At 47.5% G+C, this 57,671-nt stretch carries 51 protein-coding genes (1 of these 51 running past the window's edge); 19 read left to right on the top strand and 32 right to left on the bottom strand.

Annotation, left to right across the window (positions count from 1 at the left end):
* Both yihA and BLT32_RS09605 read left to right on the top strand, forming a co-directional pair.
* Window positions 1–493: the 3' portion of a ribosome biogenesis GTP-binding protein YihA/YsxC gene (gene yihA / locus BLT32_RS09610; protein ID WP_380298940.1), read on the top strand. The gene continues 119 nt to the left of window position 1, outside the view; 493 of the gene's 612 nt are visible here — the last part of the coding sequence; its start codon lies off the left edge, out of view; its stop codon occupies window positions 491–493.
* The gene (locus BLT32_RS09605) at window positions 483–1,427 is read left to right on the top strand and encodes a DMT family transporter (protein WP_053954120.1); all 945 of its coding nucleotides are present in this window, start codon (window positions 483–485) and stop codon (window positions 1,425–1,427) included. The genes yihA and BLT32_RS09605 overlap by 11 nt, the downstream gene beginning before the upstream one ends.
* 121 nt (window positions 1,428–1,548) lie before the next feature.
* Here the strand turns inward: BLT32_RS09605 and polA are convergent, their stop codons facing one another.
* From polA to dprA, 7 genes are all read right to left on the bottom strand, one after another.
* Window positions 1,549–4,314: a DNA polymerase I gene (gene polA / locus BLT32_RS09600; RefSeq protein ID WP_053954119.1), complete on the bottom strand. Its 2,766-nt coding sequence runs from the start codon at window positions 4,312–4,314 to the stop codon at window positions 1,549–1,551.
* A 397-nt stretch (window positions 4,315–4,711) separates the two neighbouring features.
* Window positions 4,712–5,554 (bottom strand): shikimate dehydrogenase, encoded by an 843-nt coding sequence (gene aroE, locus BLT32_RS09595; protein WP_053954118.1) that lies wholly within the window; start codon window positions 5,552–5,554, stop codon window positions 4,712–4,714.
* Window positions 5,551–6,468 (bottom strand): oxygen-dependent coproporphyrinogen oxidase, encoded by a 918-nt coding sequence (hemF, locus tag BLT32_RS09590; RefSeq protein WP_053954117.1) that lies wholly within the window; start codon window positions 6,466–6,468, stop codon window positions 5,551–5,553. Before hemF ends, aroE begins: the two co-directional genes overlap by 4 nt.
* Window positions 6,461–7,021, bottom strand: coding sequence for an L-threonylcarbamoyladenylate synthase type 1 TsaC (gene tsaC / locus BLT32_RS09585; protein WP_053954116.1), 561 nt, complete (start codon window positions 7,019–7,021; stop codon window positions 6,461–6,463). Before tsaC ends, hemF begins: the two co-directional genes overlap by 8 nt.
* Window positions 7,022–7,053: 32 nt before the next feature.
* Window positions 7,054–7,566 carry a DNA topoisomerase family protein gene (locus BLT32_RS09580; protein WP_053954115.1) on the bottom strand — a complete coding sequence of 171 codons (513 nt, stop codon included), beginning with the start codon at window positions 7,564–7,566 and terminating at the stop codon, window positions 7,054–7,056.
* Window positions 7,566–8,039, bottom strand: a complete 474-nt coding sequence (locus tag BLT32_RS09575) for a DUF494 family protein (protein ID WP_053954114.1) — start codon at window positions 8,037–8,039, stop codon at window positions 7,566–7,568. Before BLT32_RS09575 ends, BLT32_RS09580 begins: the two co-directional genes overlap by 1 nt.
* 3 nt (window positions 8,040–8,042) lie before the next feature.
* On the bottom strand, window positions 8,043–9,080 hold the full coding sequence (dprA, locus tag BLT32_RS09570; protein WP_235443997.1) for a DNA-processing protein DprA: 1,038 nt from the start codon (window positions 9,078–9,080) through the stop codon (window positions 8,043–8,045).
* Window positions 9,081–9,143: 63 nt separating this feature from the next.
* Between dprA and def the strand changes: the two genes are divergently transcribed.
* Genes def through trkA form a run of 4 tightly spaced genes read left to right on the top strand, consistent with a single transcriptional unit; the run spans window position 9,144 to window position 13,313 of the window.
* Complete coding sequence (gene def / locus BLT32_RS09565; RefSeq protein WP_053954113.1) at window positions 9,144–9,668, top strand: peptide deformylase; 525 nt, start codon at window positions 9,144–9,146, stop codon at window positions 9,666–9,668.
* Window positions 9,668–10,615: a methionyl-tRNA formyltransferase gene (gene fmt / locus BLT32_RS09560; RefSeq protein ID WP_053954112.1), complete on the top strand. Its 948-nt coding sequence runs from the start codon at window positions 9,668–9,670 to the stop codon at window positions 10,613–10,615. The genes def and fmt overlap by 1 nt, the downstream gene beginning before the upstream one ends.
* Window positions 10,612–11,940 carry a 16S rRNA (cytosine(967)-C(5))-methyltransferase RsmB gene (gene rsmB / locus BLT32_RS09555; protein WP_053954111.1) on the top strand — a complete coding sequence of 443 codons (1,329 nt, stop codon included), beginning with the start codon at window positions 10,612–10,614 and terminating at the stop codon, window positions 11,938–11,940. Before fmt ends, rsmB begins: the two co-directional genes overlap by 4 nt.
* Window positions 11,937–13,313: a Trk system potassium transporter TrkA gene (gene trkA, locus BLT32_RS09550; RefSeq protein WP_053954110.1), complete on the top strand. Its 1,377-nt coding sequence runs from the start codon at window positions 11,937–11,939 to the stop codon at window positions 13,311–13,313. Before rsmB ends, trkA begins: the two co-directional genes overlap by 4 nt.
* Here trkA and BLT32_RS09545 read toward each other — a convergent pair.
* The 3 genes from BLT32_RS09545 to BLT32_RS09535 are packed head-to-tail and all read right to left on the bottom strand — an operon-like array spanning window position 13,310 to window position 17,306.
* A complete protein-coding gene (locus BLT32_RS09545; protein ID WP_053954109.1) occupies window positions 13,310–13,936 on the bottom strand; it encodes a YigZ family protein in 627 nt (208 codons plus the stop codon). The genes trkA and BLT32_RS09545 overlap by 4 nt on opposite strands.
* 1 nt (window position 13,937) lies before the next feature.
* Window positions 13,938–15,287, bottom strand: a complete 1,350-nt coding sequence (pepQ, locus tag BLT32_RS09540) for a Xaa-Pro dipeptidase (protein ID WP_053954108.1) — start codon at window positions 15,285–15,287, stop codon at window positions 13,938–13,940.
* 9 nt (window positions 15,288–15,296) lie between these two features.
* A complete protein-coding gene (locus BLT32_RS09535; RefSeq protein WP_235443996.1) occupies window positions 15,297–17,306 on the bottom strand; it encodes a transglycosylase SLT domain-containing protein in 2,010 nt (669 codons plus the stop codon).
* Between the two features lie 87 nt (window positions 17,307–17,393).
* Here BLT32_RS09535 and fadB point away from each other — a divergent pair, with 87 nt between their 5' ends.
* From fadB to tusA, 3 genes are all read left to right on the top strand, one after another.
* Complete coding sequence (gene fadB / locus BLT32_RS09530; RefSeq protein ID WP_053954107.1) at window positions 17,394–19,550, top strand: fatty acid oxidation complex subunit alpha FadB; 2,157 nt, start codon at window positions 17,394–17,396, stop codon at window positions 19,548–19,550.
* A gap of 20 nt (window positions 19,551–19,570) precedes the next feature.
* The gene (fadA, locus tag BLT32_RS09525) at window positions 19,571–20,734 is read left to right on the top strand and encodes an acetyl-CoA C-acyltransferase FadA (RefSeq protein WP_053954106.1); all 1,164 of its coding nucleotides are present in this window, start codon (window positions 19,571–19,573) and stop codon (window positions 20,732–20,734) included.
* A 270-nt stretch (window positions 20,735–21,004) separates the two neighbouring features.
* A complete protein-coding gene (gene tusA, locus BLT32_RS09520) occupies window positions 21,005–21,244 on the top strand; it encodes a sulfurtransferase TusA (RefSeq protein ID WP_053954105.1) in 240 nt (79 codons plus the stop codon).
* 18 nt (window positions 21,245–21,262) lie between these two features.
* On the opposite strand, the gene BLT32_RS09515 is transcribed toward tusA, so the two are convergent.
* Entirely contained in the window at window positions 21,263–21,754 is a 492-nt protein-coding gene (locus tag BLT32_RS09515) for a GNAT family N-acetyltransferase (RefSeq protein ID WP_053954104.1), read from the bottom strand.
* Window positions 21,755–21,780: 26 nt separating this feature from the next.
* On the bottom strand, window positions 21,781–22,380 hold the full coding sequence (locus BLT32_RS09510; RefSeq protein ID WP_053954103.1) for a DNA-3-methyladenine glycosylase I: 600 nt from the start codon (window positions 22,378–22,380) through the stop codon (window positions 21,781–21,783).
* Between the two features lie 93 nt (window positions 22,381–22,473).
* Between BLT32_RS09510 and glyQ the strand changes: the two genes are divergently transcribed.
* On the top strand, window positions 22,474–23,385 hold the full coding sequence (gene glyQ / locus BLT32_RS09505) for a glycine--tRNA ligase subunit alpha (RefSeq protein WP_053954102.1): 912 nt from the start codon (window positions 22,474–22,476) through the stop codon (window positions 23,383–23,385).
* 13 nt (window positions 23,386–23,398) lie between these two features.
* Window positions 23,399–25,465 (top strand): glycine--tRNA ligase subunit beta, encoded by a 2,067-nt coding sequence (glyS, locus tag BLT32_RS09500; protein ID WP_053954101.1) that lies wholly within the window; start codon window positions 23,399–23,401, stop codon window positions 25,463–25,465.
* Window positions 25,466–25,535: 70 nt separating this feature from the next.
* Here the strand turns inward: glyS and gyrB are convergent, their stop codons facing one another.
* From gyrB to dnaA, 4 genes are read right to left on the bottom strand one after another with little or no spacing between them, the layout of a single operon-like run.
* Window positions 25,536–27,953, bottom strand: coding sequence for a DNA topoisomerase (ATP-hydrolyzing) subunit B (gene gyrB, locus BLT32_RS09495; RefSeq protein ID WP_053954100.1), 2,418 nt, complete (start codon window positions 27,951–27,953; stop codon window positions 25,536–25,538).
* A gap of 16 nt (window positions 27,954–27,969) precedes the next feature.
* The gene (recF, locus tag BLT32_RS09490; protein WP_053954099.1) at window positions 27,970–29,034 is read right to left on the bottom strand and encodes a DNA replication/repair protein RecF; all 1,065 of its coding nucleotides are present in this window, start codon (window positions 29,032–29,034) and stop codon (window positions 27,970–27,972) included.
* A gap of 11 nt (window positions 29,035–29,045) precedes the next feature.
* Entirely contained in the window at window positions 29,046–30,149 is a 1,104-nt protein-coding gene (dnaN, locus tag BLT32_RS09485; protein ID WP_053954098.1) for a DNA polymerase III subunit beta, read from the bottom strand.
* A gap of 28 nt (window positions 30,150–30,177) precedes the next feature.
* Complete coding sequence (dnaA, locus tag BLT32_RS09480; protein ID WP_053954097.1) at window positions 30,178–31,551, bottom strand: chromosomal replication initiator protein DnaA; 1,374 nt, start codon at window positions 31,549–31,551, stop codon at window positions 30,178–30,180.
* Between the two features lie 423 nt (window positions 31,552–31,974).
* Between dnaA and rpmH the strand changes: the two genes are divergently transcribed.
* The 6 genes from rpmH to BLT32_RS09450 all read left to right on the top strand — a co-directional run bounded on the left by rpmH (window position 31,975) and on the right by BLT32_RS09450 (window position 37,151).
* Window positions 31,975–32,109, top strand: a complete 135-nt coding sequence (rpmH, locus tag BLT32_RS09475) for a 50S ribosomal protein L34 (RefSeq protein WP_011235863.1) — start codon at window positions 31,975–31,977, stop codon at window positions 32,107–32,109.
* On the top strand, window positions 32,102–32,476 hold the full coding sequence (gene rnpA / locus BLT32_RS09470) for a ribonuclease P protein component (protein ID WP_053954096.1): 375 nt from the start codon (window positions 32,102–32,104) through the stop codon (window positions 32,474–32,476). The genes rpmH and rnpA overlap by 8 nt, the downstream gene beginning before the upstream one ends.
* Window positions 32,431–32,742: a membrane protein insertion efficiency factor YidD gene (gene yidD / locus BLT32_RS09465; protein ID WP_074668967.1), complete on the top strand. Its 312-nt coding sequence runs from the start codon at window positions 32,431–32,433 to the stop codon at window positions 32,740–32,742. Before rnpA ends, yidD begins: the two co-directional genes overlap by 46 nt.
* Window positions 32,739–34,409 carry a membrane protein insertase YidC gene (yidC, locus tag BLT32_RS09460; protein WP_053954095.1) on the top strand — a complete coding sequence of 557 codons (1,671 nt, stop codon included), beginning with the start codon at window positions 32,739–32,741 and terminating at the stop codon, window positions 34,407–34,409. Before yidD ends, yidC begins: the two co-directional genes overlap by 4 nt.
* A gap of 17 nt (window positions 34,410–34,426) precedes the next feature.
* A complete protein-coding gene (gene mnmE / locus BLT32_RS09455) occupies window positions 34,427–35,800 on the top strand; it encodes a tRNA uridine-5-carboxymethylaminomethyl(34) synthesis GTPase MnmE (protein WP_053954143.1) in 1,374 nt (457 codons plus the stop codon).
* Between the two features lie 169 nt (window positions 35,801–35,969).
* The gene (locus BLT32_RS09450) at window positions 35,970–37,151 is read left to right on the top strand and encodes a site-specific integrase (protein WP_053954094.1); all 1,182 of its coding nucleotides are present in this window, start codon (window positions 35,970–35,972) and stop codon (window positions 37,149–37,151) included.
* A 41-nt stretch (window positions 37,152–37,192) separates the two neighbouring features.
* Here BLT32_RS09450 and BLT32_RS09445 read toward each other — a convergent pair whose 3' ends face one another.
* The 4 genes from BLT32_RS09445 to BLT32_RS09430 form a co-directional block, all read right to left on the bottom strand.
* Window positions 37,193–37,537, bottom strand: coding sequence for a helix-turn-helix transcriptional regulator (locus BLT32_RS09445; protein WP_034819415.1), 345 nt, complete (start codon window positions 37,535–37,537; stop codon window positions 37,193–37,195).
* A gap of 60 nt (window positions 37,538–37,597) precedes the next feature.
* On the bottom strand, window positions 37,598–39,274 hold the full coding sequence (locus tag BLT32_RS09440) for a DUF927 domain-containing protein (protein WP_053954093.1): 1,677 nt from the start codon (window positions 39,272–39,274) through the stop codon (window positions 37,598–37,600).
* A 15-nt stretch (window positions 39,275–39,289) separates the two neighbouring features.
* Complete coding sequence (locus BLT32_RS09435) at window positions 39,290–39,487, bottom strand: helix-turn-helix transcriptional regulator (RefSeq protein ID WP_034819418.1); 198 nt, start codon at window positions 39,485–39,487, stop codon at window positions 39,290–39,292.
* Between the two features lie 331 nt (window positions 39,488–39,818).
* Window positions 39,819–41,012, bottom strand: coding sequence for an MFS transporter (locus tag BLT32_RS09430; protein ID WP_034819532.1), 1,194 nt, complete (start codon window positions 41,010–41,012; stop codon window positions 39,819–39,821).
* Window positions 41,013–41,128: 116 nt separating this feature from the next.
* Between BLT32_RS09430 and BLT32_RS09425 the strand changes: the two genes are divergently transcribed.
* Window positions 41,129–41,917, top strand: coding sequence for a helix-turn-helix transcriptional regulator (locus BLT32_RS09425; RefSeq protein ID WP_034819422.1), 789 nt, complete (start codon window positions 41,129–41,131; stop codon window positions 41,915–41,917).
* 453 nt (window positions 41,918–42,370) lie between these two features.
* Here BLT32_RS09425 and BLT32_RS09420 read toward each other — a convergent pair whose 3' ends face one another.
* The 12 genes from BLT32_RS09420 to BLT32_RS09365 form a co-directional block, all read right to left on the bottom strand.
* Window positions 42,371–44,470: a GmrSD restriction endonuclease domain-containing protein gene (locus tag BLT32_RS09420; protein WP_053954092.1), complete on the bottom strand. Its 2,100-nt coding sequence runs from the start codon at window positions 44,468–44,470 to the stop codon at window positions 42,371–42,373.
* 65 nt (window positions 44,471–44,535) lie between these two features.
* On the bottom strand, window positions 44,536–47,634 hold the full coding sequence (locus tag BLT32_RS09415; RefSeq protein ID WP_053954091.1) for an HsdR family type I site-specific deoxyribonuclease: 3,099 nt from the start codon (window positions 47,632–47,634) through the stop codon (window positions 44,536–44,538).
* A 1-nt stretch (window position 47,635) separates the two neighbouring features.
* Entirely contained in the window at window positions 47,636–48,820 is a 1,185-nt protein-coding gene (locus BLT32_RS09410) for an ATP-binding protein (protein WP_053954090.1), read from the bottom strand.
* Window position 48,821: 1 nt separating this feature from the next.
* On the bottom strand, window positions 48,822–49,943 hold the full coding sequence (locus BLT32_RS09405; RefSeq protein WP_053954089.1) for a restriction endonuclease subunit S: 1,122 nt from the start codon (window positions 49,941–49,943) through the stop codon (window positions 48,822–48,824).
* Window positions 49,940–51,502: a type I restriction-modification system subunit M gene (locus BLT32_RS09400; RefSeq protein WP_053954088.1), complete on the bottom strand. Its 1,563-nt coding sequence runs from the start codon at window positions 51,500–51,502 to the stop codon at window positions 49,940–49,942. The genes BLT32_RS09405 and BLT32_RS09400 overlap by 4 nt, the downstream gene beginning before the upstream one ends.
* A 60-nt stretch (window positions 51,503–51,562) precedes the next feature.
* Window positions 51,563–51,754 (bottom strand): helix-turn-helix domain-containing protein, encoded by a 192-nt coding sequence (locus BLT32_RS09395; protein ID WP_425311132.1) that lies wholly within the window; start codon window positions 51,752–51,754, stop codon window positions 51,563–51,565.
* 388 nt (window positions 51,755–52,142) lie between these two features.
* A complete protein-coding gene (mobI, locus tag BLT32_RS09385) occupies window positions 52,143–52,715 on the bottom strand; it encodes a conjugative transfer protein MobI(A/C) (RefSeq protein WP_053954085.1) in 573 nt (190 codons plus the stop codon).
* 109 nt (window positions 52,716–52,824) lie between these two features.
* Window positions 52,825–52,980 (bottom strand): hypothetical protein, encoded by a 156-nt coding sequence (locus tag BLT32_RS12920; RefSeq protein ID WP_162838081.1) that lies wholly within the window; start codon window positions 52,978–52,980, stop codon window positions 52,825–52,827.
* Window positions 52,981–53,021: 41 nt separating this feature from the next.
* Entirely contained in the window at window positions 53,022–53,651 is a 630-nt protein-coding gene (locus tag BLT32_RS09380) for a recombinase family protein (protein WP_053954084.1), read from the bottom strand.
* Between the two features lie 120 nt (window positions 53,652–53,771).
* On the bottom strand, window positions 53,772–54,161 hold the full coding sequence (locus BLT32_RS09375) for a hypothetical protein (RefSeq protein WP_053954083.1): 390 nt from the start codon (window positions 54,159–54,161) through the stop codon (window positions 53,772–53,774).
* A gap of 70 nt (window positions 54,162–54,231) precedes the next feature.
* The gene (locus BLT32_RS09370; RefSeq protein ID WP_053954082.1) at window positions 54,232–54,645 is read right to left on the bottom strand and encodes a hypothetical protein; all 414 of its coding nucleotides are present in this window, start codon (window positions 54,643–54,645) and stop codon (window positions 54,232–54,234) included.
* On the bottom strand, window positions 54,638–55,486 hold the full coding sequence (locus BLT32_RS09365; RefSeq protein ID WP_053954081.1) for a hypothetical protein: 849 nt from the start codon (window positions 55,484–55,486) through the stop codon (window positions 54,638–54,640). The genes BLT32_RS09370 and BLT32_RS09365 overlap by 8 nt, the downstream gene beginning before the upstream one ends.
* Window positions 55,487–55,739: 253 nt before the next feature.
* Between BLT32_RS09365 and BLT32_RS09360 the strand changes: the two genes are divergently transcribed.
* A complete protein-coding gene (locus BLT32_RS09360) occupies window positions 55,740–57,587 on the top strand; it encodes a VPA1262 family protein (RefSeq protein ID WP_053954080.1) in 1,848 nt (615 codons plus the stop codon).
* Window positions 57,588–57,671 lie beyond the last annotated feature (84 nt).

Raw genomic sequence — 57,671 nt, 5'->3', positions numbered from 1 at the left:
AAGCGCTCTCAACACGCTTACACGGCAGAAGTCGCTGGCAAGAACCAGTAAGACTCCGGGCCGTACGCAGCTAATTAACGTGTTTGAGCTCGATAGCGGAGAGAGACTTATCGACCTACCCGGTTATGGGTTCGCCAAAGTCCCTATGGCTGTTAAAGAGAAATGGCAAAAAGCATTGGCTGAATATCTGCAAAAGCGCGATAGCTTAAAAGGCATTGTGGTACTCATGGATATTCGCCACCCGTTCCGTGAAACTGATCAAGAGCTTATCTACTGGGCTGCGGACTGCGGCATTCCTGTACTCGCGTTGCTGACAAAAGCAGACAAATTAAAGCAAGGTGCTCGTAAATCAACCGTTCTACAAGCTCGGCAAGCCGCTATTGCCTTCAACGGAGATGTTCAGGTCGAAGCCTTTTCGTCATTAAAGCGCATTGGCGTCGAGCAGCTTGAAAACAAACTTAACGAGTGGTTTGGCAGCCAAGATGACGGATAACCAACACCCATTAAGCGCCTGGTTACTATTAGGTCTGCTGTCTCTTATTTGGGGTAGCTCATTTTTGCTGATTAAAAAGGGGCTTATCGCTTTTGGTCCAATGGAAGTCGGTGCGCTAAGAATCAGCTCGGCAGGCATTGTTTTAGCACCTTTTATTGCGAAGCGTCTGAATAAAATAACGCGTAAACACTGGTTGAAATTAGCCAGCGTTGGGTTAGTCGGTAGCTTCATACCGGCTTTCATGTTCGCAATTGCACAAACGCAACTGGCCAGCGGTGTCACCGGCGTGCTGAATGCACTAACACCTATCACCACACTGGTTATCGGTGCCCTGTTTTTTCATCAGTCTGCTCGTATAGCTCAAGTTATCGGCATTATTATTGGTTTAGGTGGCACGCTGTTGCTCATTACCGCATCCGCTGCCGGCGGCTGGAACTTTAATCTCTACGCACTGTTAGTCATGGCTGCAACCGTTTGCTATGGCCTTAACCTGAATCTGATAAAGCATAAAATAACCGACCTCGCACCACTGACAATAACCGGCATTTCATTATTAATGGCTGCGGTACCCGCAACGATTTATCTGTTTGTTGGCACGGAATTTATAGCGCAAGTTCAACAACCCGGCGCAATACTCTCTTTAGTGTCAGTATTAATTTTGGGAATTATTGGTACGGCCGGTGCCTTGGTTATCTTTAACCATGTGGTTCGTTTAACGAACACAGTATTTACCAGCTCAGTAACGTACCTTATTCCGGTTGTTGCGGTTTTGCTGGGTGTACTAGACGGTGAACCTTTCTGGCTTCAGCATGGTGTCGGCATGGCAGCCATTTTGGTTGGGGTTTGGTTTGCTAACCGAAAGGGCCGCTCCGGGCTTGCGGGGATGCCTGCGCAGGACAAAAGCAATAACAGCTCGACTAAGAAAAGCGCATAAAAAACCCGGCTCAAGAGAGCCGGGTAAAAAGTAATCCAGGGAGAACAATTTGTTGAGGGTGGATTATTTCCCTCAATTAATCTGACTAGGGTGCTCAAAAAAAGTTCATCTTTTTTTGAATCTAGTGTGCTTCATCCCAGTTTTTTCCTTTGCCTGCCTCTGCAATTAGAGGCACATCAAGGCGTGCAGCGTTTTCCATAACTGCCGTTAATTCTTTAATATAGTCGTCCAACTTCGCTTCTTTTATCTCAAAGACCAGTTCATCGTGAACCTGCATTAGCATGCGCACATCGTCCTTGCAGTTATTTGTATCTATCCAGTCCGCCACCTGCAGCATCGCCTTTTTAATAATATCAGCCGCAGTGCCCTGCATTGGTGCATTAATAGCTGCGCGCTCAGCGCCTTTTCTACGCGCTCCGTTACTTGCTTTTATGTCCGGCAAAGGCAAACGACGACCAAATAAGGTCTTAACGTACCCTTGCTCTTTCGCTTGTTTACGCGTGTCTTCCATATACTTCAACACGCCCGGGAAGCGCTCAAAATATTTGTCCATATAATGCTGTGCATCGTTACGAGCAATACCAAGCTGACGCGCCAAACCAAATGCCGACATACCATAAATAAGCCCAAAGTTTACTGCTTTAGCTTGTCGACGCTGCTCATCAGTTACTTCTTCAGTTTTGCATCCAAAGACTTCTGCTGCCGTTGCCCGGTGAATGTCCAGTCCTTCGGCAAACGCATTCAACAGAGACTTGTCCTGCGACAAGTGAGCCATAATACGCAGTTCTATTTGACTGTAATCGATAGCCACTATTTTATAGCCATCTTCCGGAACAAACGCCTGGCGAACGCGGCGTCCTTCTGCGGTTCGAATTGGGATATTCTGCAAGTTCGGATCCGTCGATGACAGTCGTCCGGTTGCGGCAACCGCTTGCTGATACGAGGTATGCACACGTCCCGTATCCGGGTTTATCATTTTCGGCAGTTTGTCAGTGTACGTCGACTTTAATTTAGACAGGCTACGATGCTGCAAAATCACATCCGGCAACGGATAGTTATGCGCCAGTTCGTGCAATACTTCTTCCGCGGTTGACGGTGCTCCTTTAGGCGTCTTCTTAATAACAGGCAATTGCAACTTCTCGAAGAAAATACGCTGTAACTGCTTGGTCGAGCCTAAATTAAACTCTTCACCGGCAATATCGAACGCCTTTTTCTCAAGCTCAGCCAGTTTTTCGGTAATTTCCTGGCTTTGCTTACCCAGCAAATTAGCGTCAATGCGAACGCCGTATTGCTCCATATCGCACAGCACCGAAATAAGAGGTACTTCGATATCGGTTAAAACACTTTGCAGCTCACTACCGGTTTCTTCGACTTTTTTCCAAAGCACTTCATGCAGGCGTAAGGTTATGTCTGCGTCTTCAGCTGCATAAGGCGCAGCTTTCTCCAGTTCAATTTGGTTGAAGGTCAGCTGTTTTGCGCCTTTACCAGCAATGTCTTCAAAACTTATCGTTTTATGGTTTAGATAATGCAGGCTCAGAGTGTCCATGTCATGGCGTGACCCCACGCTATTAAACACATAAGACGCCAGCATAGTGTCATTTAAAATACCGCCCAAGCGAATGCCATAGCGGCGTAAAATATGCGCATCATACTTTAAGTTCTGGCCTACTTTTTTCGGGCTATCGCCTTCTAAAATGGGTTTCAGCTTTTCCAGCAGCCAGTCACGACTGACTTGTTCAGGGGCATCCATGTAATCATGCCCCACCGGAATATACACCGCTTTACCTGGCTCAGTGGCCAGTGACACCCCTACCAACTCAGCCTGCATATAGTTCAAACTGGTGGTTTCTGTGTCAAAAGCAACGAACTCTGCCGAGGAAAGGCCCTTTAAATAGTCTTCTACGTCTTTTTCCGTTTGCAGAGTTCTATAATCCTCGGAAGAAATATCGCTACTGACCTTATCGGAGCTCTCCTCTCCCAATGCTTGATCCGTCGCAGCCCCCTGCTCCATAAGCTCGCCTAACCAACGGCGGAATTCACACTGACCGTACAGCTCAGCCAACTTTTCTGAGTCTGCCGACTGGATATGGAGATCATCCGGGTGCATAGGTAGCTCTACATCGAGCTTTATGGTGGCCAACTCACGAGACATGAGGAGTTGATCTTTGTACTCACGAAGCTTGTCCGGCATAGACTTAGCCCCACGGAATGACAAAGATGTTACTGCCTCAATGTCCTCGTAAATTTTATCAATACTGGGTATGCCCTGAAGCATCGCTTGCGCGGTCTTTTCGCCCACTTTTGGAAGACCCGGGATATTATCCGAGCTGTCGCCCATAAGCGCCAAGTAATCAATAATTTGCTCAGGCTTAACCCCAAATTTTTTCTCAACACCGTCGGTATCAAGCAAGGTATCAGTCATCGTGTTAATTAGCATGACATGCTCGTTTACCAACTGCGCCATGTCTTTGTCGCCAGTGCTAATTAAGGTGAAACGTCCTTGGTCACCCGCTTGCTGGGCTAATGTGCCAATAACATCGTCGGCTTCGACACCATCAATACAAAGCAGCGGTAGGCCCATAGCTTTTACGATATTGTGTAGCGGCTCTATCTGGCTTCTGAGGTCATCCGGCATTGGTGGTCTGTGAGCTTTATATTCTTCGTAAATATCGCTTCTAAAGGTTTTGCCTTTGGCATCAAAAACCACCGCCATGTGCGACGGCTGATACTTTTTCAAAAGGCTTCGAAGCATGTTTACAACGCCATATATTGCGCCGGTAGGCTCGCCATTCGAGTTGGTTAAGTGTGGTGGCGCATGAAAAGCACGAAATAAGTACGATGAACCATCAACAAGAATAAAGGGGTTCTCAGGAACTGTTGCCGACATAGGTTTTGTGTCCGATTAAGCATTTCCTATAGGATGCCACATCTGAGGGTTTCGCACCACTGAACACCCTGTGCATAAGTTGTTGATATGTTTGTTGACAACGAGTTTCGCCACAGTCAGAAAACAAAGTTTCCCCGTGTCTTTTAAAATAGCTAACTTATTGATATAGAGGGATTTAAAACGGCAGGTACCCTGACATACCTTATTATTTTTATCATTCAAGCTTCGCTGTGGAAACTTGTCGATTTAGGTTTCAGCAAGACTGAAAAACTTTCCCAAACCGGTCAAACAGACTACCACAAAATTCGGGATGATCTACTACCAAAATCCATTTTTTTATATTCTTTTGTTCGGTAACTTTTCAGCCTTATAAGACTTTTCGTAAATTGCTTATAAATCAATAGGTTCTAGGCCTTAACTTAGACATAACAAAGGTCGTATCCGGTCGCTCCCCACCCATCCATAATTGGTAAGAGGACGCCGCCTGCTCAATCAGCATACCCAGGCCATCTGCACGCTTTTTAACACCAGCCTTTTCTAGTTGCTTAAGAAAATGAGTGGACGTTTCGCTGTACATTAAGTCATAGCCCCATGCATTGTCTGCAAAGCTCCCCGGCAATGGAATGTCGATATTGTGAAGACTGCTGCTGGTGGCATTTACGACGGCATCAATCGGTTCGTTAATACTGTCGGCATTTGATACAACCTGAATATTTTCGGCACCGTGAGCACTCAAATCGACAAGCAGTCGCTTAAGCACCTGGGCTTTCTCCAACGTTCGGTTAACCAAATACACCTTCGCCGGATTCAAACTCAGTAATGCCGGTAACACGCCGCGAGCCGAGCCGCCCGCACCCAACAAGACAAGTGAGCGCCCACTTACACTAAAACCTTTGCTATTTAGGTCCTTAACTAAACCTTCACCGTCGGTGTTGTCTCCAACAACAAAGCCTGAACCGACTTTCATTAAAGTGTTTACTGCGCCAGCAACCTGGGCTCTTTCCGTTAAGATGTTTGCCAGTTGTGCAGCTTGCTCTTTAAACGGCAAGGTAACATTCGCACCAGAACCGCCATTTCGAAAAAACTGCGCTACCGCTTTTGGAAAATAAGCCGGCGTTGCAAGCATTCGGTCGTACAAAATACGTTCATCGCGAAGCTCTGCAAACAAACTATGAATAGTTGGTGACACACTGTGGGCCACCGGGTTGCCGAAAACACCTAAACGCACTGGGTTCGTCATTTCTCTGCCAGCCAATCTCGGGGTTGCAAATAATAAGACGTTAGCAGCTCTTCGGGCGAACCAGGCTCCGGTGTCCAGTTGTACTCCCAGCGCACAAGCGGAGGCATCGACATTAAAATTGATTCCGTACGGCCGCCTGTTTGCAGGCCAAACAAGGTGCCTCTGTCCCAAACCAGGTTAAATTCAACATAACGCCCGCGGCGATACAGCTGGAAATCTCTGTGGCGCTCCGTGTAAGGCGTATCTTTACGGCGCTCAACTATCGGTAAATAAGCCCGGGTAAACGCATCACCCACCGCCTTTATTACCGAAAAGCATTCTTCGAATGGTCGGTCGTTCAAATCGTCAAAAAAGACACCACCCACACCACGCGCCTCATTGCGGTGTTTAAGGAAGAAGTAGTCGTCACACCACTGCTTGTATTCTGGATAAAAAGCCTCATCAACGCTGTCTAACGCCTGCTTAGCCGTTTTATGCCAGCCAACAACGTCTTCTTCAAACGCATAAAATGGAGTTAGGTCAAAGCCGCCACCGAACCACCAGACCGGCTCCTCGCCTTCTTTTTGTGCAATGAAAAAGCGCACGTTCATGTGAACAGTGGGTACGAATGGGTTTTTAGGGTGCAACACCAACGACACGCCACAGGCATTAAAGTCACGACCTTCAAGCTCCGGCCGATGCGCAGTTGCAGAGGCCGGCATTTTTTCACCATAGACATGCGAGAAGCCCACACCACCTTGCTCAAAAACAGCGCCGTTTTTCAAAATACGTGAGCGTCCGCCGCCCCCGCCTGGGCGGTCCCAGCTGTCTTCCTGAAACTTTTCTGCACCGTCTGCCTCTTCTAGCTGTTGGCAAATACTGTCCTGCAGTGCCATTAAGTAGTCTTTTACTTGCGTTAAATAGCTACTATGCATCGTCTCGAAGCACCTTATTGCTAAATGGGTCGATAATACGAGTCGGGTTCTTAGCGCCGCCGGTTGAGGCGTCCATTACCCAGCTGACTTTATCACCAAACTGCTGCTTAACCTCTTCGGCGGTACGTGCCGGCTCTTCGCCAGTTAGGTTGGCACTGGTGGACACCAATGCATGACCAAGCTCACGGCATAACTCTCTTACCGCTTCATGAGCTGACACACGCACAGCAATAGTGTCTCGTCCGCCAGTCAGCAGCCGCGACGTTGTTTTCCTTGCTGGCAGAATAAGCGTCACAGGTCCCGGCCAGTGAGAAAGTACGGTGAACCGTTTATCTTGCGGTATAGCGGTATCATCGACGTACGGCAGCAATTGGCTGTAGTCAGCGGCAATTAAAATAACGCCTTTTTCTGCAGGGCGCTGTTTTAAGCTGAGTAATCGTTGAATAGCAACTTCGTTGGACGGGTCACAGCCAAGCCCAAAAACGGCTTCTGTTGGGTACGCTATAACCCCGGTTTTTACCGCCTCTTTCGCGGCTTCCCAGTCGTGAGACATAGCACTCTCTCTCGTTAAATCGTTGCGGGGTATTATAGCGTGTCAGATTTATAGTCGCATTGCTTTTGTATACAGACTTTTCGCACACCGGAGGCCGTTTTTCGCTTCACTAGCAGTGCAAAACCACACTTGGGGCAAGACTCATCCACCGGCGGCTGATTCACCGTAAATTGGCAGGTGGGGTACTGGTCGCAAGCGTAGAATACGGTGCCTCGGCGGGAGGTTTTTTGTCGTAGCTGACCTTTTTTACACTCAGGGCATTGAATGGTCTCGTCATTACCCGAATCAGGTTCAGTAACGAATTCGCACGCCGGGAAATTACTGCACCCGACAAATAAGCCATAACGACCGCTTTTCAATTGCAATTCTTCGCCACACTCAGGACAGGGAACGCCTAAGTTTTCCGGCTCTATTTCAGACTGTTCTCTTAAGCCACGCTTGTAGTCGCAGTCTGGGTAGCCAGTACAGCCTAAAAAGCTGTTATGGCCAACATGTTTTATAACTAACGGCCGCTGACAACGCGGGCAGCGTTCATCAGCGGACATTAATGTAAGGGTCCGTCTGCTTCTTCGAACAGAAGCCCTTCCATTTGATCATACGCAGCTTCTTGTCCGGGCACATTAAACAACACCATCAAAACAACCCATTTTAGGTCGTCTAATGTAAAGCGGCTTGTTTCCAGCTCCATGACACGATCAATAACCACTTCACGCGTAGCAAAGTCCAACACGCCCAAGTTTTCCAGATACATGATAAAACCACGACACTGGCTATCCAGACGAGTCATTTCATCGGCCGTATAAATGCGAGTTGCCTGAGTGGCTGATGCATCGATGTAGGATTTGGTTTCTAACTCTTGTAAGTCGGCCAAGCGCTCTAACCACGCTAACGCCTTTTGAATTTCCTGTTCACGGAAACCAGCGCGCGTTAATTCATTGGTCAGCTCGTCGTGATCGACCACCACTTCCATTTCAGAATGGATATAGTTTTCAAATAAATACATGAGGATATCAAACATGATTTAGCGCCTCCCCACTTTGATATAACCGCCTGGTACGGCTGCCACAAGTCCTTCTAATTCGTATAACACTATCTTCTCCATGACTTCAGCAACCTCGAGTCCCGACAATTGTACCATGTCATCAATTGTTCGTGGCTCTGAATTCAGACTAGCGAACAAACGGCAGTTTGCCAAGCTTTGATTCTCTTCGTGCGGTTCGCTGCCATCGACCGAGCCGGTAGCGCTTACCCCAAACCAATCGAGAATATCCTGTGGTGTATTAATAAGCTTAGCGCCTTGCTGTAATAACCAATGACACCCCTGATGTTCCGGCATCAGCACAGAGCCCGGCACCGCCCCCACTTCCCGACCTTCATTAAGACCATGAATAGCCGTCGACAGAGAGCCGCTTTTACGAGCCGCCTCGACCACCACAACAGCCTGACTAATACCACTAATAATACGGTTGCGGCGCGGGAAGTGATCAATTCTGGCGGTCTGTCCCGGCGGAAATTCAGAAATCAGCAGCCCCTGATGAGCGATAAAGTCTTGTAAGGACTTGTTCCTACGTGGGTAATACTGATCTATTCCTGTCCCAAGCACCGCAATGGTTTTGCCTTTATCAGCCGCAGTTTTGTGCGCCTGTGCGTCAATGCCCATTGCCAAACCGCTCACCACAACAATACCAGCAGCCACTAAGTCTTTTGCTATCCAGTCCGTAATTTGCAAACCACTGTGCGATGCTTTTCGGCTGCCGACAACAGCCACACCTACGCCTTGCAGTAATTCTTTGCGCCCCCGGTAATACAGCAACCACGGCGGATTCTGAATAGACTTTAGCGACTCAGGATAGTCATCACAAAAATACGAAATAACCCCCTGCCGCTCCGGTTGTGTCCATGCTTTCGCCGCTTTCACCCATTTAGGGTCGACCGGTTTAAACGATTGCCCCCATCGTTCAGATAGCTCGGCAATAGAGGAACATTCCCTTGCCGCTTTCTGTACCTTGTTTGGCGCCTTTGACGCCCCCATTAATAAACATAACTGCTCAGCATCCATGCCCTGTCCTTCACCGGTCAATTTAAGGTAAACTATAGGGTAGATGAAGTTTTGGAGGTTTCTATGGCAAAAATGACAGTTCTTAAATATCCCGACGAACGTTTACGTAAAGTCGCACAACCAATTGCGAAAGTAGACGATTCTATCCGTGCGGTTATCGATGATATGTTCGAAACCATGTACGACGAACAAGGCGTAGGACTTGCGGCGACGCAAGTAGACGTGCACCAGCGTTTGTTTGTCGCTGACTGCAGCGAAGATCAAAATGAACCACTGGTTTTTATTAATCCGGAAATAACCAAGGCCGAAGGGCATTTTAAAAATGACGAGGGCTGCCTGTCGTTCCCGGGGGTTTACGCCAAAGTTGAACGGGCCGAAACCATTACTGTTAAAGCGTTGGATAAAAATGGTGAAGAGTTCTCAATGAATGCAGAAGGCTTACTGGCTATTTGTATCCAGCACGAAATTGACCATTTAAACGGCAAGCTGTTTGTAGATTACCTATCGCCATTGAAACGTGAGCGCATTCGCAAGAAGCTTGAAAAAGAGCAGCGTTTAGCAGAGAAGTTTGCTTCGGAAGCCCAATAATGCGCATCGTTTTTGCCGGAACTCCTGACTTTGCGGCACAGCACTTGTCGCACCTTTTAGACACCGACTTTGATATTGTCGGTGTCTACACCCAACCTGACCGCCCTGCCGGGCGCGGAAAAAAGTTACAGCCTAGCGCCGTTAAGCAGCTGGCTGAAGCCAATCAGTTACCCGTATTTCAGCCCGAGTCGCTGAAAACCGAGGAAGCACAGCAACAGCTCCAGGCATTACAACCGGATGTCATGATTGTTGTCGCTTATGGTTTACTGTTGCCACAGGCGATACTCGATATTCCCGCTAAAGGTTGCCTGAATGTTCACGGCTCACTGCTACCAAAATGGCGAGGCGCAGCCCCTATTCAACGAGCGGTATGGGCAGGTGATACAGAGTCAGGCGTTGCTGTTATGCAAATGGAAGCAGGGTTAGATACAGGCCCTGTACTACTGGAAAAGCGCTGCGCAATTGCCCCTAACGAAACCTCCGCATCGCTGTATAAGAAGCTGGAAGCGCTTGGGCCACAAGCGTTAGTGGAAACACTAAGAGACCTAGATGCATATCAGGCGAACGCAACCGTTCAGGATGATACACAAGCCACCTATGCGAAAAAACTCAGCAAAGCAGAAGCGAAAATAGACTGGAATGAGTCTGCTGCTTTTATAGAACGATGTACTCGAGCATTTACTCCCTGGCCTGTCAGTTGGTGCGAGTCTGAACAGCTGGGTGAACAGAAAACCATTAAAATACTTGAAGCTGAAATTGCACAAGGAGCAACCCGGGAGGCTCCCGGAACCATCGTACAAAGCTCCAATGACGGCATTGATGTCGCCACCGGAGACGGTGTTCTAAGAATTACTAAAGCGCAGATGCCGGGCAAGAAACCACAACCCGCTGCTACGCTGATAAACGGTTACGCCAAAGTATTTGCTGAAGGCCTACAGCTATCATGAGTGAGCCTAATAAAACCGAAAGTAAAGGCTCAGGAGCCGCGAGCCGAGCCGCCGCTGCAACTGCGCTTTTTCAGGTGTTGGAAAAAGGTGAGTCTCTATCGACCGCTTTACCCAATGCCACAGCAACGCTTTCTGCGTCGGATAAACGCTTAGCAAGTGCAATAAGCTATGGTGTATTGCGTGTCCTGCCGACATTAAACAAATTAGTAGGCGCTAAGCTTCAGCAACCCCTTAAAGGTAAGCTTAAGATTCTGCATTATCTGTTGCTGGTCGGTGCTTATCAGCTCTATTGCCAGCGGATAAAAGACCATGCAACCGTCAGCGCAACGGTTGAATCGGCTGCCGTTTTAAAAAAGCGGAATAACAAAGCCTTGGTTAACGGGGTGTTACGCCAGCTGTTGCGAGAAGCGCCCGAGGCAAACGACAACTTTGAACGCCAATTACCTGAAGACAACAACCAAAATCACCCGCGCTGGCTGGTTCAGCAGCTCGAACACGACCACGGTAATAAGACAGAGGTCATTCTTCGGGAAAATAACCAGCATCCGCCAATGTGGCTGCGGGTCAATGAGCGGCAGTTTTCTCGTGATGATTATCTTCGTCAGCTGCAAGCCGAGGGCATAGAAGCGGTTGCAGACCCTCAGGCCCGTAACGCCATTAGACTGTTAACCCCCTGCTCTGTTGATAAACTTCCCGGTTTCCACGAAGGTGCCGTTTCCGTACAAGATCGTTCCGCCCAACTTGCGGCAGATTATTTGAACGTGGACGCCAGTCATCGTGTTCTCGACTGTTGTGCAGCGCCGGGCGGTAAATTGTTGCATCTGTTGGAAAGACACGCTTTCGATTACCCCGTTCAAGCGGTTGAACTCGATGCAAACCGAATAGAACGCATTAAAGAGAACTTAACGCGTCAGCAGCTCTTCGCAGAGGTTCATTGCGCAGACGCAGCAGATACCTCTGCCTGGTGGGACGGCAAGTCCTTTGACCGTATATTATTAGACGCCCCCTGCTCGGCGACCGGCGTTATTCGTCGTCACCCCGATATCAAATGGTTGCGCCGCCAGAGCGACATAAGCGAGCTTGCAGAGCTTCAGGGCAAAATATTGAGGGCGTTATGGGAAACATTAGCGCCTGGCGGCGAACTTCTGTACGCGACGTGCTCTATATTACGAGATGAAAACCAAACGCAGGTTGGGGCTTTCCTAAAACAGCACAGCGATGCTACTCTCATACCCATAGAGGCGAATCGGGACATGTTGCAAATTTTACCCGGTGAAGCTGACGGCGACGGATTCTTTTACGCGAGACTCAAAAAAGCACAATGAAAATTATCATACTTGGGGTTGGTCAGGTTGGAGGCACGCTTGCTGAGAACTTAGTTGGCGAGCGCAACGATATTACCATTGTCGACACAAATGCCGATTTGCTAGACGACTTGCAGGACAAATATGATCTGCGTGTGGTAGCAGGCAACGGTGCTCACCCCGACGTTTTAAGACGAGCGGGGGCAGACGACGCCGACCTGCTTATTGCTGTAACCAGCAGCGATGAGACCAACATGATTGCCTGCCAGGTCGCCTACTCCATTTTTAATACGCCGAAGAAAATAGCGCGGATTCGCTCAGAAGAATACATTCGCTACAAAGATCAGCTGTTTCACAACCAGGATGCGCCGGTCGATAACATCATTTCACCCGAGCAGCTCGTTACCAATTACATTAAGCGACTTATTGACTACCCCGGCGCTTTACAGGTTATGGAGTTTGCCGGTGGCCGTGCGTCTCTCGTTGCCGTAAAAGCCTATTATGGCGGTAAGCTGGTGGGGCATGCTATTTCCACCTTGCGCGAGCACATCCCCAATATCGACACCCGTGTCGCAGCCATTTACCGTCAAGGTAAGCCTATTCGCCCCACCGGAACAACGGTTATTGAAGCCGACGATGAAATATTCTTCATCGCGGATACCCGACACATTAGTACAGTCATGCAAGAGCTGCAAAAGCTTGAAGACAAGTATCGCCGAATTATGATTGTTGGAGGCGGTAATATTGGTGCAGGCTTAGCGAAGCAGCTTGAAAGTGATCATCGGGTTAAGCTGATTGAACGCTCGGAAGCGCGAGCTGAGGAGTTGTCGCAGCGCCTGGAGCACACCCTAATTTTCCGTGGTGATGCGTCTGACCAAAAGCTATTAGAAGAAGAACACGTTGAAGACATTGATGTTTTCATTGCCGTCACCAACGACGATGAAGCGAATATCATGTCGGCTATGCTGGCTAAACGTATGGGCGCTCGCAAAACCATGGTGCTTATTCAACGCAGCGCTTATGTCGATTTAGTGCAAGGCGGAGAAATTGATATTGCCATTTCGCCGCAACGGGCAACCGTGTCGGCATTACTGACTCATGTCCGTCGAGGCGATATTGTTAACGTTTATTCACTGCGAAAAGGTGCTGCGGAAGCTATTGAAGCCATCGCGCACGGCGACCAAGACACCTCAAAAGTGGTTGGTAAAGCCATTAAAGACATCAAATTACCACCGGGTACGACCATTGGCGCAATCGTGCGTGGTAACGAGGTGCTTATGGCACACAGTGAAACCATCATTCATTCGGACGACCACGTTATTCTGTTCTTACTGGATAAGAAGTACATTGATCAGGTTGAGCGAGTTTTCCAACCCAGTGCAATGTTCTTTTAATCGATGGGTTCATAAGGCCGCAGTTGCACACGCCCTTGTGTGGCGGCCTTTAGTTTTTCCTGTAGTTCATCAACCTTAGACGGCTCTATTCGTACTTCTTGTTTAATAATATCGCTGTATTCAGCTTCCCAAACCTCAGCGTCATAACGCTCAAAAAGCGGCTCAACAGCGCCTTGGTCGGTATAGTCAAAATTGACTGAAAAAGGCTTTTTGAATATTAAGGTTTCGGCAGCTAAGTCAGGCAAAGCTTCAAGTACCGCATCTTTATAGGCTCGCTGAAGACCGCCTGTGCCTAACTTCGTTCCCCCAAAGTATCGAACAACCACAGCAGTTACCTGTCCTATACCGACGTCTGACAGAGCCATCAACATAGGCCGGCCAGCCGTTCCAGAGGGCTCACCGTCATCACTATAAGCATAACCGTTGCTGTCATTAGGGTGACCAAATACCGAAGCCGTGCAATAGTGGCTCGCTTTTGGGTAGCGCTTCTTAACTGACTCTTTGAAGTCGCTTGCTTCTTCAGGGGTTTTCGCAGGGCTTATACACGCTATAAACCGACTGCCTTTCACTTCAATTTCTGCTTCAGCATCACTTATTGCAATTAAATAGCTATCGTCCGACAACTTAGCCCACCTTAAATTTAAAGTCTTTCAGTTCTGTTCGGCGCGTTAAGTTATCATTTTTTTCACGGTACACCACAATGTTATCTTCAATTCGAACGCCACCGAACGGGCGAAACTCGTCGACACGCTTCCAGTTAATCAGGTGTTTTTTATTCGACGACGCCAGCTTATTCAGCAAAGGTTCAATAAAGTAGATGCCGGGCTCTATGGTATAAACCTGCCTTGCTTCAACCGTTCGTGTTGTCCGCAGCGTGAGTTGACCTTGAGGCGACGGAATAGGAGTGCCCCGCTCATCAGCCTGTGCCGCGCCAACATCATGGACTTGTAAACCCAGTGGATGTCCTAAGCCATGCGGGAAAAAGACCGTTGTAATGCCCTCTTCAATCATTTGCTCAGGACTACAACGAACAAAGCCAAACGCAAACAACAAGTTGGCTATTTGTTCGTGAGCAAGCTTGTGCAAGTCAGGGAAACTGACACCAGGCTTCAACTTATCAATCAGCGCCAACGTAATCTGATCGACAGCCACAATGAGCTCTTCGTATTCGTTATGTTCGTACGACCAAGTCCGGGAAATGTCTGCCGCGTATCCGCAAACCTCCGCGCCAGCATCAACAAGCATTGAGCGCAACGGTGTTTTATTTGCAGTAGCAAGCTGCCAGTGATGCAGCACACTCGCATTTTTATTCTGACCAATAATGTGGCTGTATGGCACCTCGTTCTGGCCTTGCTTAGTTTCTGACATATAGCTCAGTAAGCACTCAAATTCAGAGGCACCCTCAGCAAAAGCCTCAGCTGCCGCTATGTGCCCTCGTGCGGCGAGTTCATTCGCCTCTTCTAAACAGGCAAGTTCGTAATCGGTTTTAAATAACCGGTGATAATGGAAAAAGTGTAATACCGGGTCTGGATTGATATTGTCAAAACCTAAAGCTTTAGCCACCTCGATATGCTCACCAATATAAGCGGCGTGCTTTTTGTCATAAGGTAACAGCGTTTCTATAGCTTCAGGTGTTTTTAAATGTTCCACGTGGAACGCCGCGGTCCAATCTTCAGACTCAACCGATTTAACGGTATGCCAAAAATCATCAGCTGCCAGCAAAACCAAGGTCGGCTTTGTTTTTGGTTGAACGATAATCCAGGCGTTCGGTAATTGCGTTTCTGGACACCATGCTTTGAAGTGAGGGTTCGCTCTAAACGGGTAATTCATGTCATCCAGAAACCAGCGCTTTTGCTGACCTGAATGAATCGCGAGTAACTCTAAATTCTCTCTTTCTAACAAGCGCTCTGCACGCTTTTGCAATTCATCAATGTGGCTTTGAAACAACCGCCATAAACCGGCCGATGTGGTCATAAAGTCGTCCTATTCTGAACCAACAATTTTCATGTCTATCACGTCTTCAAATAAATTATCGTCTTTACCACCTAACATCCGATAAATCTGCTGATAACTTAATACCGCTTTAACGTAATCTCTTGTTTCATAATAGGGTATTGTTTCAATCCATGCATCTGCTTCCATAGGCTCTTCCGGCAGCCACTCTTTCACCCGGTAGTAGCCCGCGTTATAGCTCGCCGTTGCCAGTAACCAATTGTTTTCGAAACGATGCTTTAAACGGCCTAAATAATAAGTGCCCAAACGCACATTAACTGAAGGGTTATTCAGGCGTCGCCAATTGCCCTTTCCATCAAGCTTTTTAGCGGTACTTGGCAGTATTTGCATAAGCCCCCGCGCGCCCGCGCTTGAATAAGCATCGTGTCGAAACGCACTTTCTCGCCGGGTTATCGCCAAAGCCCACTCTTCGTCGATTCCTGCAGCCTGAGATGCTCGACTTAAAATATCCTGATAGGCCAGCGGAAAGCGAATACCAACGGCGTCGAAGTGACCGATTTGTGCGAGTGTCCAAATGGCTTGATCGTGCCACCCCCACTCACTTGCCAAATACGCAGCAACTTTTTGCTCTTCACCGTCGAGTTGGGTCAGTAGATGGTTCCATTCTCTGCGAGCATCCACCCAACGTTCGAGCTGAATAAACTCGTAAGCCCGCTGGACACTGGGGTGACTGCGCACCTGCTCTAACTGAAGTACGCTTACTTCCAGCTTTTCCTGCTCGAGGCTAATAGGCTTTTGCAATCGCGCGGCCGCTAAAAAGCCATAATAATGACGCTCGTCTGATAAGTCCTCATAAAGCTCCTGCGCGACAAGCTCATTCCCAAGCTTTTCCTCACTACGCGCCAGCCAATAACGCCACTGGTTCCCTTGTTTTATGGCAATAGGCAACGCGTTGATAACCGTTCTTAGCCCTTCAAAATCATTATCCTTTAAATGCACCGCTAACCGCCACTGCAACACCCTTTCATTCAATGCTTCAGGTGGTACTCGCGAATGCCAGATGCGAGCTTCTGGATGGTCATTTAAGCTAAGGGCAACGGCAAACTCCTCAGCAATATCTGCAAACTGCTCGTTTGAAAAAGGAAGGTGTTCTTTTAGCTTTTCGTACACTCGTAAAGCGATATTCTCATCACGCCAAATAAGCTTCTTCAAGCCGAAAGTGGCAATTTCAGCCTCTTTGATTGGATAGCGCCCTTTAAACCAACTTTCATCCTCTAAAGCAGCCGGTGAGTATCGCACTTTATGATAAAACTCACCCAGGTATTGCTGCAGTTCAGGCAAAAGCCCGGTTAAATAGGGAATAAGTGTTGCATTACCACTGGTAGCAGCCAATCTCAGGCGCTTCCATACCAACTCGTCTGTGCGCCCGCCTAATTCAGTCCATTCTTTTAATATTGGGTCGCAGGCTTGAGGCAGAGAGAAGCCATGCTGCCAAATAGCGTCGACCTGTCGCTTGAAGGAGCCGTCTTCTAAGCCCTGTTTACGGCGCGCATGAATAAACTGGCAGCGATGAGTGAGGGTTCCGGGGTGTCTAAAGTCGCGAATGAAGCGTTTGTGCTCGTCTTCGCCAGCCAGATAACTTAACCAGGGTTGGCGCAGCTGCCAATCCAGTGGCGTGCCTTCATAATCTTCAAGGAACTTTAACACTCTGTCTTCGTTGGCTAAGTACCCCACCTGCTCCAGACGAGCAAGCTCCAGATAAGGTTTTAAAGGGTAGCCCTCAAGCTCTTTGAGTAACTGCCGGTACTCATTTAAACGCCCTCTTTTGGCTGCGTACTCTGCCTTTTTAAAGAGTTCTCGTTGCTGTTCCCGCTGCTCTGACCCCATCACTTCGGTAACCGCCGGCTCTGCATGCGAAAGCCCGCCTATAGCAACTGCGCAAGCGAAAATAAAAGGACGACTGTAACGTAGGATAAACGACTGCTTGTTCATTAATTCAAACGCATGTTTAAATAACCGTTGAAAAATTAGCGTATTCACGCCAAACTCTCTCTACCTTAACCCAAAGCTATAACAGAATCAGTTTCTTTACAGCAACAAATTAATGGAAGTCGTGGGAGACCCAAGATGATCTATCAAGGTGAAAGCATTCGGGTCGATTTTATCGAACCAGGTTTCGCAGAATTACAATTTGATGCGAAAGGCTCGGTTAATAAATTCGACCAGGCAACATTAGAAGAATTCAGCGAAGCGCTGACTAAATTACAAAACACGGACGACTTACGTGGCGTCATCGTGACCAGCAGCAAGTCGACCTTTATTGTCGGTGCAGACATTACTGAGTTCCTGACACTGTTCTCTGATCAGGAAAAGACCCGCAGCTGGGTCGCAAAAGCATCGCGCGTATTTGACCAACTGGAAGACCTGCCAGTACCCACCGTTGGTGCGGTTAAAGGTTTCGCATTAGGCGGTGGTTGTGAAGCACTATTAGCCTGTGATTACCGTGTAGCGGACACCACAGCGACTATCGGTCTACCAGAAGTGAAACTGGGTCTTATTCCTGGCTTTGGTGGCACGATGCGTTTACCACGCGTTATTGGTCCTGACAACGCTTTAGAGTGGATCACCACAGGTAAAAACAACAAAGCAGAAGACGCGCTTAAAGTTGGCGCTATTGATGCGATTGTTGAGCCAGAGAACCTGACAAAAGCGGCGTTGAATTTAGCGAAAGCTGCCGCTGCCGGCGAACAAGACTGGAAAGCGAAACGTCAGCCTAAGTTAGAGCCGCTGAAAGCTAACGACACCGAGTTAATGATGACTCTGGTTACAGCTAAAGGCTTAATCGCAGCTAAAGCCGGTAAACACTACCCGGCACCACACAAAGCGTTAGAAGCGATTGAAAATGGTGCTCGCGAGCATCGCGAAGGCGCATTGAAAGCGGAAAACAACGCATTTTTCGACCTGACTCAAACTGACGCGTGCCAAGCACAAGTTGGTATCTTCCTGGCTGACCAGGCCGTTAAAGGTAAGTCGAAGAAGTACGCTAAAGCCGCAACCAAAGAAATAAAAACAGCGGGTGTTTTAGGCGCAGGTATTATGGGTGGCGGCATCGCTTACCAGTCTGCGTCCAAAGGCGTGCCAGCCGTTATGAAAGACATCAAGCAAGACGCCTTAGACCTGGGCATGAAAGAAGCCGGCAAGATCCTGAAAAAAGGCGTTGAGCGCGGTAAAGTGAGCAACGATAAGATGATTAAAGTCTTGTCGTCTATTACTCCGACCTTGTTAAACGACGCGGTTAAAAACGTCGATATTGTTGTTGAAGCCGTTGTTGAGAACCCAAAAGTTAAAGGCTCAGTGCTGGCTGAAATTGAAGGTGTTATCAGTGACGACGCTATTTTAACGTCAAACACCTCAACCATTTCGATTACTGAATTAGCGAAGAACCTGAAGCGCCCCGAGAAATTCTGCGGCATGCACTTCTTTAACCCGGTACATAAGATGCCGCTGGTTGAGATTATTCGTGGCGAAAAAACCTCAGACGAAACCGTTAATGCGGTAGTCGCCTACGCATTGAAGCTCGGCAAAACCCCTATCGTTGTAAATGACTGCCCTGGGTTCTTAGTAAACCGAGTTCTATTCCCTTACCTGGCAGGCTTTGCCGGCATGGTTGACGAAGGCGTTGACTTTGTTGGCATCGACAAGGTTATGGAGAAGCAGTTCGGCTGGCCTATGGGTCCTGCGTACTTAAGCGACGTTGTCGGCATCGACACCGCTGATCACTGTACGGTCGTTATGGAAGACGGTTTCCCTACCCGCATGAAGCGTGACACCTCAAGCGCTATTGCCAAACTGGCAGCGGCTGAGCGTTACGGTCAGAAAAACGGTAAAGGCTTCTACGTATACGGCACCGACAAAAAAGGTAAGCCAACCAAAGAAGCTGACCCGGCGACTTATGAGTTACTAGGCTGCGAACAAGGCAAAAAGCTGGACGCAGACGAAGTGATTGCTCGCTGCATGATCCCAATGGTGAACGAAGTGGTTCGCTGTCTGGAAGAAGACATCGTCGGTTCTGCCGCAGAAGCAGACATGGCATTGCTATACGGCTTGGGCTTCCCGCCATTCCGTGGCGGCCCGTTCCGTTATCTGGAAACCGTTGGTATCGACAACTTTATTCAACTGGCAGATAAATACGCGCACCTGGGCGAAATATACCAAGTGACTGATGGCATGCGCGAAATGGCTAAAGCCGGTAAATCTTACTTTGACACAACCCGCGCGAAGTAAGGCTTGAGGAGGTTATTAAAATGAAAGACATCGTCATTGTAGATTGTATTCGTACGCCAATGGGGCGTTCAAAAAATGGTGTTTTCCGCCATACTCGTGCCGAAGACCTCTCAGCTGCGCTGATGAAGGGCTTGCTTGAGCGTAACCCGGAAGTTGACCCGGAAGAACTGGAAGACATTTACTGGGGTTGTGTACAGCAAACCTTAGAACAAGGCTTCAACATTGCGCGTAACTCAGCGTTAATTGCCGGCATTCCACACAAAGTAGCCGGTGTTACCGTTAACCGTTTGTGCGGCTCATCCATGCAGGCGTTGCACGACGCTACCCGCGCTATTATGAACGGCGACGGCGAAATCTTTATGGCCGGTGGTGTTGAGCACATGGGGCACGTACCAATGACTCACGGCATCGATTTTCACCCGGGCATGAATAAGTCTGTTGCAAAAGCTTCTGGCAGCATGGGTATGACCGCTGAATTGTTATCTCGCAAGTTCGGTATTACCCGTGAACAACAAGACGAATTCGGCGCGCGCTCACATAAGAAAGCGCACGAAGCGACGGTTGAAGGCCGCTTTGCGAAAGAGATTTACCCAATTAACGGCCACAATGCTGACGGCGAACTGGTACGCGTGACTGAAGACGAAGTTATTCGTCCGGAAACCACCGCAGAAGGCCTCTCACAGCTTCGCCCAGTGTTTGACCCTGCCAACGGCACAGTAACCGCAGGTACCTCATCAGCCTTGTCTGACGGCGCAGCTGCCATGTTGGTTATGTCTGCGGATAAAGCCAAAGAACTGGGTCTGACGCCACGCGTTAAGATTCGCTCAATGGCCGTTGCAGGCTGCGATCCTTCCATTATGGGTTACGGCCCCGTTCCGGCAACTGAGAAAGCACTTAAACGTGCTGGTGTGTCTATTGACGACATCGACGTGGTTGAACTGAACGAAGCCTTTGCCGCACAGTCACTGCCTGTTCTTAAAGGCTTGAAGCTGTTCGACAAAATGGAAGAAAAAGTGAACCTGAATGGCGGCGCTATCGCTTTAGGTCACCCATTAGGCTGCTCTGGCGCACGTATCTCAACGACGCTAATCAACTTAATGGAAGAGAAAAACGCGAAGCTTGGCTTAGCCACCATGTGCATTGGCCTTGGCCAGGGTATTGCTACTGTCTTCGAACGTGTTTAAAAGAAACAGCAAAACTAGAGCGGTTTAACACTTTAACCGCTTTTAGGAAGGGGGGAGCGAAGGCTCGCCCCTTTTTATTGTCAGGAAATACTCAGAAACACGCCGTAAACCCTTCCCTAGGGGCTTGACTGCAGCCATCCATGGCTGCAGACAGTTTCTGAGTATTTCCCGCCAACAAACAGCGGTGCAATCCATCACTCCCCCCTCACCTCTTAGTTGCGAAAGTGTTAAACTACTCGCCAATTTCACCTAACGTCTTTTAAAGAAGTCATGACCCAGATTAACTGCGACAAAGAACTCGATACCCTTGGCCTTAAATGCCCGGAGCCCGTAATGTTAGTTCGTGCGGCAATTCGTAAGATGGAAGTTGGCGAGGTGTTACTGATTATAGCGGATGATCCCGCAACAACCCGGGATATTCCGGGCTTTTGCGAGTTTATGGAGCATGAACTAGTGGGCTCTGAAACCGAAGAGATACCTTACCGCTACTGGGTTAGGAAATCCCACTAAAAGCCTGACGTTTAGGTATCAGGCTTTATCTTTATTTAAGTACATTTCCCAGAACTCAGCCTGACCAACTTCACCCAGTTCGTAGGGTTCGAAGCCAAAGTTTTTATAGGCTTGCTTAGCACGGTCATTGTTCTCCAGCACTTCTAGAGTCAGCTTCACGCAGCCACGGAATTCTGCCAGTGTTTTCACTTCTTCCAGCAGTTTACGCGCAACGCCCTGTCCCCGGTACTCTGGAATAACGGCTATGTCATGAATGTTCATTAGTGGTTTTGCTGCAAAGGTTGAGAAGCCTTCCACACAGTTTGCAACGCCAACCGGGATATCGCCATCGTAGGCCAGCAACGAAAAGACATGGTCTCTTTTTGCCATTTCATCTATCAGGTTTTCTTTCACTTCGTCTGAAATGCCTTCGCCGCCGCCCATTGGGTCTTTTGCATAAGCGTCGAGCATAGCGATAACAGCGCTGCGATGTTTGGGATTATTGTAATCCGCCAGTGTTATTTCAATCATTCTTCCTTCGCTCTTTTGACAACGTTCTATAACGTAAATTGTTTCATCTGTTTTACGACGGGCTCGTAACAATGACAACTGATAACATGGTCGTTAACCATACCAACTGCTTGCATAAAAGCATAGCAAATGGTGGGGCCAACGAACTTGAATCCCGCCTTTTTCAACGCTTTTGCCATTGTTCTCGAGGCTTCGGTTTCCGTGGGGATTTCCGCTTGTGTTTTGTACTTGTTAATAACGGGCTTTCCGCCAACAAAAGACCATAACCACTGTTCAAACTTAATACCCTGCTCTTCCAGCTTTAAATAAGCTTCAGCGTTGGTAAAAATGGCGTCTATTTTCTTCTTACTGCGAATAATATCACTATTGGTGTACAGCGCTTCTTTATCTTCGTCACTCATTGCCACAATAGCTTGTGGGTTAAAGTTTAAAAAAGCATTCTCGTAGCCAGCTTGTTTGCGCAAAATGGTTATCCAGCTGAGACCTGCTTGCTGCCCGTCCAGGCAAAGCTTAGCAAAGAGCTCTTGCGGGTCACTGACTGGTCTGCCCCAGACATTGTCGTGATAAGCTCGGTAATCGTCAGCAGATTCACACCATGAACACCGTTCTGGCGCATTATTTGTCATGTCATCCCCTATAACCAAGGCGCTTCAGAGGGTATAATCTACGCATATTTTTCGACCATCGGTCAACCACAAATAACAAAGCAGAGAAAGCGTATGTCGAAATACGATGTAAAAACCTTTCAGGGGCTTATTTTAGCCTTACAAGATTACTGGGCTCAGCAAGGATGTGCGGTAGTGCAACCGCTCGATATGGAAGTGGGTGCAGGTACATTCCATCCCATGACATTCTTACGCTCTTTAGGGCCAGAGCCTGCCAGCTTTGCGTATGTGCAGCCCTGCCGCCGTCCAACAGACGGCCGCTACGGCGAAAACCCAAACCGCCTTCAGCACTATTACCAGTTTCAGGTCATTATGAAGCCGTCGCCCAAGTACATTCAGGAGCTTTATTTGGGCTCTCTGGAACTGTTGGGCTTTGATACGCTAACTCACGACATACGCTTTGTAGAAGATAACTGGGAATCGCCTACTCTGGGCGCCTGGGGCTTAGGCTGGGAAGTATGGCTCAATGGTATGGAAGTCACCCAGTTCACCTACTTCCAGCAAGTCGGTGGTTTAGAGTGTCGCCCGGTTGCCGGCGAAATTACTTACGGCCTTGAACGCCTGGCAATGTATATTCAAGGCGTGGACAGCATTTACGACTTAGTTTGGACAGACGGCCCACGCGGTAAAATTCTGTACCGCGACGTGTTCCATCAAAATGAGGTTGAGCAGTCGACTTATAACTTCGAGTATGCCGATGTCGATGTTCTTTTTCAGCGCTTTGAAGACTGCGAAAAAGAATGTGAATTACTCATAGAGAAAGCATTGCCACTCCCAGCTTACGAGCAAGTCATGCGAGCCTCTCATGCATTCAATTTGTTGGACGCCAGACACGCAATCTCCGTAACCGAAAGGCAACGTTATATATTGCGAGTACGTACCATGGCTAAGGCAGTTGCTGAAACTTATTATCAGGCACGAGAAGCGTTAGGCTTCCCTCTGGCCGACAAGAAAGCCGAAGACTAAGGAGAGCATAGCTGTGAATAAAGACAATTTACTGATTGAGTTAGGCACGGAAGAGCTTCCTCCAAAGGCTTTAAGAGCATTACGTGATAGTTTTAAGTCGGGCATACAAGCAGGTTTAGAATCGGCTGAGCTGTCTTTCGGGAGCATAGACGCTTATGCGACACCACGTCGTTTAGCGGTGCTTGTGAATCAGGTAGAGACAGAACAACAGGACAAAGTTGTAGAAAAACGAGGTCCTGCGGTTAACGTTGCCTTTGATGATGCAGGTAATCCGACCAAGGCAGCAGAAGGCTGGGCTCGCTCTAATGGCATTACGGTTGACCAGGCTGAGCGCTTAAAGACCGATAAAGGCGAATGGCTACTTCATAAAGCAACGGTTAAAGGCCAGTCTTTAAAGCAGTTAGCGCAAGGTTTTATTGAGTCAGCGATTAAGACACTGCCTATTCCTAAGCCCATGCGCTGGGGAGACAGTACGGCTCAATTTATTCGTCCGGTACACACACTGACAGTCATGCTTGGCGATGAACTCATTGATGCCGAAGTATTGGAAACGAAAAGCGCTCGTTTTATTCAAGGGCATCGCTTCCATTCCAAACAAGGTTTCGAGCTTGATCATGTCGACAACTACTTAAGCAATCTGCGTGCAGCGAAAGTGATCGCTAACTTCGAAGAGCGCATTGATATTATCCAGTCCGAAGTAACGCGCTTAGCAAACGAACTTGGTGGTCGCGTTATTCAGGACGATGATTTAGTCGAAGAAGTGGCTGCATTAGTCGAATGGCCAGTTGCTTTAACGGCAAGTTTTGATAAAGGCTTTTTGGACGTACCTAAAGAGCCGCTTATTGTCACCATGAAAGATGACCAACGTTACTTCCCGGTCGAGGACGGTAACGGCCAGTTACTGCCGCAATTCATATTCATTACGAATATTGAAAGTCGCGACCCGCAGCAAATCATTCATGGCAACGAGAAAGTTATTCGCCCTCGCCTGGCTGACGCTCAGTTTTTCTTTGAGTCCGACAAGAAGCAGTCTCTTGAGTCGCGAGTCGCTAAACTCGACTCGGTTCTTTTCCAGAAGCAACTTGGTAGTATTGGCGACAAAGCTCGTCGTATCGCTGAGTTGGCAGGGAAAATTGCGTCGCTTCTTAAAGCGGACGCTCAAGCAGCTGAACGCGCTGGTCTGCTGTGTAAGGCCGACTTGGTTTCCGATATGGTCTCAGAATTCCCCGAAACTCAAGGCGTTATGGGTAAACACTACGCGCTTAATGATGGCGAAACTGCCAGAGTTGCAGAGGCTATAGAGCAACACTACTGGCCTCGTTTCTCGGGCGACCATTTACCCGAAAGCAAAGAAGCGTGCGCTGTTGCGCTTGCAGATAAGCTAGATACCCTAGTCGGTATTTTCGGTATTGGCCAAGTGCCAAAAGGTGACCGCGACCCATTCGCTCTGCGACGTGCTGCACTTGGGCTTTTACGCACATTGGTCGAGCGTGATTTACCGCTCGATTTAAATGAGCTTTTATCGGCCTCGGCCGAAGGTTTTGGAGACAAGCTGTCTAACCAAACGGTAAAAGCCGATGTCTTCGACTTCCTGCTGGGTCGTTTCCGTCCATGGTATCAAGAGCAAGGTATTTCGGTTGACGTCATTCAGGCAGTGCTTGCTCGCTCTCCGTCAAAACCGGTCGATTTCGACAGACGCGTTAAAGCCGTTGAAGCGTTTAAATCGCTGGATTCCGCAGAAAGCTTAGCTGCCGCGAATAAACGCGTAGGTAATATACTGGCAAAATCTAAGGAATCGATAGACGGTAAGGTTCAACCAAACCTTTTAAACGAAGCCCCTGAAAAAGCTTTGTATCAGTTGCTAGACGAAACAGAGCAAACGGTTAAACCGCTTATTCAGGACGGTAACTACACCGATGCCCTGACGCAACTGTCTAACTTGAAAGAGCCTGTGGATGAATTCTTCGAGCACGTCATGGTGAATGCTGAACAGGATGATATCCGGCTTAACCGCTTGAATTTACTGTACCGTTTACGCCAACTGTTCCTGGAAATAGCGGATATTTCATTACTGCAATAACTATTTAGTAGGCAAAGAAAAAGGCGGCTCCGGAAACGGAAGCCGCCTTTTTTGTATCATTACTAACTGACTAAACGTCTAAGTTTGCCACTTTAAGAGCATTAGACTCAATAAATGCTCGACGTGGTTCTACTTCGTCACCCATGAGGGTTGTGAATAGTTGGTCTGCGCCAATCGCGTCTTCAATAGTTACTTGAAGCATGCGACGCGTTTCAGGATCCATCGTGGTTTCCCAAAGCTGATCCGGGTTCATCTCGCCCAAACCTTTGTAGCGCTGTACGTACATGCCTCGTTTGGATTCACTAATCAGCCATTCTACGGCATCGACGAAATGCGACACTGGCTGTTTCTTCTCACCACGCAAGACGTAACCGCCCTCTTCAACTAAAGAGTCAATTTCTTCACCCAAGGTGACAATTTGCTCGTAGTCTTTGGACATTAAGAACTCGTAATTTAGCGGGTAATCGGTATCGACACCATGCTGGCGAATGGTCGTTGTCGGTAACCACATCTTACGCTCTTCGTCTTCATGCAAAGAGATAGTATAAGTGGCTGAATCAACTTCGCGAGCGGTTAGGTCATCATTAAGTGTCTTAACCCAGCCTTCCATGTAGCTTTGGTCTTTCAAGCGCTCATCCGTTAAACGAGGCGCATAGAATAAACGCTGCAGGAACTTCTCAGGCATACGACGACTTAGCCGCTTAATGTTTTCTTGTGCCATTTGGTAGCCGTTTACTAAGGTTTCCAAACGCTCGCCCGAAATACCCGGAGCAGTCTCGTTCACATGCAAAGATGCATTATCTAACGCAAGGCTGGTCAAATAACGAATAAGTGCTGGGTCATCTTTTATGTAGACTTCCTGTTTGCCCTTTTTCACTTTATAAAGCGGTGGCTGAGCAATATAAATATAACCACGCTCAATAATTTCCGGCATTTGGCGGTAGAAAAACGTCAGTAGCAATGTGCGAATGTGAGAGCCGTCAACATCCGCATCGGTCATGATAATAATTCGGTGGTAGCGGGTTTTATCCGGGTCATATTCATCTCGACCAATGCCGCAACCCATAGCCGTTATCAACGTTCCTACTTCCGCCGACGACAGCATCTTATCAAAGCGTGCTTTTTCAACGTTCAGAATTTTACCCTTAAGCGGCAGTATTGCTTGGTTCTTACGGTTACGACCTTGCTTCGCAGAACCACCTGCCGAGTCACCCTCCACAATATAGAGTTCAGAAAGTGCCGGGTCTTTTTCCTGACAATCAGCTAGCTTGCCTGGCAAGCCAGCGATATCTAACGCACCTTTACGACGTGTCATTTCGCGGGCTTTTCGCGCAGCCTCTCGCGCTCGAGCGGCATCAATAATCTTATTAATAATAAGCTTCGATTCGGTTGGGTTTTCTAACAAGTAGTCCGCCAACTGCTCGTTCATTGCTTGCTCAACCGCTGATTTCACCTCAGAAGACACGAGTTTGTCTTTAGTTTGTGATGAAAACTTAGGGTCTGGTACTTTCACAGAAATAATAGCGGTCAAACCTTCACGGGCATCATCACCCGTCGCTGAGGTTTTTGTCTTCTTAGTGAAGCCTTCTTTTTCCATGTAAGCATTCAATGTACGCGTCAAAGCTGCACGGAAACCCGCTAAGTGAGTACCACCGTCGCGCTGTGGAATGTTGTTCGTAAAGCAATAAATATTCTCTTGGAAAGAGTCATTCCACTGCATACTTACTTCAACGGATATACCGTCTTCTCGTTCCGCCGCAAAGTGGAATGCTTTCTCATGAATAGGCGTTTTATTCTGGTTTAAGTAATTAACAAAAGCGGCAATACCGCCTTCGTATTTAAATAAATCTTCACGGTCATCGCGCTCGTCACGTAAACGAATACCAACGCCAGAGTTTAGGAATGACAATTCGCGTAAACGTTTGGCCAAAATGTCGTAATGAAAAACAGTGTCACTGAAGGTTTCAGCACTTGGCCAAAAACGCAGTTCAGTACCTGTTGAGTCGGTATCGCCAATGGGTTTAACGTCGCTTTCAGGTTCACCCATATGATAGGTTTGTTCATAAACCTTACCCTGACGACGAATGGTTAACTGCAGCTTTTCAGACAGAGCGTTAACGACTGAGACACCAACACCGTGTAAACCGCCCGATACTTTATACGAGTTATCGTCAAATTTACCACCAGCATGAAGTACGGTCATAATAACTTGAGCGGCCGACACACCCTCTTCTTCATGAATGTCGACAGGAATTCCACGGCCATCATCTTTTACTGACACGGAACCGTCAGAATGAATAGTGACGAGAATTTCTGAACAATGCCCAGCCAAAGCCTCATCGATAGAGTTATCGACAACCTCAAAAACCATGTGATGCAGACCTGTGCCATCGTCCGTGTCGCCAATATACATCCCTGGACGTTTACGAACTGCATCCAATCCTTTAAGGACCTTTATACTCGATGAACCGTAGTTATTTTCTTCCATAGTTATTATCTCGATATCATTCGTTTATTGCCCCATGTTCCACGTGGAACATTTTGGGCGATTTTTGAAATTTATCCGACAACTGCTTTCCAGTAATCGCTGTGACAAACACCTGCGCATTTAATTTTTCTAACTGCTGGCAAAACAATCGTTGATTATCCGCATCCAGTTCAGATGTCAGATCGTCCACTAAGTAAACGCAAGATTCGCCCTTAACAGACTGAAAATGCTTCCCTTGCGCTAACTTTAATGCTGAAACCAACGTCTTTAACTGCCCTCTGGACAATCTGTGTTTTACATCCACGCCATCGGCTAAAATTTTAATATCCGCCTTGTGTGGACCCACTGACGTAAAGCCATATTTCTTATCTTTCTCTGTATGGCTTTCTAAGGCCGAAAAAAGTGATTGGGTACTATCCCACCCTTTTTTTAGTCGAACCTCGATTGTAACATTTGAGAGGAAAGATTTCGCTAATTCTTGTATATAATCCGACAGTTCTTTCAAATAATTTTCACGACTGACACTAATGAGTTCACCATAGTAAGCAAGTTGCTCGAGCCAGTACTTATCTTGTGTTGCAGACGCTAAGTATTGCTTTAATAAACTGTTACGCTGTTTCAGTATTTGAGTGTAAGAAACCCAGTTTTTATAAAACGAATGTTCCACGTGGAACACTCCCCAATCTAAGAACTGACGTCTTAAACTAGGTCCTTCTAAAAGAATATCGACCGACTCCGGAGTCAAAAGCTGAACCGGCACCAAACGTGCGACCTCAGACATTTTTGTTGCGTTGGCATTATCTAAACGCAACGTCTGATCACCGGAAGTAGTCCGACGAACTCCTATCGAATGGTTTGCCGTACGACAAAATATCGTAAATTGATCCGTATGTTCATTTATCAGCTGCCGAAATCCGCCAGGTCGAAAAGAGCGACCAAAGCCTAATAAATAAATCGCTTCTAAAAGGCTTGTCTTACCGGACCCGTTACTGCCGGTAATTAAATTGATATGTCTATCAGGAGAGATAGCCACTTCCTTAAAGTTTCGAAAGTGGCTTAAATTGAGAGATTCAATAAACATCTATGATGATATTACAGGCGCATTGGCATTATTACATAACAACATGAGTCATCATGCTGCGGCTCAATCAATGCACTGCTGTTAGAGTCTGACAGTGTGAAAGATACCTGTTCCTCATCAATGTTGCTCATGACATCAAGTAAGTAACTAACGTTGAAACCGATTTCCAAGTCATCGCCCTGGTAGTCGACCTCAATAATTTCTTCCGCTTGCTCTTGCTCTGGGTTAGTTGCGGTAATGCAAAGCTCACCCGAACTTAAGTTTAAGCGAACGCCTCTGAATTTTTCATTCGATAAAATAGAGGCGCGACTGAATGCATGGCGTAAAATATCGCGGTCAGCCACAACCACTTTATCACCGCCGCTAGGTAATACACGACGGTAGTCAGGGAATCGGCCGTCTACTAATTTACTGGTGAACATAAGCTCAGGTGTTTCAACACGAATATGATTATTACCGATAGACACCGTAACTTCGTGTTCGTCATCGCCTAGTAAACGAAGTAGTTCAACCACCCCCTTTCTTGGAACAATCACCTGTCTTTGAGTTAAGCCCGGCTGGTCGATGGCACAGGTGCTCATCGCCAAACGGTGGCCGTCAGTTGCGACCGAGCGCAGCATACCGCTGTCCGTTTCGAACAACATACCGTTTAAATAATAGCGAACATCCTGATTTGCCATGGAGAAATGTGTTTTCTCCATTAAGTCTTTTAAAATACCTTGCTCTGTCACCAGCTGGATATCGCTTTTCCAGTCGTCAATATTCGGGAAATCATCAGCAGACAGGGTGCTGAGTTTAAATTTACTGCGGCCGGATTTTACGGTTGCGCTGTCGCCTTCAGCAGTAAATTCAATAACAGAGCCATCGGGTAAACTACGCACAATGTCCACTAGCTTTTTAGCTGGCACTGTTACCGATGCATCCATATCTGCCGACTCTAGCGCTACAGACGACACCAGTTCTACTTCCAGGTCCGTACCTGTCAGTTTCAACTGACCGTTCTCAACCTGTAACAATAAGTTAGCAAGAATAGGTAAAGTGTGACGTCTTTCTACTGCGCCACTAACAACTTGCAGTGGCTTTAAAAACGCATCGCGATTGATAGAAAATTTCATGACTCATTCCCCTGTAATGACGACATGCTTAAGACGACAACGTCCGTATTAAATTACGATAATCTTCTTTTATGTCGTTCTGAGCATCTTTTAATTCTTGTATTTTTCGACACGCATGGAGCACAGTTGTGTGATCCCGACCACCGAACGCGTCCCCTATTTCCGGCAAGCTGTGGTTGGTCAACTCTTTAGCTAACGCCATTGCTAATTGTCTTGGCCTTGCCACCGATCGGCTACGACGTTTTGACAGGATATCAGCCAACTTAATGTTGTAGTACTCAGCCACCGTCTTTTGAATATTATCAATAGTAACCAGTTTTTCCTGCGCTGCGATAAGGTCTCGTAATGCTTCTCTCACAAAATCGATGGTTATTGGACGACCGGTCAGTTGGACATTTGCAACAACTCGATTCAAAGCACCTTCTAATTCACGAACATTGGAGCGTAGTCGCTTTGCGATAAAAAACGCTACTTCATGCGGCATATTTAAACCACGTTCTTCCGCCTTGCGCATTAAAATAGCCACCCGTGTTTCCAGCTCGGGTGGCTCTATGGCAATGGTCAGTCCCCAACCAAAACGTGACTTTAAGCGGTCCTCCACCCCTTCTATTTCTTTCGGGTAATGGTCGCTGGTCATGATTATTTGCTGATTCCCCTCGAGCAAGGCGTTAAAGGTATGGAAAAACTCTTCCTGAGACCCTTTTTTATTCGCAAAAAACTGAATGTCATCAATTAGCAAAGCATCGACCGACCGATAATAACGCTTAAACTCGTTCGTTGAACTGTTTCTGATGGAGTTAACCATGTCCTGAACAAAACGCTCTGCTCTAATATAGAACACTTTGGCACCTTTTTTATGCGCCATAATGCCATTACCGACAGCGTGTAATAAGTGCGTCTTACCGAGACCCGTACCACCGTAGACAAATAACGGGTTATAGACACCACCAGGGTTCTCAGCAACCTGAATAGCTGCCGCGCGCGCTAACTGATTCGATTTACCTTCAACGAAATTATCGAAGGTGTACTCTGGGTGGATATTGCTTTCAAATTCTTCCGCGGACTCGTTACTACTTCCCGAAAAACCGGTCGCTTTTTTACGAACAGCTGCTGCTCGTTTTTGCACCGATGCCACTGAAGAAGAGCGGCCGTTAGAGACTTCACCGACTTTCAAAACCACATTCGGGGCGGTTTCACCATTACAAAGGTTTGAAAGGTAGTCGTTAATGGTTTTTAAGTATTTGTCGCGCACCCAGTCAACCGAATAGATGTTCGGCGCAAATAAGGTAAGCGTGTCACCGTTTTGTTCGGCTTGAAGTGGTCTGATCCACGTGTTGAACTGCTGTAACGGAAGCTCCGATTGCAGTCGCTCTGCACATTGTTGCCAAAGCGAATTATTCACACTCTTCTCCTGGATCGTTTATTTATTATAGTATTCATCGATTGTACTTCAGTCATTCGCTTTCCGCTAGTCAAAATGCGTTGAAAACGGCATAAATAAAGGATTTTTTATTTTATAAAGAGCTATAACTCTGGCTCATATTTTGCTTTAAAAGCGCTATTACAAAATAAACAAAAATTAGAAAAAGTGCATAACTCAAAATTTATCCACATTAAAGAAAACTTAACCGATATAATTGTGGATGACGTCAATTTGCGAAAATCGTCAAAAAGTCAGCGAAAAAGGCTAATAAATGCACGCGTAGTCGTTGACTAGCGGGTAAAAGATCGGTAAGATCCGCGCTCTAAAAAATTCCCGTCACGTTTGGTTTCAACTTTTTCGGCCAGCGTGGGAACTAGCAAACTGACCGATGGAAGATTAGTTATGAAAAGAACATTTCAACCAAGCGTATTAAAGCGCAAGCGCTCTCACGGTTTCCGTGCTCGCATGGCAACTAAAAACGGCCGTAAAGTATTGGCTCGCCGCCGTGCTCGTGGTCGTAAAGTATTGAGTGCTTAAGAGTATCTCATACGGACGGGAGTTACGTCTGCTAACTCCCTCTGACTTTCAGACTGTATTCTCAAACCCTCCTGTAAAAGCTGTCACTTCTCACATTACTATGTTGGCAACGCCCAACACGAAAGGCCATCCTCGCATCGGCGTTACTATTAGTAAGAAACGAGCCAAACGCGCTGTTGATCGCAATCGTATAAAACGCCAAATGCGCGAGACTTTTCGCTTAAGCCAACATAAACTACCGGCTTTTGACATTGTTATTATTGCCAAGCCAGGTATCGTTGAGCAAGATAACGCCGCTTTACGGGATACGTTGAATTATTTATGGCGAAAATTAGCAAAGCGCTGCGTGCAGTACCAATCGCGCTAATTAAAATCTACCAATGGGTCATAAGTCCGTTACTTGGACCGCGTTGTCGATTTTATCCGTCATGTTCACATTACGCCTGTGAGGCTATTGAAAAACACGGTACAATCCGTGGAGTTTTTCTTGCCACCAAGCGAATCGGTAAATGCCATCCCGGTCACCCGGGCGGTTACGACCCCGTCCCTCCTTGCGAGCAAGAACAAAAAGCTAAAACAGAAAATAACAGTCAATCATTAACGAAACAGCCAACAGAGACGAAATCACTATGAATTCGCCACGTTCAATATTATTTATTGCCTTTTTAGTGGTGTCATTTTTCCTTTACCAAAATTGGGTTGTGGAATCGGCACCAGGTACAACGGCTCCAACAAATTCTGAGTCTACGCAGCAGCAAGCTGCTGACAGCGCAGGCTCAAATGATGTTCCAAGTGGTTCAGTCGCTGCATCCAGCGATGTGCCTGAAGCCGAAGGCGCCTCAAAAACCTCGAGCGCAACGACTATTCATGTTGAAACCGATGTACTCGACGTACAAATAGATACCCGTGGTGGTGATATTGTTTCGGCAAAATTGTTGCAGTTCGCAAAAGAGCTCAATTCTGATAAACGTTTTCAGCTACTGCAAAACGAATCAAACGCTGTTTACGTCGCTCAGTCGGGACTAATCGGCGCAGATGGTATCGACAATAAAAACGGTCGTGCCGTATACAGTTACGAAAAGACGGATTATTCATCGACGTCTGAAAAAGTCGAAGTGCCTTTGACTTACACCACTGAAAGCGGTGTGGTCTATCGTAAGATATTCACCTTTACGCCGGGTCAATACGACGTTGATGTTCGTTTCGAAATTGAAAACAACTCTGCTGACACCTTAAGTACTCAGTTCTACGGTCAGTTAAAACGTTCAATGGGCACTGGCGAAAGTGGCAGCATGATAATGCCAACTTATTTCGGTGCGGCATATTCTCACGACGACGACAAGTTTGAGAAGTACGACTTTGATGACATGCTCGATAGTCGTCTTGATGTCACCTCTCAAACCGGTTGGGTGAGTATGCTGGAGCACTACTTTGTTTCTGCATGGATTCCAACACAGCAACAAACCAATCGTTTATTCTCGCGTGTTGCCAATGGCTCGCAAGCTATTATCGGTGTGGTTTACCCTGCTACTCAGGTAAATCCAAACAGCACTGAAACTATTGAATCTAAACTGTATTTGGGTCCGAAAGACCAGGACTCAATGGCGCAGTTAGTCGAGCACTTGGATTTAACCGTCGACTACGGTTTCCTTTGGTGGTTAGCGCAACCTATTTTCAAATTACTTCAGTTCTTACAAAGTATCGTTATTAACTGGGGTCTGGCTATTATCTTAACCACGGTTATTGTAAAAGCGCTGCTATTCCCGCTGACCAAAGCACAGTACGTGTCTATGGCGAAAATGCGTATGCTGCAGCCGAAAATGACTGAGCTTCGTGAACGTTACAACAGTGACCGCCAGAAACTGTCTCAGGAAATGATGAAACTGTACAAAACAGAAAAAGTGAACCCTCTTGGTGGTTGTTTGCCAATGCTGTTGCAGTTACCTATCTTCCTGGCACTTTACTGGGTACTTCTGGAAAGCGTCGAATTGCGCCACTCAGAATTCATTTTCTGGATTCAGGACTTATCGACAAAAGACCCTTACTACATACTGCCTATACTAATGGGTGCTAGTATGTTCCTGATGCAACGTCTGCAGCCAACGCCGGCAACAGACCCGATGCAACAGAAACTGTTCCAGTATATGCCTGTTGTCTTTACCGTATTCTTCCTGTGGTTCCCATCAGGTCTGGTACTGTACTGGTTAGTCAGTAACTTAATTACCATTGCACAAATGCTGATTATCTACCGTGGGCTAGAGAAGAAAGGCATGATGGTAAGAGGTAATAAGAAGAAATAAGCATGATAGACAGCAACATGGACGATACCTTTAGCGATGACACCATAGTCGCTCAAGCGACACCACCCGGTCGCGGTGGTGTTGGTATTGTCCGTGTTAGTGGTTCGGCTGCCACCCAGGTCGCCGAACAGCTATTAGGCCACTGCCCAAAACCTCGTAAAGCCGAATACCTTCCCTTTTATGACAGTAACAATGAGTTACTGGACGAGGGTATAGCGCTGTTTTTCAAAGGTCCTAATTCCTTTACCGGTGAAGACGTTTTAGAGCTTCAGGGGCACGGCGGACCGGTATTAATCGACATGATCATAAAAGCGATACTGGAAATGCCTGGTATTCGCCCTGCTCGCCCCGGTGAGTTCAGCGAACGAGCTTTTATGAATGACAAGCTCGACTTAACTCAGGCAGAGGCCATTGCCGACCTTATCGACACCAACTCTGAACAAGCCGCAAAAGCCGCATTACAAAGCTTAAAAGGCGAATTTTCTCACCGGGTCGATCAGCTCGTTGATGCGGTTATTCATCTTCGTATGTATGTTGAAGCCGCTATCGATTTTCCCGATGAAGAAATCGACTTTTTAAGTGACGGCAAAGTCGCCAACGATTTAGCTGACATTATCGACCAGCTGTTCCATATAGAACAAGAAGCCAAGCAAGGCACACTCATGCGCGAAGGCATGCGTATTGTTATTGCTGGTCGCCCCAATGCCGGTAAATCGAGCTTGTTGAATGCGCTCGCCGGACGTGAGTCGGCCATAGTCACTGAAATTGCAGGCACCACTCGCGACGTATTGCGTGAGCACATTCAAATAGACGGCATGCCGTTACACATTATTGATACGGCCGGTTTACGCGAAAGCCCGGATCAGGTAGAGCAAATAGGCATTGAACGTGCCTGGGACGAAATTCGCCAAGCCGATCGTGTACTGTTCATGGTCGATAGTCAGGAAACCTCGGCAATACACCCTGACGATATTTGGCCGGAGTTTTTCGCCCAACTGCCCGACGACATGCCTTACACCGTTATTCGTAACAAAGTCGACTTGTCCGAAGAGCCCACGGGTATTGATGAACATAACGGTATTCCGGTTGTTCATTTGTCAGCAAAAACAGGTCACGGCATAGAGCTGTTACGCGAACACCTGAAACATTGCGTCGGTTATAATGCAACTTCGGAAGGCAGCTTCATGGCACGCCGCCGTCATTTAGACGCACTTGCCAAGGCAAAAACACATTTGCTGCAAGGTCAGGAACAGTTAGAAGCCAATATGGCCGGTGAAATACTCGCAGAAGAGCTACGTTTAACGCAGCAACACCTGAACGAAATAACCGGTGAATTCACTTCTGATGACCTATTGGGCCAAATTTTTGGGTCGTTCTGCATCGGGAAGTGAAACGGCCAAAAAGATCGAAAAGCATCCAATCAAATACAAATAAGCCTTTGTTTTATAAATAAAATTATTCTATTTCTTTGCAGGCAATTTGATCCGTTTTGCCCCCTCTTGCTCCGTGTGTGCTCCGAGTATAAGTTTTCGGAGCACTCGGAGCACAAAAGGAGCAAACATGAAAATCACTATCCAGAAACGCGAACCAGACAAGAACGGCCACCGTGCCTTGCGACTGGTCTACTACCACGGTTCCAAGACAGGCCAGAACGGTTCTCGGGCGCAGAAGCGCTCGTATGAGCCCCTGAACCTGTTCCTCTACGACAAACCCCGCCTTCCGGCGGAGCGTGAGCACAACAAGACGGTTAATCAGAAGGCTGAGGCCATCAGGGCAAAGCGGCTGTTGGAAAGCGAGTCGTCACGACATGGATTGGATGATCGGACCAAGCTTTCTGCCAGCTTCTTCGATTACTTCGACCAGCTGACCGACGAGAAAGCTTCCGGAAGCAAATCCAACCATTCGATCTGGATCTCCACCCGTCATCACCTGCACCGCTACCATGGCTTGTCTGAACTGACCTTTGAACAAGTCGATAAGCGATTCCTGGAGGGGTTTCGGCACTACCTTCAGCATGAAGCCACCACCAAATCCGGTACCAAACTGGCCAAGAACACGACCAGCAGTTACTTCAACAAGGTTCGGGCAGCGCTCAACCAGGCCTATCGGGACGGCATTGTCCGCGACAACCCGGTTCAACAGGTTAAGTCCATCAAGCCGGAAAACACGAAACGGACTTACCTGACCCTGGAAGAGGTCCGGGCTCTGACCAAAGCCGAATGCCGGTATGACGTGCTGAGGCGGGCTTTCCTGTTCTCCTGCACTACAGGCCTTCGCTGGTCAGATATCCACAAGCTGGTCTGGGGTGAGATAGAGGAATTCGCCGATGGCCACTACCGCATCATTTTTCGGCAGAAGAAGCTGGTGAACGCCGGGAACTCGCTGCAATACCTGGATCTTCCAGACTCAGCGGTGAGATTGTTGAATCTGGAGAATCGCGGAAAGCCAGGTGATCGCGTATTCAAGGGTCTGAAGTATGACTCCTATACCAACGTTGCGTTGGCACAATGGGTCATGCGCGCGGGTATCACCAAGAGTGTGACTTTCCATGCCGGACGGCACACCTTTGCGGTCAATCAACTGGCCAGGGGTGTGGGTATCTACTCGTTGTCCCGGCTTCTGGGCCACAGCGAGCTCAGAACCACGGAGATCTACGCGGACATACTCGAAACTCGCCGTACAGAGGCCATGAGGAGTTTTCCTGACATATTTGAGGAGACACTGGACGGAGAGCCTAAGTGACGAGAGGGGCTTTCACAGCCCCTCTTTCCTCCTGCCCCACATCAAACACTCCGCCGTCCTGGTCTTCGGTGGCTCACCAGGTGCTGAGCAGCCGACTGCTCGATCTCGTCCGCCGTCGCGATCCGGTTGGACTGGAGCCACTTCAAGGTGTCTGCGCGGCGAAAGAAAATCCGGTGACCATTTGGCTTGAAATGAGGGATCTTCTTTTGGGAGGTTAACTGGTACAGGGTGCTTTTCTTCAGCCCAGTGTATTCCGCACACTCCTCAAGGCTCATGATCTCCTTGTCGGCCTCCGGGGCCTTGCTACCATTAATATGGTCCAAAATGATTTTTTTGAGGACCATCATGTCCTGCAATACTCGCTGTAACATTTCTTTTTCTGTCATCGCTATACCTCTACACCGCCATAACCAAAGTGGGAAAACTGGGAAATTGGGAACACCGTGTCAGTCCTCATGCTCAATCCTCTCCAGTTCTTCAAGTTGCCGTCTAACTTGGTCAGGCCTGAGCGCGAAAAATCGCTGCAAATCTCCATTGACTCTGGTTTTGTAGGTCCCACGGGAGCGCTCATTACTCACCAGGCAGTCACGCTGTAACAGCACCTCCACTTCCCTCATGTAATGGGTCGGCAGCCCGAGCCGCTTCAGGAAGTGCGATTTATAGATCAACCACAACTCGCGTCCCTCGTGTGAGCGTCGAAAACCAGCTCCCCCCTGGCCACTCGCTTGTTCAATATCACTGAGACTGCGCTCCCAGACTTTCATGGCCCGCTCCAGCGCTTTGAGAAGCCGGAATTCCTCCGAATTTCTGGAGTGGCCTCTATTATTCAGCCAAGCCTTCAAGGTTCGGTGGACGGCTGCCAAGGACTCTTCCTCGCTCCAAGGGAGAATGAAATTCCTACTACCGAGACAAAGTGCCGCCCCTATGAGCGCAAACCGCCTGATGACCCGTTGCACCTGCGATGCCATCTGGTCTCGTGTCCAAATACCGCTTAGGCGACCAATTTCGTGACTCAGGTAGCTGTTCAGCTCGTCATGACGCTCGGTCAGTAAAGAGATCCACTCGCGAATTATGGTGCCGTGGTAGCGCTGACAAGCTGATTTCATCTCGTCCACAAACTGCTGAGGGTGCTTATGACCGTGTAGTTCATCGAACGCGCCGTAGGTTCCAAACACTGGGAGCTCCACCAGTCGAATCTGCTGGCCTGCACGTAACGGCTTACCGATCTGCTGGAGTAGCTCAGCAATCCAGACTTCACCGCTGCTCAACACCAGCGTTCGCCAATGCGAGGTCGCGGCCAGCTCGCCGGAGACGTTAGCCCGTAACTTTCCTGATCCGTTCATGATCTGATAGATCGCCGTATCGATGTCTTCTGGGCGAGCCATGCCAATCTCATCTAACGGCAACAACATGTCGTTGTGCTCTGATGAGACTGCCGCTAACCCGTTACTGGTTGAGATCCAACTGCGAACATAGCGGTTTCCCCCATACACGCTAGCCGCCAACTGCAACAAGGTGGTCTTTCCGGTCGACGATGCTCCAACCAAGTGGATGGCGCCATTTTCCATCCCAGCAGAGGCAATCAATGGCGCAGCCAGCGCCGTGCCAATACTGAATATTGCTAACGGGTTGCCTCGGCATAGCTGACCGACATAAGTCTGCCAGTCGCTGAGACTTCCAGACTCCTCTAACGTCGCAGAGCCTGATAATTGGCCTACGAAATGGTGCGGCTCGTCAGCGGAGCCGATAGTCCAATTACTGGTGGCAAATACTCCATCGTGCCAACCCGTTCGATTAACCACCGTCGCCGGTTCGGCCAGAGCCATCTGTTCCAACAGATAGTGCTGAAGCCGGCTCCAACTTGCCTGCCCGGGTGTCAGTGGATAACCGGTATCAACCAGCATATCTCGCACCTGTCGGGCATTATCGCTGTTGAGATCTCGGGCATAGACGACCTCGCGTAGCTTCACACCATCGAAATTCTGCCATTCCAGCAACGCTCCGTGTCCGTGCCGCCTGTCGGTTAACCTGGTGCGAGCCATTACCTGAATCCAGCCGCCGACACGCTGCCAATGGTCCCCTGATAAGGCATAGAGCCCGTCATCTTGCAGTTTGTATTGCATATCACGCAGCTCCTCTCACAGCTTGTCCAGCCACGCTTTTACGTCCTGGTAGCGAAAGCGAACGGCTCGCCCATGGGGATTCGGCTTCACAGGTGCCGGGAACCGCCCCTGTTTTACATAGCGGCGCAGCGTTGCCTGCGATGTTTTCAGGACGGTGCAGACTTCTTCATAAGTCAGTAGACGCTCAGTCGAGGTATTTGATTGTTTCTTCATGACTACTCCAGTTCGGTTGTGAATCGTTCGGAGCAATCATCGGAAATATTCGTCTTAGGGGAGAACCGCGGAATTGCCCAAAAAGGGCGCAAAGGAGAGGTCGGCTAATAAGCCATTGATTATTAATAGATAAAAATCACAAGAAACCAGAAAAAGAACGTCATAATCGCAAAATTAGGGCTTACATGAGTGGGTTTTGTGCATTTAATGACCAAGTTAGCTGCATGGCTTTCACATGTGAAAGTCATTCTCCGGTCTCAGAATCATATTTTGATTCACAGCCACTATTCCTATCCTAGCCAGGATAGGAATAGGTTTGAGGAAATCAGAGTTAGATACCAATTCTACGGACGTTAATACACTGCAATACGGCTCCAATTACAGCCACAGCTCCCGCTCCAACAGGCAATGCCCAGATCGGTAAATCCATCGCCAGAGCCATACCACCTGCCGCAGCACCAATAGCGCTTCCTAAATACAAAGCCGATTCATTAAGTGCTACAGCTAGATTTCCGTCACCCTTAGATTCCCTCACATGAATCAGCTGATTATTCTGGGGAACCTGCAGTGCCCATCCAACGGCCCCCCACAGAATGATTGGCACCATTGCCAACCAAGCATTCCAGGACGCAACTACTGGTAGAATAGCCAGAGATATTGCCAGAATTAACATAATAGCCAATGTCATCTGGGGTCCTTTAACGCGATCAGCGAGAGGTCCTACTAAGAAGCTGCCAAGCACACCTCCAATCCCCCAAACCCATAGAAACGGCGTGATCGAGTCAACGTCCCCGTATTCAGAAGAAGACATAAGAGGAGCCAAAAAGGTATACATCCCTAAACTGGCGATAGCGGCAAGCAAAGATACTGACAGGACCACGATTACCTGACCATCTACCAACAAGGACAACTTTTTACGTAACGGTACGGCATCTGAACTTGGCAGCTCTGGTAGTCGCCAAGCCAACCCGAGAAACGCTATCATTCCAAGTAATGTCACCAGCCAAAGCGCGGAGGCCCAACCTAGTTTTTCCGCCAGTACAAGTCCTCCCGGAACGCCCAAAACAGTACCTGCCGCCATTCCTCCCATGATAATAGCTATTGCTTTGCCACGAGCTGAGGATGACAGTGACGCCGCGATCGCGATCCCCATTGCAAGATAAACACCGGACCCAACCCCTGCTAAGGCACGGAAAGCAAGCAGAAAGTAAAAGTCTGTGGATAGTGCGCTCGCAGCGTTTGACAGAACAAATAACCCAAGCGCAGCTAATAGCCCATTTCGTTGCCGGTTTCCTGGTAACAAAGCCACAACGATCGGTGACCCAATGCCATAGGCGAGAGTAAAAGCTGTCACAAGCTGAGCAGCCACGCCAACGGAGACTCCGAAAGACTGTTCAATCAGAGGTATTAACCCAGCGGTAACATAAGAAGCCATACCCAGCGCAAAAGCGCCTAAAGCAATTAAGTAAACTATGAGTGAATTCGAGTTTGTCGTGATCGTGGGCGCACTCTCTGGGACGCACATTTCATTATTTGAGCTCATAAATAGACTCTCCTAGTGGAAAAGCCGTCATTCTATAAGCAGCATTAAGGTGTTACAATTTAACCATTTATGCTATTACTAAAAGCAACAGGAAACACATGAGTAAGTTAGAGCGTACAAGAAAGGAGCTAGCTGCTTTCTTGAAATCACGGCGAGAACGTCTGGCTCCTACAGACGTGGGGCTCCCTAGTGGGGGGCGTAGACGGACACCAGGGTTGCGGCGTGAAGAAGTTGCCGCTCTATCGGGGGTGGGACTCACTTGGTATACATGGCTCGAACAGGGGCGAGATATTAGTACGTCTTCCTCGTTTCTCGATAACTTGGCCCAAGCGCTGAAACTGGATGCCGCCGAACGTAGGCATCTGTTTTTGCTCGCTCATGACAGGCTGCCGCCGGAACCTGGCAAGACTTACTGTAAAGTTCCGCCTTTAATATTGAGGCTGATGAGAGACTTATCGCCTCACGGCACTTATGTACTTAACCTACGGTGGGATGTGTTGGCTTTCAACGAGGAGGCCGACCGGCTTTTTGGCTTCAATCGCCATCCTCCTGGGCAACGCAACCTGCTTTGGATGCTATTCACAGATCCCGCTCTCCGCGAACGTCTGGTTGACTGGGACAATCAGGCGGCTCAGATGTTATCCAGTTTTAGGCGAGACTACGCTCACGCAACGCAAGAAGCGGATATCCAGGCTCTGGTTACCAATTTACAGAAGGCTTCTCCTGACTTCAGGCAATGGTGGAATCGCCATGATGTTGACGCCCCGTGTCAAGGTGTCAGGGATATGAAAATGGAGAGTGAGACTATCTCTTTTGAACACACTTCAATGACCGTCGATGCTGATCGTCATCTCCGATTGGTTGTTTATGCACAGAGGATTGAGTAGTTGCACGCAATTATTTCGGGAGAGAAATAAAATATTATAAAGGCCCTTTCAGAGCCCCATCCACGTCGTATAAGTAAACGTCGATTCTGGAAAACATTAAGAAATGCGCAACGAGTCCTTTTCGAGGCTCTTCGGAATGGGTCAGGCTCAGAAACACTGGCATGGAGGTTATTGGACTAAGAGCCCGTCGTTTCCACCTGATTTGGAAAACTCACGCACTGGGATTCCGACAACAACTTATCCAGATTAATAGCGTATGTGCTGCTCATATATCCAAGAGGCGACCTATTAGAGCGCATGGAATGAGCTCAAAGTTATCCAAATCAGATAGGTATGTGTAGCGATTGGAAAGTCCTCCAGGAGAGTCCCCGACCGCTGTTGGAGAACTCTCGCTCATTGTGATCATCCAGCCACTACTTTCCGCCCCAGTTGCCGGGGCGCTGTTCCCACTGCTCAATCAGCGTCGTTCCCCATCTGCTTTTCGAACGCCTGTCGAATGAGCCCCATTACATAGGCCAGCTCAGATTCCTCACTTAACCCTACTTCCACATCGCCATTTCCCCAACGTCCGAGGTTGGTCACGTCACGAGCCATCCCTTTCGGATCGCTCAACTCGTGAAACGGCATATTCAGAGACAGTCGCAAACGGGTCTTTTGCGGGACCACATCGACAAAGTTCGTCTCGGCTTTGAACGCTATATAGAGCTTGAGGACTTCTTCAGAGACGCTCGGGTCGAGCGCCAGGACTTCCTTTCGGAGCTGCTCAAATAGAGCGCGCATTGGGGTCCCGTTTGCTAGTTGAGGGTGATCCTCAAGGTTGTAGGCTTCTGGTTTGACGGCCACGTTGCGGTAGGTATCGAGGATCTCGTCCGGCAATACCGGAGCCGCCCAAACCCGCACCGCTTCCTGGGCCAGCTTGGCGGCCCGATTCTTAATTGAGTCCTCATTCCATGCTTCTACAGCTCCCAGGCCCTCGTTGAGCCGTAGAGGGCTTTGTTTGAATCCGCCCTGCATATCGCGCTTCTCGATGAAAGCTCGGTCGCTGTACTCTGAGTTGTAGCCCGTAAGAGTCAGGTTACCCAGCGTATGCAGCCAGGTTTCATGCACACGCTTCCATTCCGGACCTAGCTCATCCTTCCATCTAACAGACAGATTCTCATTCTGCGGCATGATGTGTTCAATCGTGTATTCGTCGACCGGAACCCGTTCCTTGCGCTCGAAATTCTCCAGGCGGCGTAACCAGTAACTCCGACTGCGGAAATTATAGAGATCGCGTACTGCCAGTTCCCTTTTGAACTCTTCGTCATTCGGAAAACGCCGGTATGACTTCAAACCTAGCAGGTGAGCCTTGATGCTCTCCAGGTAACGGTCCTTCTGCAATGATTTGTGAAAGGTCGCAAAGGTCTTGTTCAGCGAGTTTGTGGGGATGGCACAAACGGCACGACGGAACACATAAGCCTCGATCAGCCGAATAGCGCTATGAAAGTCATCTCGGGACAGATTGTCCTGTTGGTAATCATGGTAAAGTTCCAGCAGAAACGGATATGCCACGTCGACTTTTAGCTCCCGCAGGTCCTTAAATGCCATTCCTAGCTGTTTATCTGTTTCTTTCCCCAATGCCATCGCACAAAAATACCGAGCGAAAGCATGTATTTCAGCAACCAATGAATCGACACCAGCACTCGCAACTTCGGCGCGACGTGAATGCTGTTTGAAAGCCTCGTATACCTCATCTAACCGTGGAATTTCCCCGGTTTTAACCGTGAGGTAGTGGCGCATGAAGCTGTCAAAGTAAACGCCATAGCCTTCTTGCCCGAATTCCACCTCCATCGGACGCCAGTGATCGCGATAGAGCCGAGTTTGATGCTCCGGCTCCAGTCCCATCAGCACATAGTTCCGGATCAGGTCAGCCTGGCTCAAAGCTTTTCCTGTGGAATTCATGCTCTCAAAAATGAGTTGAGGGTTATCCTGGTCTCGGCTCAGCGCAATATCAACGATGATGAGCTTTGAAAGGCCCCGGCAGAGGGTTTCCAGTTCCCCGTTAAGCCGCTCAATTTGGCTGTTGAAGAACTCGAAGTTTTCCTGGATTCGAAGAGAACCGTCATCAGGTAACCGCTTCTGCGTGACCAACGCCAGAAGGCTCTCTTTGTCCGTCTGGGTCAATAGCAGTTTGTACGCTCGCTCACCGTCTTCCAACGGGTTAAGCAGGTAGTAATTGCGCAGCTTCTTAGCCGAAAACCCCTCCAGAGGTTCTGTTTCCCCAAGGTGTCGAGATAGCGCCTCAAGAATCAGCATGGTGGTAGTCAGTCGCTGTTGCCCATCAATGACCAGCAACGGTGATTGACTGGACACCTGATAAAGCCCCTTCTCGATGTAGACCACCGAGCCAATGAAATGTGCTGATATACCATCGTCGGTCCCGGCTCGCATAATGTCGTCCCACAGTTGGCGACATTGCTGTTCAGACCAGGAGTACGTTCTCTGGTAGATCGGAATGACAAATTGTGGCGACTTCTTCAGGAAGTCGAGCAGCTTGGCTTCTGTAGCTTTCATAGCGGACGTTATCCCTTTTTTGTTCTGTTACTGCGATTCAACGCTTGATGAGTCCTGGCTACTTATCAAACCTTGCCTCCGACACCTTTAAATTTCTCAACAAATGCAGCGATTTTCTGAAAAACGCTCTGCTTCTTGCTCAAGTATTGCGGGTTCAATGGGCTCATCTTCGGAAGAATGTTGTTGAGCTGTGTTCCGGCGTCGCTGGCATACTCACGTTTAAGCGAAGTAGTGATATAACGCCGAGCTTCATCAGGATCAAGATTTTCCTCACTAATAAGTGCTTCGGCTTCACGCTGCTGTTCCGACTGTGCAAAAGCAAAGAACGCCTCAATCACACTGGCTTTGTCACCAATCAGGTCCAGATTGGTTTGGTTAATAAAGTCCACCATCAGACTTTCTTTGGCACGGTTCCCCAGGCTGGCACGAATAACTCGGCGCACTTCGTCGACCAAATCTGTTTTACTTTTGTTATTTTTGTTGTGCTCGAAGATCAACTCAAGTATGTAATCCAGATTGATCTCTTGCGACTTCAGCAGGTCCACTTCAAATACAACATCGTCCCAGTCAATAGTGGATTGTTCCTTCTCATCGGCCGATTTTTGGCGACGCTGCCAATCTCGGATATCGTTATAGGTAGATCGGTAATCCTGAACTTTGCGTTCGGCTGGTAAGCGTATGGTTTGTAGCTCAGCCAACTTTTCGTCATCCAAGTAATGTTCGACTTTAAACGCTTCAACAGCCTCCGGATTGTTCATATCCAATGTTTGCAAGGCTTTCAGACTGGCAAATTCATCGTAGTTTTGCAGTATGTTCTCGACTCGCAGGTACTCGCCGAAGAGTTTAGCAAAGGCTTTTTTGTCGGCTTCTTTTCCAATGTTGGTCGGATCAGGAAAATGCTGCTCCAACTCACCAACCACTTCCATAAATCCACGCCGCACTTCACCAGTGACAACATCAGTGAAGCCTTCCATGTATTCCTTGTAACTTTTTTCCAGCACCACGTTTTTAGTGTTTTTATCACCAAAAAGCGTGATGGCATCTACCGTAGCTTTTTCCAAGTCACGGAAGGTGACGATATTGCCAAAAGTTTTGGTGGCGTCATAAATACGGTTGGTACGTGAGTAGGCCTGCATCAGGCCGTGATAACGCAAGTTTTTGTCTACAAACAAGGTATTCAGCGTGGGCGCGTCAAAGCCTGTGAGGAACATGCCCACGACGATCAACAGGTCGATTTCCTTGGTTTTAACTCGCTTAGCTAGGTCGCGGTAATAGTTCTGAAATCCGTTGCTGTCGACACTGAAGTTAGTTTTAAAGAAAGTGTTATAATCGGCTATCGCGACGTTTAAAAACTCCTTGGCGCTGGAGTTCATAGCTGACACTTCAAAACTTTCGTCGACGATATCACCGATGGCATCTTGCTCTTCATTGGCAGCAAAGGAAAAGATAGTGGCGATTCTCAACGGCTTTTCGCTACCTGCTTGCAACTTGTTAAGCGACTCGTAATAAAGCTTAGCGGCATCTACACTACTGACCGCGAACATTGCATTGAATCCTTTCGCATTCGCTTGCAGCCGATGTGTTTTCTGGCGGTAGTTGTTCAGAATGTACAGCGATATTTCACGAATACGCTCCGGGTGCAGCAAGGCCTGTTTATTCTCAAGCGCACTCAGTTTCTTCTCATCTTGCTCGGATTCAATTTCTTTGAACTTCGGGCGAACATCGTTGTAGTCCACCTTGAACTTGAGCACCTTTTCGTCTCGGATTGCATCGGTGATCACATAAGAGTGGAGTTCACGTCCAAACACGCTGGCGGTGGTTTCTGCACCCAAGGCGTTTTGCGGGAAGATAGGTGTACCGGTAAAGCCAAACTGATAGAAACGCTTAAACTTCTTCTTCAGATTTTTTTGCGCTTCACCGAACTGACTTCGGTGGCATTCATCGAAGATAAAAACCACCTGCTTGTTGTAAATAGAAAGATCACCTTCGCTTTTCATCAGGTTATTGAGCTTCTGAATTGTGGTTACGACGATCTTGTTGTCGTCTTTATCCAGATTGCGTTTTAAGCCTGCGGTGCTGTCTGAACCATTTACGCTATCGGGGGAAAAGCGTTGGTATTCCTTCATTGTCTGGTAGTCCAGATCTTTCCTGTCTACCACAAAGAACACCTTGTCGATAAACTCCAATTCGGTGGCTAATCGTGCTGCTTTGAAGCTCGTTAAGGTTTTACCGGAACCTGTGGTATGCCAGACAAACCCACCGCTTTCCGGTCTACTCCAGTTTTTAGCTTCAAAAGAGCTTTTAATTTTCCATAAAATGCGTTCTGTAGCGGCAATCTGATACGGCCGCATTACCAGCAACGTATCACTGACGTCAAATACAGAATAGTGCAACAGCACATTGAGCAGGGTGTTCTTTTGGAAAAAGGTCGTGGTAAAGTCCTTTAAGTCTTTGATTAGACTATTATCGGACTTCGCCCAGTTCATGGTGAAATCAAAACTGTTTTTGTTGCGCTGGGTGGTATTGGCGAAATAGCGTGTGTCGGTACCGTTTGAGATCACAAACAATTGTAAGTATTTATACAGCGAATTTTCGCTGTTAAAGCTTTCTTTGCTGTAACGATGTACCTGATTAAACGCCTCGCGAATAGCGATGCCACGTTTTTTTAGCTCGATTTGAACCAGTGGTAGTCCGTTCACCAGAATGGTCACATCGTAACGGTTGGCATGACTACCAATTTGCTCAAATTGCTTAATCACCTGAACTTTGTTGCGGGAAATTTTCTTTTTATCGACTAGGTAAATATTTTTTATACGGCCGTCGTCAAACACAAAGTCGTGAATATAATCATCGTGGATTTTGCGAGTTTTATCGACGATAGTATCACTTGGTTTATCCAAATAGGTTTCAACGAATCGTTTCCACTCACTCTCTAAAAACTCTAAATTATTGAGTGTTTGCAGTTGCATTCGCACATTTGCAAGCATGGCTTCTGGGTTATTAAGATTGGGCAAATACTCGTATCCTTGGTTGCTTAAGTCCTGAATCAGCTCCCGCTCCAGATCGCCTTCGCTCTGATAATTCTCATTCACTTGCCATTGCTTAGTGTAACTATCGAGAACAATAAAATTGCTGGACTCTACGATGGTTTTATAGTCAGCCATGTTATACATCCTCGTTCCAAAACCCATATGTATTAAGGTTTTCAAGTAGAGTGCGAACCATCTCTTTTTCAGGCGCTGTGGGTTCTGCTATTTCTTCATTAGTAAGAGTATTATGAGGATAAAAGTTCATGATCCGATTAGCATATGCCTTCTTTGGTTCCGGCAATAAGTCGGACCATCGGTTATATCCAAGGAAGTTAGCCGTTTTTTCATATAAGTTTCGAAGCAAAGCGAAATGATAGCGCTGAACACTACTTGATTCGATAGCTAGTTCTATCAGCTTCTTGATGTGTAAATGATAAGAGAAGCTTTTATTTGAATCGCCTTTCTTCTCCTCTAGTTCAAAGGTCTCGTCATCAAATTTACTTAGAATATAACCATTTTTGAGTTTTAACTCGTTGTAAAGTACATTATAAAAAATAGTACTGTGCGTTGATATAATAAACCTTAGTCCATCACGCCCATCATTAGAAAAATAACTAGATCTAATTAGCGCTGCCAAATTGACAGCTAACTCTATTAGATGGTTTTCGTCTAGAGAGCTGACAGGGTCATCTATATACACATATTTTAGCTGATTGAATTGCTCTGTTTCTCTTTCATTAGGGTCTGCAACATTTAAGATATCTATTACTTGTTCCAAAAGGTTGTAGAAAATACTCCAAACAAAGTTACTCTCTTCACCTTTTGAAATTTTCAAAACACCTGAGCTATCATCGTCGCCACGCTCCAAAGAGAAAGTCACTTCCGAAAATGCTTTAATCGTCTTATGTTGTCCACTCTCGTCGTTGAAGGTATATTCTGGATTAAAGCGAGGAGTTAACTTTCCACTGGAAAACCTTTGAAAGTATGAAACAACATTTTGATCCTGGCCTTGCTCTTGTAGTACCCAGTCAGTAAAACTATTAGGTTGAATCTTCAGCTTTGGCTCAACATCACCCTCTAAGTCGTTATCCCAATAAAATAGGTCTTCTGTAAATGCATTGTAGTAAAGAATTTTATTGCGCGAGAGCTCAATCTGCCCAGCGTCCTCACCACCATTCTGCGCCCCATTTTTGGGTACAATCAAATCTTTAAAGATTCGCGACAAACGTGTCTTCCCTGTACCATTAAAGGCATATATCAACTGCACTTTCTTATTGGTATTTTTTAACTGCTCAGCAACTTGTTCTAGGCTCTTACTCATATCAGGCCGCTACCTCTGAATCTGGCTTAGAGAAGCTCAGCAGTAAATCGCGATAGTATTCGTATTGCTTTTGACGAAGCTCGATTTCTCGAGGCAAGCCCTCGGTGACGGAATTGGTCAGGACGTCGAATTTGTCAAGGATTTCGACAATTCGACCTTGCTCTTCAAGTGATGGTACGGGTATAGGAAATTTTAAAAACATTGGTCTGCGAAGAGATGTAACCGATGAGCTTACCGACGCTTTTTGAACGTATGCGTAAAAATATGCGGATATATAATGATATACAAACCTTGGCTCCATGAACTCGCTAGGAACAATACGATATGCTCGCTGATGTAAGGCATACCTACCTTGGGCATAGTGATACACTTTGCCTACTCCGGCCCCATCACCAGCTGTGATGATTGCAGTTTCATCGAAGTCGAATACATTTAGCCTTAACGGTTCGCGACCGCGGGCGTAAAAAATATAATCGCCATCAGATATAGCATCTTTTGTATCATGACTACCCGTACCGATTACGGCCACATCCCCTAGCACTTTCCATTCTACTTTTCCTTCCTCAAAGGTAAGTACTTTGTCGCGGTAGTAGTTGTATTGTTTTTTTCTTAGGTTAAGCTCGGTGGTCAACTCGGCGGTCATAGCGGTAAATGCGTCCAGGATACGCACGATTTCGGCTTGGATTTCTAGCGATCTTTCTTGGTTATCTGGACAGGGTATGGGGACAAGAATTTTGTTCAAAATAGCTTGCGTCAGACTCGGTCTTCCTGAGCCAGTATCTAGTGCCATAAGGTCAATCGTTTGAAAAAAATGATAAAGATATTTTGGTACGATCTTGGAAGTGTCAATTTCGGTATAGTAAATGGTGTCAACGTTCCAAAAAGGTGTCTCAACATAGAAGATATTTGTGATAGTACCTTTTCGGGGTATTAATACCGTTGGCCTGTCATACGAGTATGTATCGACATATCCCATTACTCCACCCGAACCGTACACAGGAACATCACCGGAACCTAAGCCTTTCCAGTCTTTACCATGCTTAATCTTGGCAAGTTGCTCTAAAGGCAGCCACTTTACATCGCCCCCATCCAGCAGTTTATCTATAAAACTTAAGACGCTCATGCTTCCAGCTCCTCGCCTTCAATCACTGCCACAATCTCATCAATGTCTCTACGCAGCTGGTCAATTTTCTCGGCGCTCGCTTTTAGCTCGGTATTAAGCTCATCTATATCTACCACTTCGCGAGTGTCTTTGGCATCCACATAACTGCTAACCGACAGGTTGTAGTCATTGGCGGCAACTTTCTCAAGCGGAACGTAATTAGCGAAGTGGTCTACAATCTCTTTGCTATCAAACGCTTGCATGATGTCATCAATGTGCTTATCGGTGAGTATGTTGGTATTGGTCTCTTTTTTGAAATATGCCTCACCGCTGGCATCAATAAACTGGATACTGGTATCGGTTTTGTGTTTTGACAGCACCAAAATGTTCACGGCGATGGTCGTGCCATAAAATAGATTGGGCGCGAGAGAAATGACTGTTTCTACAAAGTTATTATCCACTAGGTACTTGCGGATTTTCTGCTCGGCTCCACCCCGGTAAAATATACCTGGGAAACATACTATCGCCGCCCGTCCCTTGCTGGAGAGATAACTAAGTGCATGAAGTACAAAGGCAAAGTCGGCTTTGGATTTAGGTGGTAGCACGCCAGCGGGGGCAAAGCGCTCATCGTTAATCAAGGTCGGGTCGTCACTACCTTTCCATTTCACAGAGTATGGCGGATTAGAGACAATTGCATCAAAGGGCTTGTCGTGATCAAAATGCGGGTCTGTCAGGGTGTTGCCCAACTGAATATTGAATTTGTCGTAATTAATGTTATGCAAAAACATGTTCATTCGGGCAAGGTTGTAAGTAGTATGGTTGATCTCCTGACCGAAGAAGCCCTCTTCAATCACGTGCGGATCAACGTGTTTAGTAGCTTGCAGAAGTAGAGAGCCGGAACCACATGCCGGGTCATAAATTTTATTCACACTGGTTTGCTTATGCATAGCAAGCTGGGCAATCAGCTTGGAAACATGCTGCGGAGTAAAAAACTCACCTCCAGATTTACCGGCATTGGCAGCATAGCTTGAGATTAGAAACTCGTATGCGTCACCGAACATATCAAAGTCACTGCCATGAAAGTCACCGAGATTTAGTTCAGCTACGCCCTTGAGTACCGCTGCTAAGCGGCTATTTTTATCTTTTACCGTATTACCCAAGCGGTTACTGGTAGTATCGAAGTCTGCAAACAGGCCTTTGATATCCCCCTCAGAAGGGTAGCCGCTGGCCGAAGCTTCTATGGAATTAAAAATATCCGCTAGGTCTGTATTAAGGCTCTCGTTAGTGTTGGCATTTTTAGCAACATTTTCAAATAGATCACTGGGATAGATGAAGTAGCCCTTGGTTTTAATAGCATCATCTTTGATTTCGGGGGTAATGACACTATTGGGCATGTCAGCATAATTTATGCTTTCATCCCCTGCTTCTATATAAGCGCAGAAGTTTTCGCTGATAAAACGGTAGAACAAGGTGCCCAGTACGTATTGTTTGAAGTCCCAGCCGTCTACCGCACCACGTACTTCGTTGGCAATGGCCCAGATCTGGCGGTGTAGTGCGGCGCGTTGTTGTGAACTTGTCATACGTCTTTTCTCATTTTGCTTCGTTAATGTGTGTCGTTACGGCTAGTGCTGGCTTATAGGTCAGCCATTCCGTTTAGCCTCTGTCCGCTCAAGCAGATCGCCTACCTGACATTCAAAGAGCAGGCACAGCTTTTCAATCGCTACCAGATCAACTTTCTGAGCCGTCTCTTTGTAGAGCAAGGTCACCGTCGCGCGGCTGAGCCCCGTTTCTCTCGCAACATCGGCAATACGCATCTTGTGCTCACCCATCATGCGGGCGAGATGGCAGCGGATCATGGCTATGCCTCTAGTGTTTGGTTTTATCTCGAGATCATATCACGAATTTGTTATTTGGCTATTATTTTGCGAGATAAAATAAAATTATGACATTTTGATTTATAAATAAGGTTGGCACTTACCGAAATTACGCCCTACACGTAATTTCGGTGAGTTCGAGCCTGCTGCTATGGAGGATTACTCTTTGGGTAGGGTTGAAAGGTAGTGAATATTTTTCTGTGTTAGTTGATCGCGCAACCGCTGGTTTTCCAGAGTATGTGCCTTAGCATCCAACAGATGGCGCAGCGCCATTAGACGCTTGAAGACTTCCCAAAACAAGCCCGCAAAGCCCGCCAGAAGGGGACGGGCCTGAATGGTTTTTAGTTTAGGATTCCGGGGCCTGAAGGCCATCGAAGTGCGCCTCCAAATTGTCCAACTGCTTCAGGTTTGCCCTGACGAGACGGCGCATGTGAGTGAGGTTTGCATTCATGATACGCACTATCTCAAACCCGGCTTCGGTCTCCTCAATGATGGGCCTTTCCCAGTCGTGAGCGCGGTTAAATGCGGGTTTTGAGTACCGGTGTTTCAGGGCTCGGCGGATGTGTTCACTGAAAACCGCATGCCCTTTACCGTTTTTCACTCTTACGAAGGTGTTGTAATACCAGTGCATTTCCAAGCTGCCGTGCAGCATTCTCACCCTGCAGCCGTGATGGCCAGGGTAGCCTCTCGTTTCCTTGGTTCGATGAGCCTCATTATGTGCCCAAAAATAGTCCGACAGTCGCTGAGCGAGATAGCGTAGGCGTGCTCTCTCCATATCCAGACTTTTGGATAGCGATTGTAGATACTGTCTGCATTGATCAAGCGCCATTCGGCGCCCCTGGTGATGGTCAAACTCCCCGGCGCGAGCCACCTCATGCCACTTATCGGTGATTTCCTGAATGGTTTTGGGTTTGCTCATTAGCATTCTCCTGTTGGTTGATGTTCAAGAGAAATACTACTGGCCGCAGAGACAAACCCACGGGTCTGTAATTTGCCAATTTGGGCAAAAGTAGCCGTTTACCCCCAAATTATCTGGAATTTTTATCGACCTGGCGGCGTGTTTTAAACTTCCGGTTGAGAAATGCTTCCAGCTTGTCAGCATTCAGGTATGTGATGCCGCAGATCGCCAGGATAACGGCGACAAAGCCGAGGAAAGCAATGAGTGTGACGGACATATCGATCATGTGAGTTCTCCTGTTTTCGTTCTTTGATTGCAAATTGCAGCCTATGCTGCATCTGACTGCTTTTGTTCCTTTGCGACAGAGGCAATCAGATGGCGCGAACAACCCAGGATGTCCTGGATTTCACTATAGCTATGACCGGTGCGCAGTAAACTGGCGATGTGTTGTCGCCTCTTCAGATCAGGTTGGCGACCCTGATACTTACCCTCGCTGCGGGCCTTTTTGATACCCTGATTCTGGCGGCGGCGTCTGTCCTCGTAATCTTTGCGGGCTACCGCTGCCAGCATGTCGAGCATCATGCTGTTGACAGCCTGCAATATGGAATCGGTAAAGCCGGTGTTATCCTTCTTATCCAGTGCTAGCCAACTCGTGGGCAGTTCTGGCGAGACAATCGCCAACCGCTTGGCTGCCAGCTTCTGTTTGAGCGTATCCCAGTCCTGCTGTTTAAGGCGGGCAAGCCGGTCTATCTGCTCCACCAGTACAATGTCACCTTCACCAGATTCGGCAATCAGTCGCATCAGTTCGGGGCGATGCAATGTGGCACCGGAGACGTTCTCGGTATAAAAGGCAGCAATGCGCTGGCCGTGTTGCTCGGCAAACTGGATTAGCGATGCTTTGGCCCGCTCGGCATTTTGTTCCTGAGTAGATGCTCTCAAATAGGCGCGTATAAACATTAATGCCTCCTCAGTCTGTTATAAGTGGTTCCACTTGGCTGGTCTGTTTTAAATGGTTCCTTGTCATGTTGAACGGCCTGAATAGTTGGTTCCTCTGATGTGTACCCAAAAGGAACCACCTCAAGAGTCGAAAAACTCCCCGAACGGATCATCTTCCCGGAGGATCGGATTGACTCTGAAGTCATCGAACAGAGCGCTAGTGTCTTGTTGACTCCCAGTGCCGGGGGTTGTGGTGCTGCTTGGACCCTTTTCTTCCCTACCACCGCCTCGACTAAACGACGCCATCTTTTTCTCGAATTCAGGAAACGTCATTTGCCCATCGGGTCCCTTGGTAAAAACCGTCTTGTAAGCATCGAGTGCGGCCATTGCGAAGCGAATGAGCAGTACGACCACCCAAAGCAGGAACAATAGATACCATGCGTAAAGCGCTGCATCGGTACCCCTTAAGGCGAGCTCCACAACGCCGATCCCGGCGAGCACCACTGCTACTATTTTTGTCACCCTCACCATGGTTTCAGTCCCCGATAGTTCTTTACTTCGAAGCTATCAGAACCTGAGAAAATGCAAGTTGTGACCAGCGTCAGGCCGCTCTGACCCGCTCGGCCAGCCATGGCAGTTTCACTTTGTTGTAGGCATCGTCCGTCATCACCCTCAAAACTTCCGCGTCCAGGTGTGGAACCACCAACGCAGTGCCTTGGTATCGAACTCGCGGAAAGTTGCATGGCTGGAATACGCCATGAGGGAGGTCGTCCTCATCGCCCAGCCATTGTCTGAGCCGGAGATCGATACACCAGCCCTGTTCGAGCTCGACCCAGCAATGGGGAGCAGTGGCCATTTGGCCCAGTCGGTCCTCTGCGTAGCCGATACGGCATTGATGGAAGACACCTTGCTCGCTCAGGGCATTGCTGATCACAAAGGTCATGCAGTCGCTATCGATTTTGGCGTCTTCAAGCGGCAACAGCGCGAACTCAAGTTCATCATGCCAGTCACTCATGATCTGGCTCCTTGAACATCAGTCGCTGTCCCTGCTCGTAAAGCACAGGGTACGGCAGTGGTTCGCCATCCTGGATGACGGTGCCGGGAGGAAAATACACCACCATCCAGGATGGTAAGGCACCACTGACCGTGCGGTAGAACTCGTCCACAGGGAAGCTGAGTTGCTCACCTGATTGCCGGAAAACGAGGCGAGAATAATTCTCTGGATGATTAGCCGCGATGTTGTAGCTTTCGGGCTCAGTACCTTCCACGTAGGCGGGAGACCTCCAACGATTCGGCGTCTTGATGTTGTAGGCAACCACACATTGACCCACACCACATCCATACTCAGTGCTTTCAATCGACCAAAGCACCAGTGGATGGCCGTCTATCTCGGGCGTCTCCACGTTACTGAGTTTGGTGGCGCTCAACGCCATATCATTGGCAGCTAATCGGATGGCCTGGTCCACCAGATCCACATACTGCTCATAGGCCTGAGCCTCCGAAGTGGCCATAGACGCTGGCATCCATCCCATCAGGCTTGGTCTCGCCGACGGATTGTCTGGAGTCATCATGATGTCAGTAGCGTTGAACAAAAACGTCTGGCTACCTGAGAGATGTCGAAGCGGTGCATCGAATGAAGTCGCCAGGCTGGCGAGATCCAGTAATGGCACCAACATGCCTTTACTGTAGGAGCGAGTACCATCCCCAGAATCCCGCAAGTCCATATCGTAGATGCCACCGGCTCTCGCCAGGTTTAAAGCCCGAGACTCTTCCGGATTGTAAGCTCGAGGGGTGGCCGCGCAGCCAACCAGGGCAGCGGCCAATATTGCTGTAGTTAAGGGTGCTAATCTTTTCATTATGTCCTCCTGCTTTTATTAAATATTCTCATGAGGTTGAGAATATGCAAGAGAAAAAATAAAAATAATCTTTTCAAATCAATGGCTTGTGCTAACAGAACAAAGTTCCTTGAGCTCAAACATATAAATCGGCAGGTACACTGCCGTCACGTTGAAACTCATGCCGTTGTAAAACACTATAAAATGATAGATGGTAACGGCGAGGGACGTACCAATTTACAAAGTTGATACAAGAGCATAAATCGAGGCAATAATGAACAAAGGATTTAACGACAATAAGGTCAGCACAACATTAAAAGACCTAATAGGCGACACTAGACTGGCTCGTTTATTCCATGATGACTCTCGACCATGCGCAGTACAGCTTTGGATTCTTCAAATTCATTCCACAGAAACAACTAAAAACCGGATTATCTATGGTCGTGTAGTACCATACTCACATTCTAATAGCTCTTGGTCTTTCAGCAATAACGACAAATTTTCGACTCTTGAACATTGCAGAGCGAAAATCACCCGACTCAATCTGTACATCGATAGCAATTTGTTAAGTGATTTTCTGGAAATGCTTTGTAATGGAGTTAAGATTTCCACGATCAGCGATACTTTAGGTCTTGAGCGAAGCAATAAGTTTGATGAGAAATTCGGCACAATATTTTTAGATCCAAAAAATTTAGTTTATAAACCCGTAACATATCTTATCAACAAGGATGCGTTCGAACTTCACTCGACTACTAGCCCCCATGGAGCAGCGGGTGCCATGAGCGCATCGATCACTCAAGTAGATAAATTATCTATCTTCCAAGCAGATCATAATTATCGATCCGACCTAATAAAGTTTATTGTCGAACATCTAAACTTTGACACTGGCTTGAACTTTGAACAGAACGATAAAGTGCGGTTTGGTGATATCGAATTTCTTGTCTTCCCGACTTTAGATGAAAAAGAGAAAAATTTACTTGAAGTTGTTTGGGGCGATAAAAGACGAAAGTTAAGCGTTAAATTCGACTCCAAAAATCTTCCTAATTACTCTGGCTTTATATTCAACATTAAGATCTTTAACAGCGGCCAAATTATATACTCAAGAATTGCAAATGCGGAAAAGTACGACAACCGTATGTATATGCGCGAATTCGATATTGATAAAACAATTAGATCCATCGCTGACTCTACTGAACTAGAAATCTATGGTTTTAATGCCGAAGTTAACGAAGAAAATATATTATGTTGCAGGTGGCGTACCGGATATATTCGAGAAATTAACTTTCAAGCTAATGTGGCCGGTGGTAATTCAAGCTCCGTTAAATTTGATTGGTTAGAGAACACGGTAAAAGAAAAGCAATCAAGCCGCGTGAAAGCAGTACTAACTAAAAACACAGGAAATCATGGGTTTGCTAGCCAAGTTGGCGGCCGAGAAGCCGACCCTTGGATTGCTATAAACCGCGAAATAAGCCCTATTTTCAACAAGCTGCACCCAAAAAAATCCGATGCAAGGTTTTTCGAACGTTATGGACCAAGCGATGGTGAAGGCCGTTTACAGTTTGTCGAATGGTTCAAAGCTCTTTTTTCAAAATATAATGACAGTCAAATTATAATCTTCGATCCGTATTTTGATTCAGCTGGATTATCGTTGCTTTCTTTATATGCTGCGCCTAAATGTAATTACATAGTGTTTACTTCACTACCAAAGCAAAAAGGCGACGAAGAAAATCCTACTAATCGTAACAGAGTAGATGATCTAGTTACTGCTTGTGAAAACAACAAACGAACTCTCTCAAAAATAAACCTCAGAATCATTGGCTTAAAAGATGGTAAACTCCATGACCGATATATTCTGATTATAGGGAGCGACGGCCTACCAATAGCTGGATTTAATTTGTCTAACTCCTTGCAGAAGGTGGCAGAGAACTATCCCTTACTTATTACGCCGATACCATCTGATACTTTATTAGAGGTCGAAAAATATAAAAGCAGTCTTTTGAAAGAATTAGAGGCAAAAAAACCTGACTCTGAAGAAAATAACCCTGGATTAAGCGAACTCTATGTTTCTTCCGATGCTCCTAGGAAAACTGTAAGATACGAGCCACTAAAGAGGCCTTGTTGAACAAATAGCGGAACTTTCTCAGTTAGCGTTGATCAGATCGCCAAACCACGCTGATACTAGACACCGCAATGAGCAAAGCAAAAT

The organism is Idiomarina zobellii (genome assembly GCF_900100855.1).
GTDB classification, from domain to species: Bacteria; Pseudomonadota; Gammaproteobacteria; order Enterobacterales; family Alteromonadaceae; genus Idiomarina; species Idiomarina zobellii.
Note: the sequence above shows the minus strand (reverse complement) of the source record. Positions and strands in the feature narration are given on the sequence as shown.

What these genes read in the sequence shown, in the direction of transcription:
- BLT32_RS09605 (WP_053954120.1), top strand. Translation starts at nt 483, where the DNA reads ATGACGGATAACCAACACCCATTAAGCGCCTGGTTACTATTAGGTCTG.
- polA (WP_053954119.1), bottom strand. Translation starts at nt 4,314, where the DNA reads ATGTCGGCAACAGTTCCTGAGAACCCCTTTATTCTTGTTGATGGTTCA.
- aroE (WP_053954118.1), bottom strand. Translation starts at nt 5,554, where the DNA reads ATGACGAACCCAGTGCGTTTAGGTGTTTTCGGCAACCCGGTGGCCCAC.
- hemF (WP_053954117.1), bottom strand. Translation starts at nt 6,468, where the DNA reads ATGCATAGTAGCTATTTAACGCAAGTAAAAGACTACTTAATGGCACTG.
- tsaC (WP_053954116.1), bottom strand. Translation starts at nt 7,021, where the DNA reads ATGTCTCACGACTGGGAAGCCGCGAAAGAGGCGGTAAAAACCGGGGTT.
- BLT32_RS09580 (WP_053954115.1), bottom strand. Translation starts at nt 7,566, where the DNA reads ATGTCCGCTGATGAACGCTGCCCGCGTTGTCAGCGGCCGTTAGTTATA.
- BLT32_RS09575 (WP_053954114.1), bottom strand. Translation starts at nt 8,039, where the DNA reads ATGTTTGATATCCTCATGTATTTATTTGAAAACTATATCCATTCTGAA.
- dprA (WP_235443997.1), bottom strand. Translation starts at nt 9,080, where the DNA reads ATGGATGCTGAGCAGTTATGTTTATTAATGGGGGCGTCAAAGGCGCCA.
- def (WP_053954113.1), top strand. Translation starts at nt 9,144, where the DNA reads ATGGCAAAAATGACAGTTCTTAAATATCCCGACGAACGTTTACGTAAA.
- fmt (WP_053954112.1), top strand. Translation starts at nt 9,668, where the DNA reads ATGCGCATCGTTTTTGCCGGAACTCCTGACTTTGCGGCACAGCACTTG.
- rsmB (WP_053954111.1), top strand. Translation starts at nt 10,612, where the DNA reads ATGAGTGAGCCTAATAAAACCGAAAGTAAAGGCTCAGGAGCCGCGAGC.
- trkA (WP_053954110.1), top strand. Translation starts at nt 11,937, where the DNA reads ATGAAAATTATCATACTTGGGGTTGGTCAGGTTGGAGGCACGCTTGCT.
- pepQ (WP_053954108.1), bottom strand. Translation starts at nt 15,287, where the DNA reads ATGACCACATCGGCCGGTTTATGGCGGTTGTTTCAAAGCCACATTGAT.
- fadB (WP_053954107.1), top strand. Translation starts at nt 17,394, where the DNA reads ATGATCTATCAAGGTGAAAGCATTCGGGTCGATTTTATCGAACCAGGT.
- fadA (WP_053954106.1), top strand. Translation starts at nt 19,571, where the DNA reads ATGAAAGACATCGTCATTGTAGATTGTATTCGTACGCCAATGGGGCGT.
- tusA (WP_053954105.1), top strand. Translation starts at nt 21,005, where the DNA reads ATGACCCAGATTAACTGCGACAAAGAACTCGATACCCTTGGCCTTAAA.
- BLT32_RS09515 (WP_053954104.1), bottom strand. Translation starts at nt 21,754, where the DNA reads ATGATTGAAATAACACTGGCGGATTACAATAATCCCAAACATCGCAGC.
- BLT32_RS09510 (WP_053954103.1), bottom strand. Translation starts at nt 22,380, where the DNA reads ATGACAAATAATGCGCCAGAACGGTGTTCATGGTGTGAATCTGCTGAC.
- glyQ (WP_053954102.1), top strand. Translation starts at nt 22,474, where the DNA reads ATGTCGAAATACGATGTAAAAACCTTTCAGGGGCTTATTTTAGCCTTA.
- gyrB (WP_053954100.1), bottom strand. Translation starts at nt 27,953, where the DNA reads ATGGAAGAAAATAACTACGGTTCATCGAGTATAAAGGTCCTTAAAGGA.
- recF (WP_053954099.1), bottom strand. Translation starts at nt 29,034, where the DNA reads ATGTTTATTGAATCTCTCAATTTAAGCCACTTTCGAAACTTTAAGGAA.
- dnaN (WP_053954098.1), bottom strand. Translation starts at nt 30,149, where the DNA reads ATGAAATTTTCTATCAATCGCGATGCGTTTTTAAAGCCACTGCAAGTT.
- rpmH (WP_011235863.1), top strand. Translation starts at nt 31,975, where the DNA reads ATGAAAAGAACATTTCAACCAAGCGTATTAAAGCGCAAGCGCTCTCAC.
- yidD (WP_074668967.1), top strand. Translation starts at nt 32,431, where the DNA reads ATGGCGAAAATTAGCAAAGCGCTGCGTGCAGTACCAATCGCGCTAATT.
- yidC (WP_053954095.1), top strand. Translation starts at nt 32,739, where the DNA reads ATGAATTCGCCACGTTCAATATTATTTATTGCCTTTTTAGTGGTGTCA.
- mnmE (WP_053954143.1), top strand. Translation starts at nt 34,427, where the DNA reads ATGGACGATACCTTTAGCGATGACACCATAGTCGCTCAAGCGACACCA.
- BLT32_RS09450 (WP_053954094.1), top strand. Translation starts at nt 35,970, where the DNA reads ATGAAAATCACTATCCAGAAACGCGAACCAGACAAGAACGGCCACCGT.
- BLT32_RS09445 (WP_034819415.1), bottom strand. Translation starts at nt 37,537, where the DNA reads ATGACAGAAAAAGAAATGTTACAGCGAGTATTGCAGGACATGATGGTC.
- BLT32_RS09440 (WP_053954093.1), bottom strand. Translation starts at nt 39,274, where the DNA reads ATGCAATACAAACTGCAAGATGACGGGCTCTATGCCTTATCAGGGGAC.
- BLT32_RS09435 (WP_034819418.1), bottom strand. Translation starts at nt 39,487, where the DNA reads ATGAAGAAACAATCAAATACCTCGACTGAGCGTCTACTGACTTATGAA.
- BLT32_RS09430 (WP_034819532.1), bottom strand. Translation starts at nt 41,012, where the DNA reads ATGTGCGTCCCAGAGAGTGCGCCCACGATCACGACAAACTCGAATTCA.
- BLT32_RS09425 (WP_034819422.1), top strand. Translation starts at nt 41,129, where the DNA reads ATGAGTAAGTTAGAGCGTACAAGAAAGGAGCTAGCTGCTTTCTTGAAA.
- BLT32_RS09420 (WP_053954092.1), bottom strand. Translation starts at nt 44,470, where the DNA reads ATGAAAGCTACAGAAGCCAAGCTGCTCGACTTCCTGAAGAAGTCGCCA.
- BLT32_RS09415 (WP_053954091.1), bottom strand. Translation starts at nt 47,634, where the DNA reads ATGGCTGACTATAAAACCATCGTAGAGTCCAGCAATTTTATTGTTCTC.
- BLT32_RS09410 (WP_053954090.1), bottom strand. Translation starts at nt 48,820, where the DNA reads ATGAGTAAGAGCCTAGAACAAGTTGCTGAGCAGTTAAAAAATACCAAT.
- BLT32_RS09405 (WP_053954089.1), bottom strand. Translation starts at nt 49,943, where the DNA reads ATGAGCGTCTTAAGTTTTATAGATAAACTGCTGGATGGGGGCGATGTA.
- BLT32_RS09400 (WP_053954088.1), bottom strand. Translation starts at nt 51,502, where the DNA reads ATGACAAGTTCACAACAACGCGCCGCACTACACCGCCAGATCTGGGCC.
- BLT32_RS09395 (WP_425311132.1), bottom strand. Translation starts at nt 51,754, where the DNA reads ATGATGGGTGAGCACAAGATGCGTATTGCCGATGTTGCGAGAGAAACG.
- mobI (WP_053954085.1), bottom strand. Translation starts at nt 52,715, where the DNA reads ATGAGCAAACCCAAAACCATTCAGGAAATCACCGATAAGTGGCATGAG.
- BLT32_RS12920 (WP_162838081.1), bottom strand. Translation starts at nt 52,980, where the DNA reads ATGATCGATATGTCCGTCACACTCATTGCTTTCCTCGGCTTTGTCGCC.
- BLT32_RS09380 (WP_053954084.1), bottom strand. Translation starts at nt 53,651, where the DNA reads ATGTTTATACGCGCCTATTTGAGAGCATCTACTCAGGAACAAAATGCC.
- BLT32_RS09375 (WP_053954083.1), bottom strand. Translation starts at nt 54,161, where the DNA reads ATGGTGAGGGTGACAAAAATAGTAGCAGTGGTGCTCGCCGGGATCGGC.
- BLT32_RS09370 (WP_053954082.1), bottom strand. Translation starts at nt 54,645, where the DNA reads ATGAGTGACTGGCATGATGAACTTGAGTTCGCGCTGTTGCCGCTTGAA.
- BLT32_RS09365 (WP_053954081.1), bottom strand. Translation starts at nt 55,486, where the DNA reads ATGAAAAGATTAGCACCCTTAACTACAGCAATATTGGCCGCTGCCCTG.
- BLT32_RS09360 (WP_053954080.1), top strand. Translation starts at nt 55,740, where the DNA reads ATGAACAAAGGATTTAACGACAATAAGGTCAGCACAACATTAAAAGAC.